This window comes from Mesorhizobium sp. B2-5-3 (assembly GCF_006441005.1).
Taxonomy (GTDB): Bacteria; Pseudomonadota; Alphaproteobacteria; order Rhizobiales; family Rhizobiaceae; genus Mesorhizobium.
In genome coordinates this window covers 398,860-455,684 of record NZ_VFUS01000005.1, presented here as the reverse complement: position 1 = coordinate 455,684, position 56,825 = coordinate 398,860, and the positions used below count along the sequence as shown (strand labels likewise).

Sequence of the window (56,825 nt, the reverse complement as noted above, 5' to 3'; positions counted from 1 at the left end):
AAGGCGATCTGATCCTTCATCCGGGCAGTCTTTCCGAGAACCGGTTCGCTTTTCAGGATCAGGGTCGGTCGAGCCCGATCAGCCGGCGGATGCGGCCGGTATCGGTGCCGATGAAGGACTGCATGCCGATCGCCACCTGTTCGGGCGCCATGGCGGCAACGAAGCGACGGAATTCATCATCCGACAGCGCCTCACCGGTCCAGTGGACGCGGCAGAATTCTTCCGAGCCATGGAAGTGGCCAGCGCCGTCCAGCAGATCGTCGACATAGCGGCCATAGATCATGCATTCGGAGAATTTGCGCGCCGAGCCGACGACCTCGACCCAGTTTCGGCCATGCACCTCCTCGATCCGACTGCACATGGCCAGCACGGTGTCGCGGCGCCAGGCGATCAGCGTCGAAATGTAATCGTGAACCGAATTCCTCGACGGATCGATGCCGAGCGCGGAGCCGGCATTGCGCGACCATGTGCGATGCTCGTCATGACCGTCCTGCGCAAGCACGCCGTCACGGCGGAACAGCCGCGCCTTGCCGTCGCGCCAGAACGCGCCGCAATCGAAAGGCTTCAGAAAGGCGACGTCGGAATCGCAGAAGACCAGAACGTCCTGGCATGCATGCGCCGCTATGGCGATGCGGCGCAGCTGCTGCACGTGCCAGCCGCGCAGCGGCTGCGTCTTCAGGCTGAGCCAGACGCGCCGCCGGAACAGGCTAAGCGGATCGTCGAAGACATGCAGCCAGCGCGGCAGCAACTCACGTTCGTCGACGACGGATCGGTTGGCGCTCTCCAACCGTCGAAACAATTTGACGTCGCGGCCTTCGACCAGAATGTAGTGATGCGCGACGCCCGTGACGTGCCGGTCGAGGGTTTCGCAGAGCAAGCGGCAACGCTCGAAATCCGGCGCATAGCTTGCCGTCACCATGGCTGCCGTCGGCGTTGCCCGAAGCAGTCCGGGTTCGGCGATCGCGCCCGGAACGAACCTCTCGTTCAACGGACGTCTCCGGCGGCTTGGGGCCGGTTCAACAATTTCTGTTTGAGGACCCGCCACAGGAACAAGGGGTTGCCGACCACATAGCGGCGCCAGAGCCGTCCCGGCTCGACCGCCAGCCGAAACAGCCACTCCAGCCTGAGGCGCCGTATCCACAAGGGCGCGCGCGGCACGGCGCCGCTGAGAAAATCCAGCAGCGCGCCGACCGCGACCGGCAGCGTGCAGTGGCGCTCGTCGATGTGCCGTTCGATCCACAATTCCTGGCGCGGCACGCCCATGGCGACCAGCAGCATATCAGGCCGCAGCGCCGCGATGCGTTCGATGATTTCCGGCTCCTGCGCAGCGGAGAAGTAGCCGTCATGGATGACCACGAATCTGTGCTGGACGGCAATCGCCGCGAGCTTCTTCGACGCGGCCTCGGCATTGACGCGCGTCGCGCCGAGCAGCCCCACGGTCAGCGGCCGGGTCACCGACCGCAGAAAGGCCGGCACGAAGTCGGTGCCGTTGAGATTGTCCGGGAACGGCGCGCCATAGAGAAGCTGCGCTGCGAGATCGACGCCGATGCCGTCCGGCAGGATGAGAAAATCGTCGAGCGCCTGGGCGAACACCGGATCGGTGTAGGCGAGATTGGCGTTATGGGCGTTGAGGAAGCTGACCTTGGTGAAGCGTCGTTCCACGATCAGCCGCGTCAGCAGGGCGATCGCGTCGTCCCAGCGAATGGCGAGCACGGAGATGCCGAAGATCGTCTTCAATGTGTCGGGCCCGAACGAGGCGCGGGCGGCGTGCATGTTCATGCAAACGCCTCCTGCATGACCGGACCGAGCTTCTCCAGGCCAAACCGAATGGCGGCGTCCAGCGCCTTGAGCTGCCGGCGGTGGAACGCGCTACCGTCGACGTCCGTAATATCGGCCGCCGCGGCCTCCAGCGCCTTGGCAAAGGCGACCGGATCGTCGGTGACGGCGCAATTGACCGGGCGATGGTCGATGCCGCGCAGCGCGTGGCTGGTGGCAACGGCGGGCAGGCCGAGCTCGAACGTTTCGATCGTCTTCAATTGCACGCCGCTGCCGGCGGTGCTGATGAGCGGGATGACGGCGCCGCCGCGTATGAAAGCCTGGGCGTCCGGCACGCGTCCGACGAAAGCGACGCCGGGATGCGTCGAGGCGATGTCAGACGGGATGCTGCCGGCGATCCTGATGCGGAAGTCTGGGCGCAGATGCGGCACCACCTTGTCCAGGAACCAGCCGAGCCCGATGCGGTTCGGCTGCCAAGTCCAGGTGCCGATCAGCGCCGCGTCGCACTCGATCTTGCGCCGACCGCTGTGCGCCGGTGGCCTGGCGCCCGTCACCAGCGGCAGCACCGCCGAGCGGTCGTCGGAGGCCGCGCCAAGTGCCGAACGGTCTTCCTCGGCCAGCGTGAAGACGAAACGCGCGCGGCGGCACAGACGCTCTTCCACGCTCTCGAGCAGCCTTGCCTCGCGGCGGAACAACAGGCGCTGGAAGATGCCCGGGGCGGCAGCGGCATTTTCCCGCGCCGAAAGATGCTCGACATTGTGGGCGACGAAGATCGAAGGCCGCTCGTCGAAGAGCTTTTCGAAGGCGCCGGCGAACTGCACGGAATTGAGCACATAGCCGTCGAAGGGGCCGGCGCGCTCGATGGCGGCGAGGACTTCGGCATCGGAGACCGCACGCACCTTGGCCGACGCGAAGGTGAGGCCCGAAAGCATCGCCTTGCCGACCCAGGCAAGCTTTTGCAGCGCTGAAGCATTTTCGGTGCGCACGTCGACGGCACCCAGCACGATGGTGTTTTCAGGATCGGCCGCGGCTTTCCCCGGCCAGATGAAGCCGATGACGGTGACGCGCGCGCCGGCGCGCCGCAAGGCAGCGATGATTGCAGCATTGGCGATCTCGTAGCCCGATGCGAGAGCGCCATCGGGCACGATCGATGTGGCGAACAGCAGATGCATCTCACCTATCCTGTGGTGCAGCCGGTAGCAAAGCGCGGTGAACCCTTGATTAAACGCGCGCGCATCGACGACCCAAAACCTCGGCTTGAAGAGCCACTCCGTGAAAGGTGATTAACGAAACGTTATCGTCATGGTGCTAACAGAACTCGACCCACCATGCGGCTGACACGGATGATCCCTTTGCCATCGGACGGTTCGGTATCGATCGCGGGACGATCCCCCCGGCTTGACACGGAGGGCGTCGAAGCCGTCGTCACCTTGCCGACCTTCAAGCGGCCGGACCAGGTCCTGCAAACGCTGGCGTCGCTGCGGGCACAGCAGACCGGCAGGCGCTTTGCCGTCATCGTCATGGAGAACGAGGCCGAGGCACGTGCCGGCGCCCAGGCGTCGCTGCCGCTGTTCGAGCGCGGCGACATACCGGGCATGGTGATCATCGCGCATCAGCGCGGCAATTGCAGCGCCTACAATGCCGGCTGGCAGACGGCGATCCTGCATTTCCCGAATTTCAGGCACCTGCTGGTCATCGACGATGACGAGATAGCCGATCCGCACTGGCTGGAACGGATGTGCGCGGCGGCCGAGAGCCTTGGCGCCGATGTTGTCGGCGGTCCGCAAGTGCCCGACTTCGCCGATCCCGCCCATGCGCGCTGGGCCAAGCATCCGGTCTTCGCGCCGCCCTACCGCAAGACGGGCCTCGTGCCGGCGCTCTATTCGTCCGGCAATCTCCTAGTGGGGCGCAACGTGCTTACCGCCATGGGGCCGCCGTTCCTCGACCTGAAATTCAATTTCATGGGCGGCGGCGATTCCGACTTCCTGAGCCGGGCGGCGCAGCGCGGCTTCGTGCTTGGCTGGTGCGCCGAGGCCAGCGTAACCGAGACAGTCCCGGCCCGGCGGGTCGAGGCCGACTGGATCCGCGCCCGCAGCCTGCGCAACGGCGTGATCTCGACGCTGGTCGAAAAGAAGAAACGCGCCGGCACCCCGCTGGCCGGCGTCAAGGTGTTGCTGAAGAGCCTGGCCCTGCTTGCCGCCTCGCCATTTCGCGGCGCCGCCAGGCTTGCACGGACAGGATCGCCGGCGGCCGCCATCTACCCTGTCCATGTGGCGCTGGGCCGCGTGCTGGCCGAATTCGGATATGCCAATGAGCAATACCGCCAGCCTGAAAAGAACTGAGCGCGCGCCGCTCAGCGCCGCGTTCACACGCGACGGCGTGGCAACCGCGATCGCGGCGCTGCTGTTCACCGTCATCCTGATATCCTTCCGCCCGTTCCAGCCCGCGGGCGCGGAACTCACCGGCGAAGGCGGCGACATCGTCAACCAGCTCGGCTTCGGCTCGCTCGGCGCCGTTTCCATCTTTTCGCTGATGGCGTTCGCCGAGCCGCGCATCGTGCGTTCGCTGCTCAGCCCTTCCTGGATGCTGATGCTGGGTTTCTTCTTCCTGTCGGTGGTGCTGGCGACAGACCCGCCCTCGGCGATGCGCGCCGCCTCCTTCACCATGATCGGCATCCTGACCATGGCGACCATCCTTGTGCTGCCGCGCGATGCGGACTCCTTCTCGAAGGTCATCATCTTCACCGCGGTGGCCGTCATGGGCCTGTCCTATCTCGGCCTCATCGTCTTTCCGCACGAGGCAATGCACACGGCCGATTCGCAGGAACCCGAACATGCCGGCCTGTGGCGCGGCGTCTTCACCCACAAGAACATCGCCGGCCCGGTCATGGCCTGCTTCAGTTTCGCCGGCCTCTATCTCTTCCGGCGCGGGCAGCGGTTCTGGGGCGCCGGAATTTTCTTCGCGGCGATGGTGTTCATGCTGCACACCGGATCCAAGACCACGGCCGGCCTGGTGCCGTTCTCGATCCTGATCGTCATGTTTCCAAGCATCGTCGGCATGCGGCTCGGCACGCCGATCCTGTTCGCGCTGGCGATCATCGCTACCGCGGTCGGCACGCTGGGCATCGTTTTCCTGCCGCCGGTGAAACAGCTGGCGGCGATCTATTTTCCCGGCCTGACCTATACCGGGCGCACCACGCTCTGGGAGTTCGCCGGCGAGATGCTGGCGAAGAAACCGTGGACCGGCTACGGTTATGAGAGTTTCTGGGGAACGCCGCTGCTGCTCAACCAGGATCAGCCCTTCGACCGACCGTGGGATATCAGGACCATCGTGCACGGCCATGACGGTTATCTCGACATCGCCGTGCTGATGGGCATTCCGGCGCTTTGCGTGGCGGTCTACACTTTCCTGATCGCCCCTTTGCGCGACTACATGCGCATTCCCTTGCGCAAGGAAAACATCTATCTCGGCGATTTCTTCATGATGGTGGTGCTGTTCGCCGCGCTCAACGCCTTCCTAGAAAGCTTCTTCTTCCACCGCGGCGATCCGGTGTGGCTGTTCTTCGTGCTCGGTGTGCTTGGGCTCAGACAAGTTTCGCTGCGCCCGGTCGCGCTGCGCAACGCCGGTCGTGGCGCGCGATTGGGCCACTCCACCTGACAGGGCTTCCCCGTTGATCCGCGAGCGTTTATGTGAAGCCTTTCCTCGGAGGGCTTTCGATGACGATCAGGCTTGTTCTCGCCGGCTGCGGCAATATGGGTTACGCCATGCTCTCGGGCTGGCTGAAATCCGGCAAGCTTGCACCGTCGTCCGTTTTCGTGGTCGAGCCCAATGCCGACCTGCGCCAGCGCGCGGCCGCACTGGGATGCGGAACGGCTGCCGACGCCACCGATATCCCGGCCGGTGCCGTGCCTGATCTCATCGTCATCGCCGTGAAGCCCCAGGTGATCCGCGACGTCACCGCCGCTTACAAACGTTTCGGCGAAGGGCGCACCACCTTCGTCAGCATTGCCGCGGGCACGCCGGTCGCCACCTTCGAGGAAATCCTGGGCGACCGCGCGCCTGTTGTGCGCTGCATGCCCAACACGCCTGCTTCCATTGGCAAGGGCATGATGGTGGTGTTTTCCAATCCGCTGGTTTCCGACGACACCAAGCGTTTCGTCGCCGACCTCTTGTCGGCCAGCGGCGAAGTGGCCACCATCGACGAGGAGGGACTGATGGATGCGGTGACCGCCGTGTCGGGATCGGGGCCGGCCTATATCTTCCATTTCATCGAAGCGCTGACCGTCGCCGCCGAGAAGGCGGGCCTGCCGGCGGCGACCGCCAGGCTGCTCGCCATGCAGACCGTCTATGGTGCCGCCTCCCTCGCCGCCGAAAGCGGCGAGGAGCCGGGCCTGCTGCGCCAGCAGGTGACCAGCCCGAACGGCACGACGGCGGCGGCGCTTGGTGTGCTGATGGGCGAGGACCGGTTGACCAATCTCCTCACGCAAGCGGTGGAAGCGGCGCGGCTGCGGTCGATCGAACTGGGGAAATAGAGCAGACTCCCTAGGCCAGATCGGTATGCGAGAAGTCGTTGCCTTTGTAGAGCAGAGCAGAGCCACGACTCTTTGCGCATGCATAGGACAGGCAATCGGCCAGGTTGAGTTGGGCGGGATGCCCGCGTCCTTTTCCATAGTCTGAAAAAGCTTGGACCGCGAGCTTGGCGTCGCCGGCGTCGATCGGAACGATTTCGATTTCGGACTCGCGCAGAAAAGCCTCTATCGCCACTTCAGCGACAAGCGGCTCAACGGCCAGCATAGTTGAAAGCCGCATAGCCGCTTCGAGCACCACCAACGCGGAAGTAATTTTGCGAGGTGCTACCGCGATGCGGTTGCTCCACTCGCCAGCATCTCCCTCTCCCGAAAGAATTGCGACGACCACCGAGGTGTCGACAAACATCAAGAGTGGCCCCACATCTCATCGATCTCATCCTTGTCTACGGGCCGGCCGCCATGACCAGCTCTGGCTTTGAGTTCATCAGCGATGGCAGCCAGCCGCTGCGCCAACGGAGCGCGTCCACTTTCCCGTTTCAGTTCGGACTCAAGAGCTTCGATCACCGCCTCGGTCATCGAAATCTTGCGTTTGGCGGCGAGCCGCTGTGCCAGCTCACGTGCACGCGGGTCCCTGATCTGGAGGTTCATTGGTCGATCCTCAGCGTCATCTGCCATTACAATATAGTGCATCTGTCATGACAGCGCCACAACGGGCTTATTTTTCGTACAGCATCTCATCCTGCAGCCGGCGCAGAGCGAACAGTCTCGTCGCCCGGTCGGGTGCGGCGTTGTCGGCCGTCAACAGCTCGCCTTTCCTCACCGGTTTCAGCACCTTGCCGCCCTCGAGCAGGCCGACCGGCACGGCACGCCGGGCGCGAGCGTCTTCGACGGTCATCGTCCAGGAGCGATAGCAGGTCTCGCCGATCGCATCGAAGGTTTCGCCGGCGAGCAGATCCCGCTTGGCGACGGCGCATACCTCGGCGACCGGCCTTGGCAGCGGCACCATGTCGGGCTTGCCGAAGAGCACGATGCGGGCTGCCGTCAGCGGGACTTCCAGCGAGGTCAAATGGTAGGGCCGGAACAGGCTGTAATAGGGACCGTGGCCGATATGCAGGTCGTCCATGCGCTCGACGATGCGCGGGTGGGTCGCCTCGACGATGACGAAGACACCGGGTGCGACACCCTTGCCGACCGTGTAGTCGACAACGCCCTTTTTCGTGAGCAGCCCGCCATGCTCGCGCGGAATGAGCACCTTGACGAGGTCGTCGCGGTCGGCCTTCGGGCCGTGCATGCCGGGCACATCGGGCACCAGCCCGGTGGCGTTGGCGATGGCGCACATCTCGACCATGGTTTTCGAACCGTCGACGAACTCGACCAGCATGCGCGGGTTCATGTTGCGGCGGATCGCTTCCTCGCGATAGTCGTCGGGCACGGCATCGTGGTTAAGCGGGTTGTTCTTGCCCTTGCCGGCCGAGACGATGGTCAGGCCCAGTGCGGAGGCGAACTCGATCAGCTCCATGCAGCTCGAGGGCTCGTCTCCGGCGCCGACCGAATAGACGACGCCGAGGCGATCTGCCTGCTGCTTGAGATAGCAGCCGATAGTGACGTCGGCCTCGACATTCATCATCACCAGATGCTTGCCATGCTGCATCGCCATCAGGTCGAAGTCGGCGGCGACGCCGGGCTTGCCGGTGGCGTCGATGACGACGTCGATCAGCGGATTGGTGACCAGCATCTCGTTGGAGGTGATGGCGATCTTTCCCGACTCGATCGCCGCGGTGACTTTCGAAGTGGTATCGGCTTCGACGGCCATCGCTTCGTCACCATAGGCGATGCGGATCGCTTCGCGTGCCGTGTGCGGACGTCTTGTCGAGACCGCGCAGACCGAAATGCCGGGCATCAGCATGCCTTGCGTGACCAGATCGGTGCCCATTTCGCCCGAACCGATGACGCCGATGCGTACCGGGCGGCCCTCGGCGGCACGGCTGGCGAGATCGCGGGCGAGCCCGGTCAAGGCGACATTGGTCATGCGGGGATGTCCACAGCTTCCTGGTTCGCGTCGGATTAGCAGGGAATAGCTCCTCCTTGCCAACGAAACTGGCCTCGACAGTCAATTTCCCATGAAATCGCGCGGTATAGAGGCGCTCGGCCCAGTCCCGACTGGACCGAAGCGGGGCTCCGAACTCGGCGACAAAGACCTGACGACTGCCAGTCCGCTGTGCCGGCGGCTTCTCATGATAGGAATTTTTTCTTGACCGGGTGAGGGCAACTATGCTACATATTTGCCTATGGTGCTGAGTTGCGCCAAGGGCCCGCCGCACAGGCGGGTTTTTCCGTTCAATGCTCCGTCAAGAGCGCACAGGCGAAGGCTCCGTCAGCCCGGATGCCTTGGGTTCAAAGACTTGCCAATTGACATTGCCTTGAACTGCCTCAATAAAACATTCGTTCGCCAGCGAAGGCAAATGTTCATCCCGCATCACCGAGCGGGACGCATTCCGCCTCGCGGGCAGAACGGGGAGTGCCTTTGCGCCGAGGTTGGCGGCAAAGGCGTTGGAGGTCAACGGAGCATCATTTCGAACCCGGGGGTCGGGCTCGGTGCTCCAGGGGAGGACAAATGGATACTATTCTTGCGGGCCTCAAAGGGGCCATCGACACGCTCGGCGCAACAGTGCTGCTGCCGATCGTCATTTTCATCATAGCCGTCGTTCTGGGCGCAAAGGTCAGCAAGGCTTTTCGCGCCGCTGTCACCATCGGCGTCGCCTTCATCGGCATCAACCTCGTGCTTGGCCTGATGTTCACGTCGATCGGCGACGTCGCCAAGGCCATCGTCACCAACACCGGCATTCATCGCGACATCATCGATGTCGGCTGGCCGTCGGCGGCCGCCATCGCCTTCGGCTCGTCGGTCGGCCTGTGGGTCATCCCCGTCGGCATCCTGGTCAACATCGTGCTGTTGCTGACGCGCATGACGCGCACGCTCAATGTCGACGTCTGGAACTTCTGGCACTTCGCCTTTGTCGGCTCGCTGGTCGTGGCGGCGACCGACAATCTGGCCTACGGCATCGCCATCGCGGCATTGGTCGCGGCACTGTCGCTGCTGTTCGCCGACTGGTCGGCGCGCGCAGTGCAGCAGTTCTACGGCGTGCCCGGCATTTCGGTGCCGCACCTGGCTTCCGCGCAGATCCTGCCGATCGCCATCATCCTGAACTGGATCATGGACCGCATTCCCGGCATCAACCGCATCAACATCAACACCGAGACCATCGAGCGCCGGTTCGGCGTGTTCGGCGAACCTGTCGTGCTCGGCTTGATCATCGGTCTCGTGCTTGGCGCCATCGCTTTCTACAATGCGGGTGACCTCGGCACGGTGTTCGCCAAGGTGCTGGGCACCGGCATGACCCTGGCAGCCGTCATGCTGCTCCTGCCGCGCATGGTGAAGATCCTGATGGAAGGGCTGATCCCGGTTTCCGACGCGGCGCAGGAATTCGTGCGCAAGCGCACCGGCGACCGCGAGCTTCTCGTCGGCCTCGATTCGGCGATCCTGATCGGTCATCCCGCCGCGATCTCGTCATCGCTGATCCTGGTGCCGATCGCGATCATCCTGTCGGTGATCCTGCCGGGCAACCGCGTCATCCTGTTCGCCGACCTGGCGGTCATTCCCTTCATCGTCGCCATGACCGCGCCATTGGTCAAAGGCAATGTGTTCCGCATGGTGGTGATCGGCACGGTGACGCTGGCCATCGGCTTCTACGTCGCCAACGCGCTGGCGCCGCTGTTCACAAGTGCCGCCGTCGCCTCGGGCTTCAAGCTGCCGGCAGACGCGCTGCAGATCACCTCGGTCGTCGACGGCTTCCTGTGGGTGCCCTATGTGATCATCGAGGCGATCCAGGGACTTGGCCTTGCCGGCATCGTCGTCATCGCCGTGGTCATCGCGGCATTGTTCGTCCTCTACCGTCGCAACACGCTCGGCTGGGAGCGGGCAGCGGGCGCCGAGGACGAGCCGGCCGAAGGCACGGCCTGAGCCTCGTCGCGCCTGACGTTTGAAATGATCGTGCGCCCTCCGCGGGCGCACGATTTTGTCGACGGAGCAAAAACATGTCTGACAGCCTCATGCAGCTTCTGGACCCCGAAGCGATCGTGCTCGGATCCGATGCCTCGACCAATGAGCAGATCATCCGCATCCTGGCCGGCCGGCTGGAGACGCTCGGCTATGTCAAAAATTCCTACGCCGACGCGGTCGTGCGTCGCGAGTTGACCATCCCGACAGGACTGCCGCTGGAGCGCCCCGACAATGTCGCGGTGCCGCACACCGATCCCGAACATGTCCTGAAGCCCGGGATCGCTTTGGGCACATTGAAGCGCCCCGTCGTCTTCGCCAACATGGAAGACCCCGACGAGAAGCTGCCGGTCGGCTTCGTCTTCCTGCTTGCCATCAATGACAAGGACAAGCAGATTGAAGCGCTGCAGGCCGTTATGGCCACCATCCAGAATCCAGATGCATTGGACGGCCTGAGGTCGGCCACGACGCTAGACGACGTTCGGGCCGTGCTCGGCTGAACAAGGAGAAGCAAGAGATGTCCAGACAGAAAACAATTCTCTTTGCCTGCGGCACGGGCATAGCCACCTCAACCGCGGTCAACGTCGCCGTCACCGAGGCGATGAAGCAGCGCGGCCTGACCTTCAACGCCCAGCAGGCCAAGGCGACCGAAGTGCCGGGGCTGGCCGACAGCGTCGACTTCATCGTCGCCACGACGCCGATCTCGGCTTCGGTGACCAAGCCGGTCATCAAGGGCCTCGCCTTCCTCACCGGCATCGGCAAGGACAAGGTGCTCGACGAGATCGAGGTGCAACTGCGCAAGTAGGCCGCGGCACGCGCTCGGTTTCAGGTCACCCTGACGTAGCTCGTCATGCCCGATTTCTGATGCTCGATGATGTGGCAGTGCAGCAGCCAGTCGCCGGGATTGTCGGCGACGAAGCCGAGGCTCACCTTCTCGTTGGGCTGGATGAGATAGGTGTCGGAAACCAGCGGCTGCACGGGCCGAGTCGAGGATGACAGCACTTTGAAGCTCATGCCGTGCAAATGCATCGGATGCGATTGCGGCGTCAGGTTCTCCATGTCGATGACATAGCTCCTGCCAAGCTTCAATTCGGCCAGCGGCGCGGTCGGATCCGGCGTGTCACCCGGCCACGGCACCTTGTTGATGGCCCAGAAACTGTAGCCGAGCGAACCGCATATGCCGTCGCTCGCAATGTTCTCGGCCGTGGCGCTGAGCGCCAGCGAAATATGCTGGGCAGCGGAGAGATCGACCTCCGCCACCGGATTGGCCTCCAGCGGCGCGACATCACGAATGTCGCGCTTCAGCGAGCTGCCAGCCGCACGCAAGGTAGCCAGCACCTTGGGCTTGGTGCCCCTGACGTCCCGCAGGCTCACGACCGCGCCCTCCGCGTCAGGCATGCGGATGGCGAGTTCCATGCGCTGTCCCGGGCCAAGCAGCAAGGCATCGGGCGAAAAACGCTGCGGCACCGGATTGCCATCCAGCGCGATCACCGTCGCCTCCGCGCCGTCGACGCGAAAGGCATGGCTGCGCGTCACGTCGGTGATGGCGACGCGCAGCCGCACCAGCCCGCCGGCTGGCGCGTCATAGTGCGGCTGGTCGAGCCAGTTGGCCGTGCGCACCGTGCCATAGGTGCCGGTTCTCGCGGCATCCCGCGGCCGGAACTGATCGATGAACTGGCCATCGTCGCCGAGGCGCCAGTCGCGCAGATTCAGGACGATTTCGGCATCGAATTTCGGATCACCGGGATTTTCGACCACGATGACGCCGGTCAGGCCGTGCCCCATCTGCTCCAGCGTGTTGCAATGCGGGTGGTACCAGAAGGTGCCGGCATCGGGCGGCGTGAAGGCGTAGTCGAAATGATCGCCGGTATAGACGTAGGGCTGGACCAGGAACGGAACGCCGTCCATCTTGTTGGGGACCCGAACGCCGTGCCAGTGGATCGTCGTCGGGTCGTCGATCGCGTTGACGAGCCGGGCGGCGAAGGGCTCGCCCTTTTTCATCCTCAGCACCGGCGGCATTCCGGCGCTGCCATATGTCAGCACGTCCCGGGTCGGGCCGACCTCCATCAGCGTGGCCTGGATCCTGGCCGTCCGCAGCACCACCGGCTCGGGCGTGGCGACGGCCCAGCCGCCAAGCCTCCCCATCGCCGCGAGCCCGCCCGCACCGGCAACCGCGGCCGATTTCAGAAGTCGACGGCGTGTGATCAAGCTCATGCTGCGCTCCAGCGGGAAAACCCTCGGAATCGCCGACTTGAATCACGATCGGGCGGCCAGCGCAAATGCCGATATCGGCATTTGCATCCCGATGAAGCCGCAACCAGCGCCGTCTGCGCGGACGGCGCTTCGCCCTGCGACTCTGATCGGGACGACGGCCGCGCCAGATCATGCTTCAAGGCACTGACCGGAGCGGACTCGCCCGGGTCGCCAATGCCGATGTTTTCAACCGTCCGATCGGGCGGGTGGGGGGCGGAAGGGCGCCAAGCGGTCGCCCGCTATGGGCAGGCGCTCGTCGCGGAGGAAAGCAAGCAGGCCGATTTGCTCCCGCCATGAAAGCGCGACGAGAACCAACCTTGCGCGAAATCTCGGATTCAGGTGCCCGATGCGCCTTTTTTTTGCCCATTCGTGCCGCAAGGGCTTAAGAATGGGATGGATGGCGCTGAAAATGTCGGGCAGTCTGGTGCTGCGAGAGAGGATTGAACTCGCCTATCGATCCAACAACTAACTGACTATATTGATAATTTTCTTTCCGCCATTCCCGTCTGCGTACCACCCACGAGTCTCCGCCGCAAGCGACGCCTGTCCTTGGTATTGTCTCAGTTCGAATTTCGGCTGTGGGTGGACAAGCGGTCTTTTTGATCGTGCCGCTTGAGGGTGGTCAAGTGCCGCCTGTCTGGAATAAGCCAGCTACCGGTATCATCGTACATAATCGGTAGCCACAGGACGAAGCTCATGATACCAAACCACAATTTACAGAGGACGCCGTAGGTCGGTGTTGTCTTGACAATGGCATCGCTCAAGAATGTCCGACTATAGCTTTTCTGCCGCTGAACGATGGGCGGTCTATAAAATTCATGGCGAGCAGTGTTACTTGTGCCGCAAGCCCATTGATTTAAGATCAATGCAAGTGGATCACATCATTCCAGAATATCTTTTAAACGATTCCGATCACTTAAGTAAATGCTTGGACAGCTATGGTTTGCCAAGTAATTTCAATTTGAACTCTTATGAGAATTGGATGCCCGCCTGCGCGTCATGCAATAATAAGAAAAGCTCTGATGTATTCGAACCTACTCCAATTTTTCAGATCATATTGCAGAATGCGACGGCCAAAGCCGACCAAGCCAGGAAAGCAGCTACCGAAGCCGTCTCTAGTGCTGCACTGACTAGGGCTCTGAATGCCGTCGAGCGATCGGCCGCCGACGAGACGTTGGACATAGAACTGCTAAAGCCATTGATTCTGGCATATGCCAAGGCAAGGCCAAAAGCGATGAAGGCGCTTATCACGGAGGTGGATTCGCATATCATCGAATTTAAGTTGGAATTTGCCGCTCCACCAGAATTTCGCATCACCCCCTTCTACAAAGTTCTTTACACTTCTGGCGCTATCCGCATTGTCCAGACGCCCTGGGGAACGGGGTATGTGCCGACCGAAGAGAATCCGCATTCGAGCTTCTATTGCGGACATTGCGGCTCAAAAGGTCCTTGGAACGGAGCCCGCTGCTTGTCATGCGGCATGCTTGACGATGGTGACTAGGAAACCATGACAGGTCTGCTCCACAGTGATCAGGGGGCGCGATCTTCAGCATATCGAGTTGAGCCCTGCAACATCAGCGAGGCGGTGTGTGCGACGAGCAAGGCTGTTGCCTCCTCGATGTCGCTGCCTATGTGATGCAGGATACGCCCGCGAGAGCGGGGATAGACATGCAGTTCCTGCGCGCCACCCGGGCCGCTTTCCCATCGTCTGTGGGTGCCTGATGCCAGCCGGTGAACGAGCTTGGCCGCCTGGACGCGCTTGTACTCCAGCTTCCGGTCGGCCTGCGGATCGGCCACGATGGCCATCTCGACGGCAAGCCAGGCAGCGACAACGCGTCGGGGATCGATCTTCGCCTTTCGCAGCCTCGCCCATGCGGCTTTCGCGCGCTCTTCGGGAGATAGACCTCGCAATCTGAACGCCTCCAGATGGGCTCCTGCGGCCCGATAGAGCGTCTCCACGCGGTCGACGGCGTTGCGCACCCATTGGTCCTCGGCGTTCACCTCCAGCCACGCGCAGGCTACCTTGCGATACGGCGCGAGTTCCTTTGCGGTATATGAGCCCTTGTACGGGCTGCCGTGACGGGAATAGTGATCGGAGTGCTGACGGCAAAAGCGCGTGTCCAGACCATCGTCGGTGCCAGCTCTCGCGGGCCTGTCGCATCCAATGACACGGCAGCGCGTGAACATGTGGCTGGGCTCGGCGGCACGGCTTTTGACCTCGGTCTTGCGCTCGCGCTTCCTGATCCAATTCGTATTCAATCTCGAGTCCCTCTATGGTGAGCCGTGGGTTTCCCCGACAGAGATAGGCAGGCTTTACCTGCGGAGATTAGGAGTGAAGAGACCAAGAGATCAGCCCCCCTCAGAGTCATTCACTTCAGGCTCCCACCGTTACAGTGCCTTCCACATGGGCATGTCGATTGAAGGTATCGAGCATGATTTCCTTGGTGGTGGAGACAGCAGAGGCCGGGACCATCACAGCGTCATGAATCGGCAGTGCCACGATCCCTTGATCCTTCAGCGTCAGCAGCACCTCAATCATGATCTGGCTTTCGATGAACTGAGCGTCATGCCCGAGACCACGATGGAAGCAGTTTCTGATCAAGGGATGTTTCGCCTCGACTGCCTCGACCACATCACCGACCTTGTAGCTCCGGGAGAACAGCCGGCGCGTCCCCTTCGGGAAGCGGTTCAAAGTGTCTGATGCGAAGATCATGGCGCTCATGACCTTCTTGATCCCGGGCCGGTTCAAGCCGTAGCCCCAGATGTCATAGAGGTCGTCAAATGGCGGCTTGTGACCTGCCATGCCGTAGAGGATGCGTGGTCCGACCTGCCCGTAGTCCAGTTCAACTGCGCGCTCGCCGCTGATCGATAGTCCCTGTCGGCGCTCATCCTTGCGAAGGGTCTGCCAGAACCCGCCGAACAATCTGCCTCCGCTGTCGAAACGGCACTGGGTGAAGATACGCCGGAGTCTTCGGTCACGGATGCTGAACTGCGTCCTTGGCCATGGAAGGCCGTCCGAGTCGAACCGCAGATCGGCACCAGCGATCCACTGGTTGATCTCGTCAAGTTCAGCCCGGTATCGCTCCGTGTGCGGCGTATCGTCGTATTTCTCTAATCCGCCTTCGTCCCAGTGGTTCTTGCGGTCCTTGATGCGCTTCAGGACAATGGTCTCGCCGTGCGGGTGTTCGTCAAGGTCGTCGATCCCGATCTCGTGTTCAGCGATCCGATCAAGCAGTCGAGACCCGGGCCGGATAACCGTCGCTCTCGCGGCGCCCTCCACCGGAGCAGCGATGAGCTGTTCGACATAGGCCATTTCCGGCTTCGCCATAAGGTCGAGAATGTATGGGAACATTTTGCTGTATGCGCGTGGTCGATAACGGCTCTTCGCGCCCAGTACACGATTGGAGCGCGTAACGTAAATGTCGCCCCACGTTCCAGCAACGTGATGGTGCATGAGGTCCGATAGGATGGCATCAACCGTCAGGTCGAACGTCTCCTGGTCACGGGTGCGCCGCTTGTTCGTCCTGAGACCAAAATGTGCTTCGCAGCTCAGCAGCAGTGCGATCGCTTCCTTAACGATGGCCTTGGCATTCTCCGATGCGGCGAACCGATAGGCATTGAAGCGCCTGTCCCGTTCTTCTTCGTCATCCAGCTCGATCACAGCCGGCGTGATCTGGTCCATGTACAAACTTCCAGTCGTTGAAAAATAGCCACCCCGCCCTGCAAGGCACACAGAAGGCCATACAGGAGCGTGAGGGCGCGCTGCGGCAAGGGGACTCGGCCAGCCGAAAGACTCCATGCGGTGCGTCTATGGCCGGCCGTGAGTCATTGTGGATTGGGAGCTTCCTTGAGGCCAGCAGCCTCCAGCGCCCGATACACCGAACCTCGACCGATGCCAAGAGACTTGGCTATTTCGGAGACCGTCTTGCCTTGCCGGCCTTGGCGGCGGGCTTCCGGCCCTTTGTACTTCTGCCCCGCCTTGGCCTTGGCGATCCCGCAGGGTAGATTTGGTCCACGGACTTCAACGATCGCAATATGACCACCCGCATACGCAACCAGACTCGTGGGGCCTAAAAGGGCAGGCAGCCGAACAGAAGTGGGCCAGTGGTTGCTGCCCGACAATGAGGTCCTCTCTCGGAACGCAGAGGGGCGATCCGCTTGCAATTGTGCTCGTGTTCTGCTCCTGCTGACGGCCTGGTCCAACGTGCGCGTTGATCGATTAATTGAACTCAGTTTCCAATAATCTGAATTTCGTAGCGCGCTGTATTGCGAGGTGTCTCGCCTTCTACGAATATCCGACGCTCATCAATTGTCAAAATAAACGAGCCAACCTCTACTGCTTGAAAGATAAACGTCTGATGGGAGTAGGTGCCGTCTTGACCTGATGGCGCGGTGTCAAAAGCAGTTTCCAAAAGTTTTAAGCCGCTGGGAGTATTGTCGCGCACAACCCAACGCCCACCCCACCCCAGCTGTACAGGAAGAACTATTTTAAGTATGTTGCTTACATGTAGTAACGCCTGCCCGGACTTCTCATTGATGGTTTGAATAGATGTATCCTCGATTAGCGCAATGACGCACATCGTGTCAGCTTTCCCATCTATTTCGATCGGAGCCGCAGCTAGCAAGGCCGCTAATATCCAAAACATTGACAGCTAGACCCATTAACCCAGCATGTTTATTGGGCCATCATCAACTCGCTCAGCAAATCCTTCTGATGCAGCACAGCAGGGGGGAGAATTGCGTCTGGCATTGGCGCACGCGCCCAAACCGCATTTCGCCCAACATTGTTGCTCCCATAGTGGACCCATGCGAAACCGTTGTCGAAGCCCCAGCCCTCGCCCCACGAATTTTTTATGAGCCACGCCTCCTTTTGCTCATCCCACCCGACTATCAGAATAGCATGGTTGGTGCCGTTAGCATTGTTGCCCTCATTGAAAACCTCCGTAGCCGGCCCGCCATAGCTTTGTAGCGCCGCGGATGCGTAGATACTCGCGCTAATAGGTCCGAACTTACAAAGAGCCTCTTTCAGCGAGTCGGTGCTAGGCACATCCCCCGACGAATCAACCCAACCTACCGCGAGCAACTTGTCTGGCCCGACAACCGCCATGTCACACTGCTGCTTTACGCCTTTGTATCCTGGTGTTGCGCTCGGGTATACAGTTTCGGCCGCTAATCCGCTCCCTACCGACCACGAGAGAGCGTCGAAACGACGGCCACCACCGCAGTCTCCAGAGTTTGAACAATCCAGCACTTGTTGCTCAGCCATGTCTGACGACGGCCACCCAGCCAGGATAAAGGCGCTTTCAATCTGAGCCGTGCTGGCAAAAGCCCAACAGTCTCCACATTGTTGCAGATGCACCTTTGTTACTACGCCGAAAGCCCTCCAATCCCAGCTTGCTGCCTTCGCATCACAAGGCGGCCGAGCCGTCTCTGTTAGATTCTGGCTGTGAAGGGCAGCATCGTACAACTCGAGCACGCGTGCCGCAGTTTCATTGACACGACCGGCGTTCACCATGTCAGCCTCGCTTACAGGTAGCTCCCCAGTGAGACTCTCGATTGCACGATCAGACACGCCCGTGACGCGCGGCGTAAAGGTCCAATTCTTGGCCTTGCCTTCCTGAACCAGCGAATTCAAATCCTGTCCAGCAGCCTCATATGCAAAAGTAACGCATACGACCGCAATCGCTCCAACAGCGAGAATAATACGCATAAGCCCCTCCCAACCAGCGCTGGTAAGCAACATGCCGTCACGAGAAATATATATGTTGACGTATATAAGAGCATGTGCATAAATGATCGTCAAGTCTTTTTTGCCAAGGATTTATATAGTTTGACATTCCCTTCTGACGATTCTGCTTGTATTTACAAGCGGTTGATGGTTACTTGTGTAAAGTTAATTGAAATTTTATGTAAGAAAGTCGCTAAGAACGGCTGCCGATCGAGCAATGGGAGGACGGAATGATTTCAAGGCGCGGAATGCTGAAGTCCAGCGCGGCTATTTTGGCACTGGCAGTGCCGACCGCCGCACACGCTCAAGACCAATCGGAGTCAATATCGTCTGAAGCAGGGGTTGGACCGATTGACTATTGGGAATCAACGGGTGGTCCGAGTTTGGATCGCAGTGACGTTTCAATTTCGGTCAAAGATTCTCCTTTACCCAATGCCCTTGATTGGTACTACAGCTTTCTTCTTGGGATAGCGGAACAAAATGGATATACTGATAAGCAGAAGTTACTCGTAAATAATGTAATAACACCGTTCGACATTGCGCAGGACACTCCGTATTACAATGAAGGGCTCTTTCGTAGTTTTGCAGATCGCGTATATACGAAGAGCCCACAAGAGGTTGGACCGGCAAATAAAGCCGACCGGTTTTCCTTGCATTATGGGGGCGTCATTCATGTTGCGGCTGCCGGGATCGACAGAAAATACAAGGAGACTGTGGCCGAGATTGAGGGCCTGCAAGCTCGTCTCGGCGTTCAAACTGAGAAGCTCTCGGACCGCATACTAAAGATCAATAGTGAATGGAGGCGCGTAGCGACTGGTTCCGGATTGAAGGATGATGATCCCGAGTACGAACTGAGGTATCTCAACTATTTAGAAAGTATACGCTACGCAGATCAGGTTAGCCAATACTCGCAAAACATTGATATGATCACTGGAACTATTGATGCTGTGCGGAGGTCGAAATATACACCTGAAGAACAATTACTTCTCGACAACATAACTCAGTTGAGTGAAACCTTTAAGGTGGCTCGCCCTTTGAGGCCAACTTTTGAGCGAACCGTGAAGGGTGTCAACGATTTGACATTCGCCAATCCGACAGTGCGAGTCTCGGGATTGATGGATATTGCCCCCGCGATGTATCCGCTTGGGGATCTTGTCAGGTTCCTCCAAGTCCCTGGCGCGCACGGCGATTCCGTCCAGAAGGATACGGTCTCTAAGCACAAGCATGACGAATCGTGGTCCGCTGGCGGAAGCGTGAGCTATAGTTTCTTTAGCGTAGGTGGCAGTGGATCAGGCTCATCGAGTTATCGACAGGATATTAGTAAATCAAAAGGGATCGCGGTCAATTTTGAAAACATTTCTGAATACCTGATTGATCGGCAGCTGTGGTTTAACCCAGCTGTCTTTCACAATGACAAGTTGAAGCCGATACTGGCTAAGATTCCTGGTACCGAGAGACTGCAATTTGTTTCAGTGTCGCTCATTATCGGAAGGGGGTTGACATTGCAGCTTACCTTTAACGAGTCGATCACCACCGAAAGCTGGTCAAAGCGATCCTTTGCGGCGAGTGGGGGCGTTTCCTTCATGGGATTTGGATTTGGTGCATCCGGTGGCAATAGTTCGTACGACTATACGCTGGAAGTATCAGGCGACGGGAGAACCGTTACGTTCAAGGATGACCCACAACTCACTCGCGTTCTGGCTGTTAGGTTGGAGCCCTTCGTGGAAGTGGAATCAGGACTGATTGAAGCTCCATCCGACCTCGATATGGCTGCGCCGAATACTCCTCTGGCAAAGTTTCTCAAAGGAGAAATTGGATATTCGGAATTGCAGGAGTCAAAGTTCTAACTCCGAGATATCGCGGCTGCTAGGCCGTTAGCTAAAGTGGTGACAGGTCTCAGACGTTCGGTCGTTGGTGCATCTTGGAAATCGATGCCGGGCGTTCTTGTTCGCGTTATAGGGAGCGTTATGGCTGTTTTGGTCGGGAGCCAAAGCAGTTCCGGCGATGAGCCGGTGCGGTGTCCGCGCCCTACTACAGTAGTAAGCGTGAAGCTATGCGATCTGTCATGCGCGGAAGGCCCGCTCGTTCATAAGATGGGAAGCGTGGATTCGCTGCCAGTTGGGGAGAATACTTATACAACAAGACTTTTTGTCAAATCGATGAGGGACAAAACAATAACTGGGGCTTTTATATTGAGTGATCTTTCGGACATTTTTAATGCGGGATATCTCAATATCAACCTTACCCCAATTTCTGAAGTGGGTCACATTCTCATATCTGGTGTTACGATCTCTCCTACGCACCGCTCATTCATCATAAGGGTGTGCTTATTTAGCCAGAACGATTAGGCAACCGCATTGTATCTGGGAAGGTAGTAGTCCTTCCAATGCCGCGCAAGCGACCTCATGGGGCACGGCGCTATTCGCAGGCGCACAACTGGTCTGTCCGATCTCTACTGCCGCCTGTGAATCACCTGCGGTGGCGGGGTAGGATTGATGCTGGCAGCCTCTAGCGCGCGATATACCGAACCCCTGCCGATGCCAACAGCCTTGGCGACTTGCGACACCGTCTTTCCCTGCTGGAACAGCGTCACGGCTTCGCTGGCCTTGGCGCGTGCGGTGGGCTTCCGGCCCTTGTACTTCTGCTCCGACTTGGCCTTGGCGATACCTTCCTTCTGGCGCTCCTTCATAAGGTCGCGCTCGAACTCCGCGAAGGCCGCGAACATGTTCAGCATCAGCCGCCCGTAGGCTCCTGTCGTGTCAAGCGTCTCCTTGCCAAACTGCAGCACCTTCAACCCAATGCCACGCAGATGCAGGTCATCGACGATCTCGCCGAGCGTCCGCGTGTTGCGCGCCAGCCGATCGATCTTCGTAATTGTCAGCGTGTCGCCCTTGCGCAGGAACCCGAGGGCGCGCTCCAGTTCCTTCCGGTCACCAAGCGCCGACACCTGCTCCGAGTAGACCTCCTCGCATCCAGCAGCCTGGAGATCGCGCACCTGCGCCTCTAATCCTGCGACCTGTTCTTCCGTCGACGTTCTCGCATATCCGATCTGCATACCAAGCCCTCCGATGTCCAATAGAGTTTAGGCTTGTGAGTCAATCGCGTCCAAAAGTCAACACCCATTCTTTTGGACACATATCGCAGTGCCTGGACGAACGTCCGCTGGACCCTGCCCATGTGGACACCGACTTGCCATTTTGTCGACGCATGACTCAGAGGAGGACCGTTATGATGAGCGCGAAGGGCAATACATGACCAACAGCGAACACTTCCTCCAGATAGCTGCTTCGATAGCTGATGCCGACGCTGTTCCCGAGCTTAGCACTGGATGCTTGAGACAGGCTCGCGACGGCTTTGGGGGGGTGCCCGAAAGCATTGACGTGCTGCTCGATAGGAAGAATTGGACCGCCGCGAAGCCACAAATAAGGGTGTTTGCCACGATCAACCGGAAGAATAGCTTCGTAGTCCGCTGGGTTCCTACCGTCGGGACGTACGACGCGCGAACGCAGGCCGACCTTGAGTTTGACCACTATTTCGTCCGCGAAGTAGAGATGGCAGAGGGCATCGGCTCATCAATCAACCTCCTTGTGTGGTTCCGCGAGCCGCCTGTGATCTTGCCCAGCAGCCGTGCCAATAGCTCTCGTACCGCCGTCCTCTCCATCGCCGCTGGGCTCAAAGCTCGATATGAGGAATTGCTCGATCGGCTTCGGCAGGACCTGTTGGTGACCAGCGCTACATCCCTCGCGATACTGACCGACAACGACCGAGTAGAATATCAGTTCGGACGCGAGGGCCGGGCGGAATATGCGGAGTCGATAGCAAAGGGCCTGACTGCACCCAGTTGGTAAGAAGGAAGCCATCGACGGGGTACGGGGGTGATTGCCGAATTGCCGTGTATTGGATGGGCCGAGCGCATTTCTGCACCAAACATTTCCGGCTCATTCCGAGTTGCGAACGTTAACCCGATGGGGTGTATTCCTTGCTGATCATCAGGGGCATCATGAATTGAACCAGCAGGCACTTTCATCTTTCATCTGGTCGGTCGCTGACCTTTTGCGCGGCGACTACAAGCAGGCTGACTACGGCAAGGTCATTCTGCCCTTCACGGTGCTGCGGCGGCTGGACTGTGTGCTGGAGCCGACCAAGGATGCCGTGCTGGCCGAACATGCGGCGAAGACCGCACAGAGCATGAACCCGGAGCCCTTCCTGCTGCGCAAGGCCGGACAGACCTTCTACAACACCTCAAAGCTCGATATGCGCAAGCTTATGGGCGATCAGGACAACATCGCCCAGAACCTGTTCGTCTACATACAGGCCTTCTCGCCGGACGTGCGCGACATCTTTGAGCGCTTCGAGTTCGCGGCGCAGGTGGATCGGCTGGCCAAGGCGGCCTGCTTTATCAAGTGACCGAGAAATTCGCTCGCATCGATCTGCACCCCAACAAGGTCGACAATCACCAGATGGGCCTCATCTTCGAGGAACTCATACGCAAGTTCGCCGAACTCTCCAACGAAACCGCTGGTGAGCATTTCACGCCGCGTGAAGTGATCCGCCTGATGGTCAACCTGCTGTTCGTCGAGGACGACGCCATCTTGTCCAAGCCTGGCGTGGTCAGAACGATCTACGATCCGGCAGCGGGAACCGGAGGAATGCTTTCAGTGGCCGGTGAGTATCTCCTCGAGCATAACGATAAGGCCTCGTTGGTGATGTACGGGCAGGAACTGAACTCGGAGTCCTACGCCATCTGCAAGGCGGACATGCTGATCAAGGGGCAGAATGTCGGCAACATCATTCGGGACAACACGCTATCCGACGACGGCCATCCGCACGAAAAATTCGATTACATGCTCTCCAACCCGCCCTTCGGTGTCGAATGGAAGAAAGTGGAGAAAGACGTTCGCGCCGAACGTGAGAGCCAGGGGTTCAACGGCAGGTTCGGCCCCGGGCTGCCCCGGGTGTCCGATGGGTCACTGTTGTTCCTCATGCATCTTCTGTCCAAGATGCGACCGGCGGTCGATGGCGGCAGCCGCTTCGGCATCGTGCTGAACGGTTCGCCCTTATTCACCGGAGGGGCTGGCGGCGGCGAAAGCGAAATCCGCCGCTATGTGCTGGAGAACGATCTGGTCGAGGCCATCGTCGCACTGCCCACCGACATGTTCTACAACACCGGCATTTCCACTTATGTCTGGGTGCTGTCCAACCGCAAGCCAGCCCACCGCAAGGGCAAGGTCCAGCTCATCGACGGCTCAAGCTTCTGGCGCAAGATGCGCAAGAGCCTCGGCTCCAAGCGCAAGGAGATGGGCGACGAAGATATCGCCACCGTCACCAGACTGTTTGGCGGCTTCCATGAGGCGCATCTCGCGACCGTGCTGGACGCCAATGGCAAGGAAGTGGCGCGGCAGGTTGTTCTGGAGAGCGAGCAGCCCCCTGCGGCTCCTGAGGGCGGCAAGGTTAGGCTCGCACCGCTGTCGCGCATCTTCGCCAATGAGGATTTTGGCTACCGCACCATCACCGTCGAACGCCCCTTGCGCGACGAGCAGGGACGCCTCGTCCTTGGCGGGCGAGGAAAGAACAAGGGCAAGCCACAGGCCGACAGTGCGCTGAGAGACACTGAGAACGTGCCGCTCAGCGAAGATGTCGAGGCCTATTTCCGACGCGAGGTTCTGCCCCATGCCGCTGATGCTTGGATCGACCACGACAAAACAAAGATCGGCTACGAGATCCCCTTCAACCGGCACTTCTATGTCTTCGAGCCACCGCGTCAACTCGCCGAGATCGATGCCGATCTGAAGCAGGTCACCGACCGTATCCTGACGATGATCGGGGAATTGTCGGCATGATGCCTCCCTATCCCGACTATCAGGACACTTCTGCCGAGTGGGTGGGTGCCATTCCCGTTCGTTGGAAGATGGATCGGTTGAAGTGGTCTACCGCAAGCTGCAGAAATGGGGTGTGGGGTAACGATCCCGATGGCTCTGAACTTGACATCGCTGTCGTGCGTGTTGCGGACTTTGATCGAACCAAACTCCAAGTAGTGATGGACGAACCAACGTTCAGATCGGTTCCTGAGAATGATAGGCAAGGACGTATTCTATTGGCGGGGAACCTGCTGCTTGAGAAGTCTGGTGGGGGAGAGGGGCAGCCAGTTGGAGCTGTAGTTCTCTACAATGATCTTCGACCAGCCGTCTGCTCCAATTTCATTGCTCGGATCGCTGTTGCAGAAGGGATGGTCCCCTCATACTGGCGGTACTTGCACTCTGCAGCTTACGCGGCACGGGTGAATGTCCGCTCGATCAAACAAACATCGGGTATTCAGAACTTGGATCAAGGAAGCTACCTCGACGAGCGTGTTCCATTTCCCTCACTTTCAGAGCAGACTGCCATTTCCTCCTTCCTCGACCGCGAGACGGGCAAGATCGATGCGCTGGTAGAGGAGCAGAGGCGGCTCATCGAACTGCTTAAGGAAAAGCGTCAGGCCGTCATTTCCCACGCAGTCACCAAAGGGCTCAACCCCGATGCGCCGATGAAGGACTCTGGCGTCGAGTGGCTGGGCCAGGTGCCGGAGCATTGGAACGTGATCCGGATCAAATGGATCGCCCGAATGGAGAGCGGGCACACTCCTGACAAGAAGGTTGTCGCATATTGGGAGGACTGTGACATACCATGGGTATCTTTACATGATACAGGATATTTGAAGTACAATGACTACATAAGTGAAACTGCCCAGTATGTGAACGAACTTGGACTCGCCAACTCATCGGCAAGACTTCTGCCAACTGGCGTTGTCGTCTTCTCACGAGATGCCACCATTGGTCGATGCGCAATCACTACGCGACCAATGGCGGTCTCCCAGCACTTCATAGCCTGGGTTCCTGGTACGATGGTCACACCTGAGTTCCTGCTCTACTGCCTTCGGTCGATGACGCAGGAGTTGGACCGACTTACTTTTGGCGCAACGGTGAAGACGATCGGAATGCCTGACGTTCGTGGGCTAACAATTGGTCTGCCACCGATAGGAGAGCAAATCGCAATCATTGAACACGTTCTAAATAGCTGCCTTGAGATCGATAGACTAATTCGCACCGCAGAGAACGTTGTAGCTTTGCTGCAAGAACGCCGCTCCGCTCTCATCTCAGCAGCCGTCACTGGCAAGATCGACGTGCGGAAATTCGAGAGTGTCGAGATGGCTGTCGCGAAGGAACTCGCCGATGCCGATCTTTGAGATTACCGCTGACAAACTGCTTGCGGTAACCGAAACCAGCTTCGGAGCGGAAGGTATCCATGAACGCAAACATATCCAGCAACTCCTGCGCGACCACATCAAGGTTCTTGACGAACGGCTCATGGTCATCGCCGAGGAGTTTGGCGAGTGGCTGGACAGTTCACGCAGAATCGACCTGCTCTGCCTTGATGGCGATGCCAACCTCGTCGTTGTCGAGTTGAAGCGGACGGAGGACGGTGGACACATGGAACTGCAAGCCCTGCGCTATGCCGCCATGATTTCCGCCATGACATTCGAGCAACTTGTTGACACCCATGCCCGTTTCAGGAACCCGGCCCTGCCGGACCTTGAGGCGGCCAAGGGAGCGATCTTGGAGTTTCTGGGCTGGGAGGCTGCCGACGAGGAGCAGTTCGGACAGGACACCCGCATCATTCTGGCATCGGCAGATTTCAGCAAGGAGCTGACGACGGCTGTTCTGTGGCTGATCGATCGCGGTGTCGACATCAGGTGTGTTCGACTCAAGCCTTACAAGATGAACAATGGTCCGGTGCTGATCGACATTCAGCAACTGATCCCTCTGCCCGAGACGGCCAGCTATCAGACCCAGATCGGCGTGAAGAAGTTGGCCGAGAGAAAGTCACAGGGTGAACGTCATGAACTGCGCCATAAATTCTGGCAGCAGATGCTTGACTATTCGAAGCAACGCACTCCGATCCATGCCTCCCGAAAGGCAACACGGGACGGATGGGTCTCAGGCAGCATCGGGCGCAATGGCTTCGCGCTTCTGTATACGGTGCGCAGGGAAGACTCTCAGGTCTCGCTGTGGATTTCCCTCGGCAGCGGAATGCGCGCGAAGAACAAAACCACCTTCCATCAGCTTCTGAACCAGCGCCCAGAGGTCGAGGGGGACTTCGGCGCTGAATTGGACTGGCAAGAGCAGCCTGAGTCCGATGGATGTCTGATCCGCTACGTCATGCCCGGAGGCTACAAGTCTTCGACCGAACAATGGCCTGAAATCAATGAGCGAATGACCGACGCTATGATCAGGTTGGATAAGGCGTTCCGCACAAGGGTCGCGGCACTGAAGTTGTAGGGGACCGAGGGGATGAACCTGCACAAGGAGATCAGCTTCGAGAGCGAAGTCTGCGACCATCTTGCCGCGAACGGCTGGCTTTACACCGATGGCGACGCTCCTGTCTATGACCGGGCCCGTGCGCTGTTTCCCGCCGATGTGGTGGCGTGGGTTCAGGCCAGCCAGCCAAACGCTTGGGCAGCCCTGACGAAGTCGCATGGCGCTGCGGCGGGAGCCATCCTGCTTGACCGCATCCGCAAGCAGTCCGACGAACGTGGGACGCTCGATGTGATCCGGCATGGCGTCGAGATGATCGGCCTCAGGGCACCCTTGGCGCTCGCCCAGTTCAAGCCTGCACTGGCGATGAACGCCGATATCCTCGCCCGCTATCATGCCAACAGGCTTCGTGTCGTGCGGCAGGTGCGCTATTCGCTTGCCAACGAGAATGCCATCGATCTGGTGCTGTTCCTCAATGGATTACCCGTCGCCACCGTCGAACTTAAGACTGACTTCACGCAATCCATCACTGACGCGGTGGACCAGTACAAGTTCGATCGCCATCCAAACCCCAAGGGCCAGAACCCCGAGCCATTGTTGAGCTTCCCGAGCGGCGCTCTGGTTCACTTCGCGGTCAGCAATGCCGAAGTGATGATGACCCCAAAGGTGGAAGGTCCGGAGACGCGCTTCCTGCCGTTCAACAAGGGCAATGGCGGCGGCAAGGGAAACCCGCCGAACGCCAACGGTCATCCCACCGCCTACCTGTGGGAGGAAATCTGGCAGCGGGACTCGTGGCTTGAAATTCTCGGTCGCTACATGGTGGCCGAGCGGGACGCAAAGAAGAAGATCAGGAGCATCATCTTTCCGCGCTTCCATCAGCTCGACGCGACACGCAAGCTTCGCGCCTCGGTGCTGGCCGAAGGGGCTGGCGGCAAGTACCTCATCCAGCACTCGGCCGGTTCCGGCAAGACCAACTCCATCGCATGGACCGCGCACTTCCTCGCCGATCTTCACGACGAGAAGCACAAGAAGGTCTTCGACACGGTTCTGGTGGTTTCCGACCGCAACGTCATCGACACGCAGTTGCAGGAAGCGATCTTCAATTTCGAGCGCACCACAGGCGTCGTCGCCACAATCAAGAGCGACAGCGGCGCGAAGAGCGGACAACTTGCCGAGGCGCTGGCTGGCGGCAAGAAGATCGTGGTCTGCACCATCCAGACCTTCCCATTTGCCCTTCAGGCCGTGCAGGAACTGGCGGCATCGCAAGGCAAGCGCTTCGCGGTCATTGCCGACGAGGCGCACTCAAGCCAGACAGGCGAGGCAGCAGCCAAGCTGAAGGCCGTGCTTTCCCCCGAGGAACTTGCCGATCTCGGCGATGGCGGAGAGATCAGCTCCGAGGACATTCTCGCCGCCCAGATGGCTGCCCGGGCCAGCGACAAGGGCATAACCTATGTTGCCTTCACCGCCACGCCCAAGGGGAAGACGCTTGAGCTGTTTGGCCGTCGCCCCTTCCCAGATCAGGCTGCGAGCGAGACAAACCTGCCAGCGGCCTTCCACGTCTATTCCATGCGACAGGCCATCGAGGAGGGTTTCATCCTCGACGTTCTGCGTAACTACACGCCCTACAGCATTGCCTTCAAGCTAGCCCATGAGGGCAAGGAGATAGACGACACCGAGGTCGAGCGCAGCGCGGCGGTCAAGTCCCTAATGCGCTGGGTTCGGCTGCACGACTACAACATCAGCCAGAAGGTGCAGGTGGTGGTCGAGCACTACAGGTCTCTGGTACAGCCGCTGCTTGATGGCAAGGCCAAGGCGATGGTGGTGGTGGGGAGCCGCATTGAGGCTGTACGCTGGCAGCTCGCCATCAACAAATACATCAAGGAGAAAGGCTACAGGCTGGGGACGCTGGTGGCGTTCTCGGGCGAGGTCAACGACCCGACGAGCGGACCCGATCCGTTCACCGAAACCAGCAAGGAGTTGAACCCCGGTCTGAACGGACGCGACATCCGTGAGGCCTTCAAGCTACCCGAGTACCACATCCTGCTGGTGGCCAACAAATTCCAGACCGGGTTCGATCAGCCGCTGTTGTGCGGCATGTATGTTGACCGGCGGCTGGCGGGCATTCAGGCGGTGCAGACACTTTCACGACTCAACCGAGCGCACCCCGGCAAGGACACCACCTATGTCCTCGACTTCGTCAACAGCAGCGACGACATTCTCAAGGCGTTCCAGACCTACTACGAGACCGCCTCGCTGGAGAATGTGACCGACCCCAATCTCGTCTTCGACCTGCGGGCCAAGCTGGACGCATTGGGGTACTACGACGATTTTGAGGTCGACCGCGTGGTCAAGGTCGAGTTGGACCCGGCATCGAAGCAGGGCGACCTCGTCGCAGCCATGACGCCTGTCGCCGACCGGCTCCTGCGTTCCTATAGGGATGTTCAGGAGCAATTGCGTATAGCCAGGTCGAAAGAGGATGCCAAGGCAGCCAAAGACGCTCAGGATACGATGGATGCTCTCGTGCTGTTCCGTGCCGACATGGGCGCATTCGTGCGTCTTTATGCGTTCCTGTCGCAGATATTCGACTACGGCAACACCGCCATCGAAAGCCGTCACATCTTCTATCGCCGCCTCATTCCCTTGCTGGAGTTCGGGCGCGAGCGGCAGGAGATTGACGTTTCCGGGCTGGTGCTGACCCACCACAAGCTCGCAGACAAGGGAAAGCGTACGCTGGCATTGGGTGGCTTCGGAGAGCCGTTGCAGCCGATCTATGACGCCGGTTCCGGATCAGTGCAGGAGAAGCAGAAGGCGCTACTGGCGGAGATCGTTGCCAAGCTGAACGATCTGTTTCAGGGCGATGTGACCGACGATGACCAGCTCATTTATGTGAACAACGTCATCAAGGGCAAGCTGATGGAGTCCGAGACGCTCGCCCAGCAAGCCGCGAACAACACCAAGGAACAATTCGCCAACTCCCCCGATCTGTCGAAGGCTATCCTCGACGCCATCATCGACGCCTTCGAGGCACACACGACAATGAGCAAACAGGCGCTGGACTCCGCGAAGGTCCGGGAGGGGCTCAAGGACGTTCTGCTTGGACCAGGGCAGCTTTATGAGGCACTGAGAGCTGGAGGGGACGGTGCTGATCCAGCCATCCAACCCGCTCGGAGTTGACGGCAACTACGCTCACAGCCTCACGCAGCCTTCCGCTGGCCTCTCGCATTGCCTTTCCGGCGCTCGCGTTGGGCTTGCGCCGCAACGGCTTGGTTCGATGGCCTCCAAATCGTCGCCTTGACATCGAAGCGCGGTAGCTTCGTGATCTCCCTCGCGAGGGCGCTGGGTGGGAAATCGCCGTATCCCTCGCGGGCATCCTCAGGACCGCTGCCAAGCATGAAGTCACGATGCTGCTTGTCCATGTCATGTTTGCGCGAAAGCGACGTGAACAGGTGCCGCCAAGCGTGATTGGGTTTGCCACCCGGTGCGGGTATGCCCAATTCGCCGGTGATCCAATTCCCAACCCGAACGCCCGCCTCTTGCGACCGGGGTTTACCTGTCAGTTTGGTGAGGTCGGTCCCATCGGGATAAGGGACGTAGAAGGCGGGACCGTCGCCCACCTTCTTGAACATATCCAACAAGCCCAACTCTACAAGGTGCGGATGAACGGCAGTCATCCACGCCCTGCCGCTCTTTGTGGAACCGGCCTCAGGCGTAATGAACAAGAATGGCGTGTCACCATCCGCCTTGACATCCACGCCGCGAAGCTGAGTGATCTCAGTCACCCTCAACCCGGTGTAAGCGCAAATCCATGGCACCCAGAAGAGCGCCCGCTTGTGGGGCGCTGAGATGTCCTTGGGGCTGCCGTTGAATGTGGCTCCGAGGATGGCCTTGGCCTCCTCCATGTCATAGCCCTTCTTGCCCGGTGCTGGGCCGTCCCTGCGGTCTCGAATGTCGCTGGCGACGTTTGTCGGTAGTCCGAACTCCCTGACTGCATGGGTGAGGACCGCGCTCAACGCCGCAAGGGCCTTACCGTTGACCTTCGACGGCGACAGCCCCTCGGCTATCAATTCGTCACGCCACTTCCGAACATCCTCATTCGTCACGTCCTGCGCATTCCGGTGCGCGCTGCTCTTGACGAACTTGGCGAGGTCCCGCGAGTAGTCACTCTTGGTCTTCTCTTTGAGGCTCTGTGTCGCGAACTTATGGTCCAGCAGGGCGAACAGGTCCATGTCCCCCGTCACCCGTGGCGCTGGCTTTGCCTCACCGCGCTCGGCCTCCCAATTGGGGAAACGCTTTCTCGCTTCGTCGGGCGAATAGTCGCCTGCGGCCTTCCTGAGATTGGTCTCCGCCGCAAGCTGGATTGCCTTGAAGGCGGCGTTGACGACACGAGTACGGCTAAATAGGTCGGTGTTGACGCCCTGTTCGGCGAACAACTCGTCGACCGTGGGGCCGAACCAGCGGTCAAGCTCACCACCCTCCTCCTTACCCTTGTTCAGCCGCAGGACCTCCTTCCAGATGCCTTCCTCGCCCGGCTCACTGTCCATCATATCGACCAAGCGGGCATACAGGATGCCGGCAAGGGCTTGGATTTGCTTGGTGGTGAGCGGCTGAGGCCCTTCCCTGAATCGTTGCCAAAACTCATGCAAGGCGGCATCTGCCTCGCGGTGGCGCTTCTTGGCTTCTGCAGGGTCTTTCGTATCGAGGCTGACCTTGATCACTGCGCCCGCCTTCACAGTTCTGATGATGTCGCCAACAGGAATTGCGACCTGTCCAGTCATCGGCGTATTCTTCAAATCAGTCGGTGCGCGTTGCCGAAGGTAGTAGATACCAGTCTTCGGATGCTTCCAAGGTCCAGGCATTCGCAAGCTCATGTGTACCACCCCTGTGTACCAGACAGGCGGCGAAAAGACCAAGAAAGTCAGATAGTTGTTTCCAAACAATGGCTTGGAATGGTGCTGCGAGAGAGGATTGAACTCTCGACCTCTCCCTTACCAAGGGAGTGCTCTACCACTGAGCTACCGCAGCCGCTGATGGCGGGGCTTCTGCCATATCGAACCGGCAAGCGCAAGGCCAAGTGCAAAGCATCTGTGAAAGCCTTTGCCGGATACGTTTTGATGACATGGCCGCGCCACAATGTTGGTTATGCCTGAATAGCGGCCTGGCCGGCCGCCGGCTAGGACGGGACAATGAACGACAAGACAATTCCACCGAAAAAGGGCGGCACCGGCCGCAAGGACCGCCTGGCCGAGCAACTGCGGGCGAATCTGCTGAAACGCAAGGCGCAGTCGCGCTCGCGGCGCACGGGCGACGCTGATAAGCAGCGGCGCGCCGGCGACGCCGACAAGCGGCGCGCCGGGGACGCCGACAAGCGGCCGGACGGGGTCGGCGCGGCGAAGGAAATACAAAAAGATTAACTCAAATCAGCCACTCTTGGGTCGGGTGCCAGGAAATCCTATTTCTTGAACCAGGTTGGCCGATGGTCTAGACGGGCCGATACTCAAACGATTGAAACCGGCTTTCGGGGCCGAGGGGATAGTCTTCATGGATCGCATCAGAATTATCGGCGGCAACAAGCTCGCCGGAAGCATTCCGATCTCGGGCGCGAAAAACGCCGCCCTGCCGCTGATGATCGCGTCGCTTCTGACAGACGACACGCTGACGCTCGAAAACGTGCCGCATCTGGCCGATGTCGAGCAGCTGATCCGCATCCTGGGCAATCACGGCGTCGATTATTCGGTCAACGGACGCCGCGAAAAGCAGAATGAAGGCTATTCGCGCACCATCAATTTTTCCGCCCGCAACATCGTCGACACGACGGCCCCCTACGAGCTGGTGTCGAAGATGCGCGCTTCGTTCTGGGTCATCGGCCCGCTGCTGGCCCGCATGGGCGAGGCCAAGGTGTCGCTTCCGGGCGGTTGCGCCATCGGCACACGGCCGGTCGACCTGTTCCTGGAAGGCCTGCAGGCGCTGGGCGCCGACATCGACGTCGACACCGGCTACGTTATCGCCAAGACCAGGAACGGCCGCCTCGTCGGCAACCGTTACGTCTTTCCGAAAGTGTCGGTCGGCGCCACCCATGTGCTGATGATGGCGGCGTCGCTCGCCAAGGGCGAGACGGTGCTTGAAAACGCCGCCTGCGAGCCCGAGATCGTCAACCTCGCCGAATGCCTCAATGCCATGGGCGCCAAGATTTCCGGCGCCGGCACGCCAACCATCACCATCGACGGCGTCGAGGCGCTGTCGGGCGCGCGCGTGCGCGTCATCCCGGACCGCATCGAGACCGGCACCTATGCCATGGCCGTCGCCATGACCGGCGGCGACGTCGTGCTCGAAGGCGCGCGTCCCGATTTGCTGCAGACCGCGCTGGACGTGATCTCGCAGACGGGCGCCGAGATCACGCCGACCAATTCCGGCATCCGCGTCAAGCGCAACGGCGCCGGCATTTCACCGGTCGACGTGACGACGGCGCCCTTCCCGGCCTTCCCCACCGATCTGCAGGCGCAGTTCATGGGGCTGATGACCATGGCCAAGGGCAAGTCGCGCATCACCGAGACGATCTTCGAAAACCGCTTCATGCATGTGCAGGAACTCGCGCGCCTGGGCGCCCACATCACACTTTCGGGCCAGACGGCGATTGTCGACGGCGTGCCGAAATTGAAGGGCGCGCCTGTCATGGCGACCGACCTTCGCGCTTCCGTTTCGCTGGTCATCGCCGGCCTTGCGGCCGAAGGCGAAACCACGGTCAACCGCGTCTATCATCTCGACCGCGGCTTCGAGCGGCTGGAGGAAAAGCTGTCCAATTGCGGCGCGGTGATCGAACGGATCTCGGCTTAGGCCGATCCCTGCCCGCCTCACGGCTGCGCGGACCGGAACGACCTCCGGATTCCTGCTTGAGCATGATCTTTTCCGAAAAGCGGTTTCCACTTTTCGGGATCATGCTCTAACAGAAGGCTGAACAGTCAATTTTCAGGTGCGAAATCCGCATGAACGGCCTCAAGCTTATCGCCCTCGACGACCAGGACCTGAGCATCGTCTCCGCCCACGTCCAGGACGCCGTGATGAAAGTCTCGGACCTTGAATACCTTCCCGCGGCCAAGCGTTTCGTGCTGACCATGAACCGTTTCGTCTGGGAGGCCAAATCGGGCTTCTTTCGCCAGCACAACGAACGGCGCCAGGCCGTGCTGCATTTCGATCGGGTTCTGGGCGCCAAGACCAGCGGCATAGCCCGCGACAAGCCGGCCGAAGTGCTGTCGCTGCTGGCGATCAGCTTCATCGAGATCAGCAAGCCGGCCGGCATAGTCGAGCTGATCTTTTCGGGAGGCGGCGCAATCATGCTCGATGTCGAATGCATCGAGGCCCGCCTTGCCGATGTCGGCGGCGCGTGGGAAGCCACGTCGCGCCCCGTGCACAGGACCTGAGCGATGGCCATCACGCTTCGTCAGTCCGACGCCGATTTCGAACAGCGTTTCGCCGCTTTCCTCACCACCAAGAGGGAAGTGTCGGCCGATGTCGACGCGGCCGTGCGCCAGATCATCGCGCGCGTGCGCGCCGACGGCGACGCGGCCCTCGTCGATTTTACCAGACGCTTCGACCGGGCCGACCTCAGGGAACTCGGCATTGCCGTGTCGAAGGACGAGATCGCCCGCGCCTATGCCGCTTGCGACCACCAGACGATCGAGGCGCTCGAATTCGCGCGCGACCGCATCCGCGCCTATCACGAGCGGCAGCGGCCGAAGGACGACCGCTTTACCGATGCCGCGGGCGTCGAGCTCGGCTGGCGCTGGACCGCAATCGAGGCGGTCGGGCTTTACGTGCCGGGCGGTACTGCGAGCTATCCGAGTTCGGTGCTGATGAACGCCATACCGGCCAAGGTCGCCGGCGTGGAGCGCATCGTCATGGTGGTGCCGGCACCCGGCGGCGTCATCAATCCGCTTGTGCTGGTGGCGGCCGACCTTGCCGGCGTGCCGGAAATCTATCGCGTCGGCGGCGCCCAGGCGATCGCTGCCCTGGCCTATGGCACCGAGACGATCAAGCCGGTCGCCAAGATTGTCGGCCCTGGCAACGCCTATGTCGCGGCGGCCAAGCGCCAGGTGTTCGGCACCGTCGGCATCGACATGATCGCCGGCCCCTCGGAAGTGCTGGTCGTGGCCGACGGCGACAATGATCCCGACTGGATCGCCGCCGATCTCCTGGCCCAGGCCGAACATGACGCGTCCGCGCAGTCGATCCTGATCACCGACGATCCGGCCTTTGGCAAGGCGGTGGAGGAGGCGGTCGAACGGCAGCTGCCAAACCTGCCACGGGCGGAGACGGCGGCGGCGAGTTGGCGCGATTTCGGCGCGGTGATCGAGGTCGAGGCGATCGAGGCGGCGCTGCCGCTGGTCGACCGTATCGCGGCCGAGCATGTCGAACTGGCAATCGACGATGCCGAGGGTTTCCTGTCGCGGATGCACAATGCCGGTGCCGTGTTTCTCGGCCGCCATACGCCGGAAGCCATCGGCGACTATGTCGGCGGTTCCAACCACGTGCTGCCGACGGCGCGCTCGGCGCGTTTCTCGTCAGGCCTTTCGGTACTCGATTTCGTCAAGCGCACCTCGATCCTGAAGCTCGGGCCCGAGCAATTGCGCGCGCTGGCGCCTGCCGCGATCGCGCTGGCCAAGGCGGAAGGGCTCGACGCGCATGGACGCTCCGTCGCCATACGGCTGAACATGTAGGCGCCATGTCGGGCTCCGATCAAACCCGGGCGAGGCTGATCGATGTCGAACTCGATGAATCGATCGGCCGTTCGACGCCCGACGTCGAGCACGAACGCGCGGTGGCGATCTTCGACCTGATCGAGGAGAACAGTTTTCAACCGGTCAACGACAGCGGCGCCGGCCCCTACCGGCTGAAGCTGTCGCTGGCCGAGTCCCGCCTGGTTTTCGCCGTGACGCGCGACGACGGTTCCGCCGTGGTCACCCATATCCTGTCGCTGACGCCGCTCAGGCGCATCGTCAAGGACTACTACATGATCTGCGAAAGCTACTACGACGCCATTCGCTCCTCGACGCCGAGCCATATCGAGGCGATCGACATGGGTCGCCGCGGCCTGCACAATGAGGGTTCGCAGACGTTGATGGACCGGCTCGCCGGCAAGATCGACATCGATTTCGACACGGCGCGCCGGCTGTTCACGCTGGTCTGCGTGCTCCATTGGCGGGGTTAACCCCTGACCGCCGGCGCACCGCCCCGTTCGATCCTGTTCCTGTGCGGCATGAATGCCGTGCGCTCGCCGATGGCCGAGCTGTTGGCGCGGCGCATGCTGCCGGCCAGCACCTTCGTCGCCTCCGCGGGCGTGCGCAGCGGCGAGCGTGACCCGTTCGTCGATGCCGTACTTGCCGAGGAAGGCCTGTCGCTGGGCGAGCGCCATCCAAGGACGATGGACGAGCTGGAAGACGACTATTTCGATCTCATCGTCACGCTCGCGCCGGAGGCGCACCATGCCGCGCTGGAGCTCACCCGCTCGCTCGCCGTTGAGGTCGAATACTGGCCGACGCCGGATCCTACCGGCGCCAGCGGCACGCGCGAGCAGATCATCGCGGCCTATCGCGATGTGCGCGAACGGCTGAAGTTGCGCATAGGCCGACGTTTTTTGCTTCCGGAAGCAAAAAACGCGACGGATTAAGCGTGTTCACAAGCCGACGATTATCATATAGGTTCCGCCGAATTTCCGGCTAGAGTCGGATGCGGTTGGGTCTCTTCGACCTGACAGCTTCCGACTCTAGATCAAAGAAGTAGAGCATGATGTCGTCCGAAAACCGCTTCATACTTTTCGGCATCATGCTCTAAACGCCGGGAAACCATCCAAGCAAAGGTATCGAATGCCGAAGGAAGAAGTCCTCGAGTTTCCGGGTGTCGTCACGGAACTGCTGCCCAACGCCATGTTCCGAGTGAAACTCGAAAACGAACACGAAATCATAGCCCATACGGCCGGCCGCATGCGCAAGAACCGCATCCGCGTGCTGACCGGCGACAAGGTCCTGGTCGAGATGACGCCCTACGACCTGACCAAGGGCCGCATCACCTATCGTTTCAAGTAAGATCAAGGCCGACTGGTCCGCGATGAGCATTTTGCTGAAGCTGGTGCTTGCCTCGGGTTCGCCGCGCCGCATCGAACTCCTGCAGCAGGCGGGCATCGAACCGGACCGCATATTGCCTGCCGACATCGACGAGACGCCGCTGCGTGCCGAGCATCCGCGCTCGCTGGCCAAAAGGCTGTCGAAGGAAAAGGCCGAAAAGGCATTTGCGTCGCTGAAGTCGGAAACCGACTACGCGCCGGCCTTGGTGCTGGCCGCCGACACGGTGGTCGCTGTCGGGCGGCGCATCCTGCCCAAGGCCGAGACGCTCGACGATGCCGCCAACTGCCTCGGATTGCTGTCGGGGCGTTCGCACCGGGTCTATTCCGGCATCTGCCTGATCACGCCCGGCGGCAAACTGCGCCAGCGGCTGGTCGAGACGCGGGTGCGGTTCAAGCGGCTGCCGCGCGAGGAGATCGACGCCTATGTCGCGTCGGGAGAATGGCGCGGCAAGGCCGGCGGCTATGCCGTACAGGGGCTCGCGGGCGTTTTCGTCGTCAAGCTGGTCGGCTCCTACACCAATGTCGTCGGCTTGCCGCTTTACGAGACCGTAGCGTTGCTTTCGGGCGAAGGCTTCAAGGTCCATCAAAACTGGTCCTCGGCGCGGCCATGAGCGCGGACGACAAGGTGACGCCGCTGCGGCCAAGGCGCCCCTGCCCCGAATGCGGCAAGCCTTCGGCGCGCGAGACCTACCCGTTCTGCTCCAAGCGCTGCAAGGACATCGACCTCAACCGCTGGCTGAAGGGCGCCTATGTCATCAAAGCCCGCGACGACGAGGAAGAACCCGACGCCGACGAGCCGAAATGAAAGCGGCGGCGCGGGGTCAGGCGGCTTGGATCTTGCGGCTCACGCGTGCCCAGGCCGGCAGCCAGTCGCCGTGAGCGGCAAGAAGCTCGTCCACCAGTGACCATATCTGGTCGAGATCGAGCTCGGCTGCCGTGTGCGGATCCATCATCGCCGCATGATAGATGTGTTCCCGGTTCTCGCTCGTCAGCGCCCGCACCGTCAGTTCCTGCACGTTGATGTTGGTGCGGATCAGCGCCGTCAATTGCGGCGGCAGGTCGCCGATGTAAGTCGACTGGATGCCGGAGGCGTCGACCAGGCACGGCACCTCGGCAGCGCACTCGCGGGGCAGCGAGGTGATGCAGCCATTGTTGCGAACATTGCCGTAGATCACCGACGGCTCGCTGGTCCAGACCGAATTCATGATCGAGGAGGCATATTCCTTCGATTGCTCGACTTCGATGCGCTCGGCCGAACGGTAGGCCTCCGCCTGTCCCTGCCAACGCTCGATCTGCTCGATGCAGCGCTTGGGATATTCATCCAGCGGGATACCGTATTTCTCGATCAGGTCGGGACGACCGCTCTTGATGAAATAGGGCGTGTATTCGGCGAAATGCTCCGAGCTTTCGGTGACGAAATAACCGAGCCGGGTCAGCATCTCGTAACGCACCTTGTTGGGGCAGCGCGGATTCCAGCCGGGCTTGGGCGCACGCCCTTCGCGATAGGCGCGCAGGAGATCCGGGTAGAGGTCGCGGTAGGAGCCGTCAGCCTGGCGGTGCTCGAACTTCAGGTAGAAGGCCATGTGGTTGATGCCGGCGGAGCGATAGCGGATGTCCTCGTAGGGAAGATCGAGATCGTGCGCCAGTTCCATCGCGGTGCCCTGCACCGAGTGGCAGAGGCCGACCTGCCTGATCTCTGGATATTTCTCCGATATCGCCCAGGTGTTGATCGCCATCGGGTTGACGTATTGCAGCATGATCGCCTCGGGGCAGACGGCGAGCATGTCCTCGCAGATCTTCCACAGATGCGGCACGGTCCTCAGGCCTCGCATGATGCCGCCGATGCCGAGCGTGTCGGCTATGGTCTGGCGCAGGCCATATTTCTTCGGCACTTCAAAGTCGGTGACGGTGCAGGGCTCGTAGCCGCCGATCTGGAAGGCGACGACGACGAAATCGGCACCGGCCAGCGCCTTGCGCTGGTCGGAATAGGTCTCCGCTTTCGCCTTCACGCCGAGCGTCGCGATCAGCTTGTTGACGACGACGGCACTCTCTTCCAGCCGCTGCGGATCGATGTCCATCAGCGCGATCGTCGCGCCCGAAAGCGCCGGCCGCTGCAGCACGTCGCCGACGATGTTCTTCATGAACACGGTCGAGCCGGCGCCGATGAAAGTGATCCTGGGATGTCTTGCCACGCTAACCTCCGGCATGTGTTCAGGCCACGTCGAAAGCGGCCCGGACGAGCCGTTCGGTGTAGGCGGTCTTGGGATTGGTGAGGACCTCGTCGACAGGTCCCTGTTCGACGATCTTGCCGTGCTGCATGACGATGACGCGGTGGCACAGAGCGCGAACCACCTTGAGATCGTGCGAGATGAAGAGATAACTCAGGCCGCGCTCGTCCTGCAGCTTGCGCACGAGATCGATGATCTGCGCCTGGACGGAGAGGTCGAGCGCTGATGTCGGTTCGTCGAGCAGGATGAATTCCGGTTCCAACGCGATGGCTCGGGCAATCGCGATGCGCTGCCGCTGTCCGCCGGAGAACTCGTGCGGAAATCGCGAAAGGATGTCGCCCGGCATGCCGGCGCTTACCAGCGCCTCGCGCACCCGCTCGACCCGCTCGCGCCGCGTCGCCCCGATGCCGTTGACGATCAGCCCTTCCTCGATGATCTGCCCGATCGTCATGCGCGGGTTGAGCGAGGAGAACGGATCCTGGAAGACGACCTGCATGCGCGATCGCAGCGGCCGCATCTCGGCCCGTGACAGCCCATGGATCGGCTGGCCGTCGAAACGGATCTCGCCGCGCTTGGCATCGATCAACCTGAGCAGGCACTGGCCGAATGTGGTCTTGCCGGAGCCGGATTCGCCGACCAGTCCCAGTGTTTCGTGGCGGCAAAGCTTGAGATCGAGATCGTCGACGGCGACCAGCTCGCGCCAGTCGGGTTTGAGGAAGGTGCCGTGACGCAGCATGAAGCAGACGCGCACCCCGTTCGCTTCGAGGATGGTGCCGGAGCCCTCCGGCAGCGGTTGTGGCCGCCCGCGCGGTTCGGAGGCGAGCAGTCGTTGCGTATAGGGATGCTGGGGATCGGAGAACAGACGTTCGGTGACGTTATGCTCCCGCATCTCGCCATGCTGCATGACATAGACGTAGTCGGAGAATTTGCGCACGACCGTGAGGTCATGGGTGATCAGGATCACCGCCATGCGCAGCTCTTTCTGCAGATTGCGGATCAGGTTCAGGATCTGTGCCTGGACGGTGACGTCGAGCGCCGTCGTCGGTTCGTCGGCGATCAGCACGTCGGGATCGTTGGCCAGCGCCATGGCGATCATCACGCGCTGGCGCTGGCCGCCCGAGAGCTGATGCGGATATTGCTTGAGCCGCGCGACGGGATCCGGGATCTGGACATGCTGCAGGAGTTCGAGCGCCCGTGCCCAGGCTTGCCGCCGGCCGACCTTGCGATGAACCCTGATCGCCTCGACGATCTGGCTGCCGATCGTATAGATCGGATTGAGCGAGCTCATCGGCTCCTGGAAGATCATCGAGATGCGGTTGCCGCGCAGCTTGCGCCGGGCGCTTTCGGGGAACTTCAGGATGTTCTGCCCATCATAACAGACGGTCGATCTCGGTGAAACGGTGGCGCGCCGGGACAGCAATCCCATGACGGTGCGCGCCGTCACCGATTTGCCGGAACCGGATTCGCCGACGATGGCGATCGTCTCGCCGCGATAGAGCTGGAACGAGACGTCCTTGACCGCCTCGACGGTGCCGTGCTCGACCTTGAAGGCGACCTCGATGTTGCGGGCATCGATCACGGGTTCTCCCTGGCGTCCGTCATGGTCGTGCCGGACGGAAGGTGCGAAGGGTTCGGCGAGCGCGAGCGTCATCCCAGCCACCTCAATAAGGATCGACGGCGTCGCGCAGGCCGTCGCCCAGCGCGTTGAAGGCAAAGACGGTGACCAGCACGAAGCCGACCGGCGACAGGATCCACGGATAGGTGCCTATGACGGAGTAGGTCGCGGTGTCCTGCAGCATCAGCCCCCAGGAGATCAGTGGCGGCTTCACCGCAAAGCCGAGAAAACCGAGGAAGGATTCGAGCAGCACAACGGTCGGGATCGCCAACGTCACCGCGACGATCACATGGCTCATCACATTGGGGAAAATGTGCTGCATGATGATGCGCCGGTCGGTGGCGCCCACCGCCATGGCGGCGCGTACGTATTCAATGCGCGCAAGCGCCAGCGTCTTGCCGCGCACCTCGCGCGACATCTGCGCCCAGCCCAGCGCCGACATGACGATGATGACGAAGGCGAGGAAGACGTTGGTGGGCGCGGTGACCGGGATCAGCGTCGTCAGCGCCAGATAGAGCGGCAGCTGCGGGAAGGCCAGCACGAGTTCGACGAAGCGCTGCATCCAGACATCGAACCGACCGCCGAAATAGCCGGAAGCCATGCCGACCGTAGTGCCGATGACGGTGATGATGAAGACCACCGTCAGCGCGATCATCAGCGAGACGCGCGAGCCATGGATGGCGCGCGAGAGCACGTCGCGTCCGAACTTGTCGGTGCCGAGGAAATGCACCGGCTGGCCGTCCATCGAACCGAAGAAATGCCGGTTCGCCGCAATGAGCCCGAAGAGCCTGTAGGGCGCGCCCTCGACGAAAAGGCCGAGCAATCTTGGATGATCATAGTCGGGACCGACGATGGGCTGAAAGGTGACCGGATCGAGATCCGCCGAATCCGCCAGCGCATAGACCCTGGGCCGGGCGACGAAATCGCCGTCCCTGTCGTGGAAAGCAGGCAGTTGCGGCGGCGCGAAGGCGACATCGGTCACCTTCGGGTCCATCGGCGCCAGGAACTCGGCGAATACCGCCATGAGGATCAGCAGCACGACGAGCCAGAACCCCGCCATGCCGGTCCAGGAGCGCTTCAGCCGGCGCCAGACGAGCGCGGTGTAGCTCTCGTTGCCGCGCGCGGGTCTCTCGACGGGTCCTTCGGCCGGCAGCGGCGGTGGCGATGTATCGCGGGCCAACATCTAGCTCTCCCCGAACTGGCGCACGCGCGGATCGAGCAGGACCAGCAACATGTCGGCGATGATGTTGCCGACGATCAGCGTCGCCGACAGCACCATCATGAAAGTGGCGGTGACATAGACGTCGCCGACCGCCATCGAGCCGACGATCGCCGGGCCGACGGTCGGCAGCGCGAAGATGATCGCCGTCTCGATTTCGCCGGTCAGCATGTAAGGCAGCACCACGCCCTGATACATGACCAGCGGATGCAGCGCATTGGGCACGGCGTGTCGCATGACGACGGCGCTGCCGGTCAACCCCTTGGCCTTGGCCGTCTCGACATATTGGGCGTTCAGCGTGTCGAGCAGATTACCGCGCATGACGCGCATGTTGTAGGCGAGCCCGCCGAAGGTGGCGATCGCAACCACCGGCCAGACATGCTTGACCAGATCGAGGAACTTGGCCCACGACCATGGCGCGCCGCCATATTGCGGCGAGAAGAAGCTGCCTATCTCCGAGACGTTGAACTGGAAGACCAGGAGATAGACGATGATCAGCGCCATCAGGAAGCGCGGCACCGTCATGCCGAGGAAGGAGATGGCCGAAAGTGTCGAGTCGATCCAGGTGTATTGCCGGGTCGCCGCCCATATGCCGAAGGTGATGCCGAGCACCGAGGCGAGCAGATGGCACACAAGCGCCAGGATGAGGGTGCGCGGCAGGCGCTCGCCCACAACGTCGGCCACCGGCTTGTTGTAGTAGAGGCTGTAGCCGAAATCGCCGCGGGTGACGATGCCGCCGATCCAGTTGAGATACTGGACGGGCAGCGGCTTATCGAGGCCATGTTCGATCCGGTAGGCGTTGGCCTGCGCGTCGGCTTCGGCGAAGGAGGCGCCGCCCTGGTTGATCAGCTGCGAGCGGATGTAGTCGGCATAATCGCCGGGCGGTGCCTGGATGATGGCGAAGGTGACGAGGCTCAGTATGGCAAGGACCGGGATTGCCGACGCTATGCGCATGAACAGAAATCGCAGCATGGACGGTCCGCTTCCTCGTCTTGCCGATCGCGTCCTTTTGGTGCGTTCGGAGGTTGCCTTTGTCCGGCCGCGCCAGCGGCGCGGCCGGAGGTCTCAGTCAGGGGAGGTAAACTTACATCGGGCCCTTGTCTCCAGGCTTGCCGGGCAGCTCTTCCGGGAACAATTCGTATTTCGCCTGCTTGTCGGCCGCCACGAAGACCCGTTCTCGAATGATCGAATCCTCTGCCCAGTTGAACATGTAGATCGGCGTGCCCTTTGGAACGTTGGAGAAGCGCTTATTGACGATCAGCGCACCGGGATATTCCGTCAGGCCGACATTGTAGACGTGCTCCGTCGAAATCTTCTGGAAGTCTCTCATGAGGGCGGCGCGCTGGTCATTGTCCTCAGACGTGACAAATTTGTTGACGATGTCGACGAGGTCCTTCTCGAAAGGCATCAGGTCGACCTCGCCGCTTTCAGGTGCGCGGTGATCCCAGCTGGTCTTGGGGCCGACGGGAGCGAGCTGCACGGTGTTCTGCACGACGGAGGTCAACTCCTGGTCGTTGCGCCGGATCAGCCAGTCGAAGCGCCCGGAATATTGCGAGGCATCGCGCTGCGTGCCGTTGAGACCGTTGAGCACGATCCGCAGCCCGAGCTTCTCCATCTGGGCGACAACGCCTTCGGCGAGGCTCTTGTCGGTGCCGTAGTCATTGTTGACCAGCATGACGATCTCGACATTCTTGCCGCCGGCCGTGCCGGCCGGGAAGTTCACGAAACCGTCGCCATCGGTATCCTTGAGTCCGGCCTTGGCGAGTTCGGCCTTGGCGCCCTCGAGGTCGAAGGGATAGTAGACCGTCGACTTGCGGTCATAGAAGCTGGTGCCGGAGGACAAGCCGCCGGGGTAGATGGCGGTGAACGGCCCCTTGACCAGGGAGTTGCCCAGCGCCTTGCGGTCGAGCGCCATGGTAACCGCCTTGCGGAAATCCTCATTGCGGTTCAGCTCGCGAATCGCCTGACCGCGCTCGTCCGGGTTGCCCCAGCCATTAGCGGAAAAATTGAGGCGCAGATTATAGCCGATCAGCCGTGGACCGAACGCCAGGCGTGCAGGCGCATTCGCCTCCGCGGCCCGCTTCAGCGAGGCGACGAAGTTCTCCGGCTGCTCCAGATTGGAGAAATCGCCCGAGCCGGCCACCGCCTGGACATCGCGGTCGGCCCAGGTGGACAGCTTGTAATGTAATTCGTTGAGGTAGGGCAGCTGATTGCCCTTCTCATCGACCTTCCAATAATAGGGATTGCGGCGCATGACGATGATGTCGTCTGGCCGGTATTCAACCGGCACCCAGGCGCCCATGACCGGCATGTTCATATATTCCGGCGGGAAGGCGTTCTTGAACTGGTCGTAGGTGTTCTTCGAATATTTCGGATGCTGCGGCTTCAATATGTGCGCGGGGCCAGGACAGAAAGTGCCGTAGGCCATCGCGTAGAGATACTGTTTCGGGAAGGCTTCCTTGAAGGTCCACTCGACGGTGTAGTCGTCGACCTTCTTGAGCGTGGTGCCGACGCCGAACGTTTCCTGGGTGGCGCCATTGAGCGGCGAGACATTGGGATCGACGACCTCGTCGTCCCAGTAGAACATGACGTCGTCTGAGTTGAAGGGCGCGCCGTCGGACCATTTGGCACCCTCGACGAGGTGCATGGTGAGCTTGTGGCCATCCGCCGACCAGTCCCAGCTTTTGGCGAGGTTGGGCAGCGGTTCGGTGTCCTTGGCCTCGACCTGGAACAGCGGCGCGGTGCGCGTCAGGCATTCGGACAGGCCGATATCGATGCCGCCCCATCCCTGCGTCTGACCGGCGCCGTAGTTCCAGCCTTCCGGCCGCCCGCCGATAACATGGCGCATTGTATCGCCGTAGACGCCGATGCCATCAGGCATGTTGCCCGTCTTGAAAACCAAGGGCTCCTTCGGCAGCCTGTCTTTCACCGGCGGCAGCTTGCCGGCCTTGACGTATTTCTCGGTCACCCAGTCCGGCTCGTGATAGTCGGGCAGCGCCTTGAACTCCAGGATGGACTCGCGCGGCACATAAGTGATCTTGCCTTCGGCCGGAAACGCCGCCGGTACCGGCGGGACCGTCGGCTCGGAGGCGAAAGCGTTGAGCGCCGGGACGGAGACGCCCAGCGCCAGTCCCGCGACCATGCCAATGCTGCGTAGGTTCCTCATTGTCTCCTCCCTCGTGTTCGGACGTTTTGTTTTGCTGCTGCTCGTCTTCTGCCCGGACGGCGACCGCGGCGGACCTGTCTCCCGCAGGCCCGTCGCCGCCACCTGGGTTTTCAGCCGGCCTGCTTCAGCGCGGCCTTTTCGGCGCGCAACTCCTCGATCGAGCGGACGCTGCGCCAAGCGGCGCCCGCCCATTCGCGGGTCTTGACCCTGGATTTCGACAACCTCTCTTTTGCCGCCGGAACGGCGTGCGCATATTGCGGCAGCCAGGCGGCTTCAGCGACGACCATTTCGTCGACCATCTGCCAGACCTCCTCCGGTGTCGATACCGCACCAACCAGCGGGTCATGCAGCACGGCAAGCTTGAGCAGGTCGATGTCGCCGGATATGGCGGCATGCACCGACATGCGCTGGACATTGATCGAGGATATGCAGGTCGCGGCACATGCTTCCGGCAAGGTGATGCCGGCCGCCATGTTGATGCCGAAGCGGTCGACGAAGCCGGGCGATTCGACGATGGCGTCCTGCGGCAAATTGGTGATGACACCGTCATTCTTGACGTTGAAGTGGCCGCGATAGACGCGGTTGGTCTCCAGCGCCTCCAAGATGTGGCTGGCATGCTCGTTGGAGCGTTTTGACGGATCGATCGGCTTCGACGCCGCTTCGAGGAATTGCGGATATTCCGTCTCGAACCAGTTGCGGGTCTCGGTGGAATAACGGAGATAGCCGCCCGTCTCGCCATGGATCCAGTCGGACATGTCGATCCAGCGGGTGATCTCGTCCGGGCGCTTGCGGTACCAGGGAAGATACTCGGACAAATGGCCGTTGCTTTCGGTCGAATAGACGCCGAAGCGCTTCAACACGTCTATGCGCAGCTTTTCCTGCCTGGAATAGACCGGGTGAGCCTCGAAGGCGGCGACCAGCTCGTCCTTGCCGATTTCGCGCCCGTTCAGGCGCAACTCGATGAACCAGGTCTGGTGGTTTATGCCGGAACAGACATAGTCGAGCTCCCGAGGTGACTTCGCGCCCAGTACCTCGGCGATCTGCTCGGCGCCGTGCTGGACCCCGTGGCACAGCCCGACCGTGTCGACCTTGCCGTACTCGATCGCCGCCCAGGTGTTCATCGCCATCGGGTTGGCATAGTTGAGGAATTTCGCATCGGTCTCGGCGACCTCGCGTATATCCTTGCAGAAATCGAGGATCACCGGGATGTTGCGCTGGCCATAGAGGATGCCGCCGGCGCAGATCGTGTCACCGACGCATTGGTCGATGCCGTATTTCAGGGGGATCCTGATATCGTCGGCATAGGCTTCGAGGCCACCGACCCGCACACAGCTGATGACATAACGTGCGCCCTCGAGCGCCTTGCGGCGGTCCGTCGTCGCCGTCACCGTGGTCGGCAATTTGTTGGCCTCGACGATCCGGTCGAGGATCGCCTTGATCATCTGGAGATTGTGCTCGCTGACATCGGTCAGCGCGAATTCGATACCCTTGAATTCCGGCACGCACAGTATGTCGGTGAACAGTTTCTTGGTGAAGCCGACGCTGCCGGCGCCGATAATAGCGATTTTGAAACTCATCACCTTCACCTCGATCCGATCGGATGCTAGGCAAGGAGCAGCAAGGGAGGATATGGCCACACGCCAAGGCGCGCGTGCCAATCGAGCCGAATTCCGGCTTTTCTCCTCCCGCCCGCTCCTCGACTGCGGGTTCTTCACGTTCTTCGAGGATGGATTATGCGCTTATTCGCGAGCGCGGCCAGAGAAGGATTATGCTTTCAAGGGTAATTTTGTGCTGCGGGATCTGATCGCCAACGGACAGTCGATGCGCACGATCTCGCTGCCGCGCGGTCGCCAGCGCCTGCATGCCATGCCGACGAGCACCGGCTACGAAGTGCGCGAAGGCGAAATCTATGATTGGGACGGGCGCAAGCGCGGCCAGACGCCATTCACCGTGCTCCAGCACACGATCAACGGAAGCGGCCGGCTTCGCTATGAGAACCGCGACTATCGCCTGCAGCAGAACGACACGCTGCTGGTGCTGGTGCCGCACAACCACCGCTACTGGCTGGCCAAGGACGAGCGCTGGGAATATTTCTGGATCTCGATGAATGGCGAGGAGGCGCTGCGCATCCACAAATCCATCCTCGACGTCTCGGGTCCCGTGTTCCGGCTGCAGCCGGAGACGATCGATCACCTCGCCGATTGCAGCCTGCGTCTCATCAACGGGGCCGCTGCGCCGGGGGCGGCTTCGGCGATCGCCTATGAGGCGGCGATGGCGCTCTACGACGATGTCTTCGGCTCACATGCCTTTGCCGAGAAGCAGAGCGCCATGCAGCCGGTCATCGACCACATCAACGCCAATCTCGACAGGCCGCTGCCGGTAGCGGACCTCGTGGCGATCAGCGGCCTCAGCCGGGCGCACTTCTCGCGCTGCTTCGCCGAGAGCGAAGGCATCCCGCCCGCGGAGTTCGTGCTGCAGCAGCGGCTGCAACGCGCCGCCAAGCTTTTGACCAAGGCTGACTTCCTGCCGGTGAAGGAAGTCGCCATCCTGTGCGGCTTCGAGGACGCGAACTATTTCTCGAAGGTCTTCCGCCGCTGTTACGGCATTAGCCCGGGCCAGTTCCGCACCACCGGCATGTATGCCAGCATGAGGGTTCCGGCCAGGCGCGACATCAGGGTGTCCGACGACGAGACCTGACCCCGTAGCCGTCCAGCGCAGCCTTGCAGGACATGCACTACGCCGCTTGCCGGCTGCCGCCGTCCAGCCATTGGAGATCGGCAGGTGAAAGCGCGATGTCGAGGGCGCGCAAGCTGTCGTCCAGTTCGCCCAGCGTGCGCGGGCCGATCAACGGCACCGATGGGAAAGGCTGGTTGAGCACATAGGCGAGCGCAACATGGATCGGGCTCTTGCCCAGCCGCGCGGCAAGTTCGATCGCCCGGTCGCGGCGGCCGAAATTGCGCTCCGAGTACCAGACCCGCACCAGTTCTTCATTGTCGCGCCGGTCGCGCCCGGCGCGTTCGGTGAAGAAGCCGCGCCCTTGGCTCGACCAGGCGAAATTCGGCATCTGCCGGGCGGTCAGCCAGGCCTTCCAGTCATCGGTGGAGGAGGTCACGCAACCGGCCCAGATCGGCTCCAGCATTTCAGCCAGCGAGAAGTTGTTGGAGAGCGCGCCGGGCTTTTGCTTGCCGGTGCGCTCGGCATAGGCGATCGCCTCGTCCATGCGCTGCATCGTCCAGTTCGAGCCGCCGAACGGGCCACGGATGCGGCCTGCCTTGACCTCGCGGTCCATCGCATCGACGAACTCGCCGACGGGCACGTCCGGATTGTCGCGATGCATGAAATAGATATCGACATGGTCGGTTTGCAGGCGGTCGAGCGACTGGACGAGCTGCTTGCCGATCACGTCGGGATAGCAAAGCGGCGAATGTGCCCCCTTGGCGATGACCACCGACTGCTCGCGAACGCCACGGTTCTTCAGCCATTGCCCAAGCAGCGTCTCGGTGTAGCCGCCGCCATAGACATAGCCGGTGTCGAACAGATTGCCGCCAGCCTCGAAGAAGGCATCGAGCAGGATCGAACCCGAGGAGAAGGTGCGGAAATCCTCGAAACCGAGCGCCACGATCGAGGCCGGCTTCGACAGGCCCGGAATGGCGCGTTTGGCGATCGCCGTGCCGCCGGATCGCAAGGGCCGGTCGGCGATGGTGTTGGTGCGTCGCGAGGCCTTTTCGATCTCGTACTCCAACCCCACAGCCGCGCGCCATCTGTCGAGCACGCGCAAGGTGCCGAGGCTGTCGGCCCAGGCCATGCCCGGCCAGGCGAACTCCTGCCGGCCGGCAAGGATGGCGTCCCCGGCGGCGTCGACTTCGAAGGAATAGACGTGACGCTTTTCGTTCACGCTGATGGTTTCGCGCACGCCGTCCGCGCCGATCACATCGATCCGGCCGAGGCCGACATCGCGGTCGCCGCCGGCGAACCAGAAATCCGGCACTTCGATGCGGCCCCTGGTGCCGAAAATCCTGAGCACATTGTCCTGGTTGAGGGAGATGCTGCAGGAGACCTCGGCGACGATGCCACCCGGGAAATGCAGCAGCGCGGAGGCCCATTCGTCGACGCCGGACTGGCCAAGATGGGCAACGCCGGTCACCTTGTCCGGCTCGAGGAACGGCTTGCCGGCCGCGGCGCCGGCAATCAGCCGCGCCATCGAGACGGGATAGCCGCCGACGTCCAGGATGCCACCGCCGGCGAGGTCGTTGGCATAAAGCCGGTGCTGCGGCATGAAATCAGGCATGGCAAAACCGAAGCTCGACTTGATCATCCTGATCTCGCCGATGACGCCGGATTTGATCAGTTCCACCAGCTTCAGCGTCTGCGGGTGCAGCCGGTACATGAAGGCCTCGCCGAGAAAGGTGCCGGCCTTGCGCGCCGCATGCATCATGGCGTCGGCCTCGAACGCGGTCAGCGCCAGCGGCTTTTCGCACAGCACGTGCTTTCCCGCCTCCGCCGCCCGGATCGCCCATTGCGCGTGGCCCGGGTGCGGGACCGAAATGTAGATCGCGTCGATTTCCGCGTCAGTGAGCAACGCTTCGTAGCCCTCGAGAATGCGCGCGCCGGGAAAGCTCTGCGCCAAACTCGGCTTGCCCGGATCGCGCGCACCGATGGCGACCAGCTTTCCGTTGCGGGAGCCGGCGACGCCGCCGGCGAAGGCCTTGGCGATGCTGCCCGGGCCGAGAATGCCCCAGCGGATGGGCGTGGTTGCAGTCATTGTCATTCTCCTTGCGGGATGGGAAAGGGCAGCCGATCAGCGCAGCCGCAGCCCTTTTTCGTCGAACAGGTAGGATTTGCGGATGGATACGATGATCTCTGATGTCTCGGGGACCTTGGCCGCGTCGCGCTGGATCACCACGTCCTCCCCATTGGCCGTTCTGGCGTAGAGAAAGCTCGTACCGCCCAGGTGCTCGACCACATCGATGGTGACGGCAAGATCGGCGTCGCCTTCTCCGGCGCTGCCAAAATGTTCGGGTCGCACGCCAACGATGACCTTGCTGCCGATTGCGGACGCGGCGCCCTTCAACGGCTGCGTGATACGGGTCTTCTCCTGGCCAGCGAATTCCACCACGACCCCGCGCGCATCGCAGCCGACGACGCGGCCCTTGATGAAATTCATCTTCGGCGAGCCGACGAAACCGGCCACGAACTGATTGTCGGGATTGTCATAGAGATCGAGCGGGCGGCCGATCTGCTCGACATGGCCGCCGCGCAGCACGACGATCCGGTCGGCGAGCGTCATCGCCTCGGTCTGGTCGTGCGTGACATAGACCATGGTGGTGCCGAGCTCCTTGTGCAGGCGCGAGATCTCGACCCGCATCTGGACGCGCAGTTCGGCGTCGAGGTTGGACAGCGGCTCGTCGAACAGGAACACCTGCGGCTCGCGCACGATGGCGCGGCCGATGGCAACGCGCTGGCGCTGGCCGCCGGAGAGTTTCTTCGGACGGCGCTCCATCAATTCGCTGATGCGCAGGATCTCGGCCGCCCGTTTCACCCTGCGGTCGGTGTCGGCCTTCGGATTGCCGGTCATACGCAGGCCGAAGGAGAGATTCTGCTCCACGTTCATATGCGGATAGAGCGCGTAGGACTGGAACACCATGGCTATGCCGCGGTCGGCCGGCTCGACATCGTTGACCACCTTGCCGCCGATGGCGATCTCGCCATCGCTGATATCCTCCAGCCCGGCGATCATCCTGAGCAGCGTGGACTTGCCGCAGCCAGACGGGCCGACGAACACGACGAACTCGCCATCCCTGATGTCGATGTTGGCGCCATGGACGACCTCGAAAACGCCGAAGCGCTTGACGACATTCGTGAGCGTGACGGTTGCCATGCCTACCCTTACTTGACCGCGCCGGCGGCGATGCCGGCAATGAAATGGCGTTGCAGCAGCACGAACACGATCAGCATCGGCACCGTCAGCATTACCGCGCCCGCCATGATGCCGCCCCACGACACTTTGGTGAGGCCGATCAGCGTGCCGAGCGCCACCGGTGCGGTCATCGCGCCGGGCTGGCTGTTGATCAAAAGCGGCCAGAGATAATTGTTCCAGGAGGCGAGGAAGAGGATGATGGCGAGCGCCGCCAGCATCGGCCGCGCCAGCGGCAGCGCGATGAAGACGAAGATGCGCCACTCCTTCACGCCTTCGACGCGGGCGGCGTCGAACAGGTCATCGGGCAACATGGAAAAGCTCTGGCGCATGAACAGCACGCCCAGCGAATTGAACAGCGGCGGCACGATCAGCGCCACCCAGGTGTTCGCGAGCTTGAAATCGCGCGCCACCATGATGAATTGCGGGATCAGCACCACCGCATAGGGAAGCGTGATGGTGCCAAGGATGATGGCGACGACCAAGCCCTTGCCGACGAACCGGTAACGCGCCAGCGCCCAGCCGGCCATCGACGTCAGCAGCACCGACAGAAAAGTGTAGGTGACCGCCACCGAGACGGAGATGAAAATCGCGCCGACAAAGTCGGTGTCGCGCTGCAGGTTGTTGAAATTGTCCACGAAATTGCCGTGCGGCAGCAACTCGATGCCGGGGCTGAAGATGCCGTTGTCCGGCATGGTCGAGAACACGACCATCATCCATAGCGGAAACAGCCAGATCAGCGCCAGTGGCGTGAGGAAAAGATGCAGCAAGAGGCTGCGCTTCAGCCTGGCCGAGGCGAGCGAGCTCATTTCGGTTCCCTCGTCAGCCACAGTTGCACCAGCGTGATGGCGATCGCCAGCCCCGCCATGGTGTAGGCGACGGCCGAGGCGTAGCCGAAATTGAGCGACCGGAAGCCCTGGCGATAGAGCAGCAGGCCGAGCGTCTCGGTGCCGCCGCCCGGTCCGCCGCGTTCGGTGATCAGGAACGGCTCGGTGAACAGCTGCATGGTGCCGATGATCGACAGCACGGTGCAGAACACGATGACCGGCTTCAACAGCGGCAAGGTGATGAAGAAGAACTGCTTGAGCTTGCTGACCCGGTCGAGCGTCGCCGCCTCGTAGACGTCCTCGGGGATGGACTGCATGCCGGCCAGAAGGATGATGGCGTTGTAGCCGGCCCAGCGCCAGGTGACCGCGATCATGATCAGCGCCATGGCCGGCGTGACATTGGAGAACCAGTCGATCTTGGGCAGCCCAACGCTGTTCAGGAGCTTGTTGATGATGCCGAAATCGAGGTTGAACATCAGCCGGAACACCGCGGAATAGGCGACCTCGCCGACCACCACGGGAGCGAAGAAGGCGAAGCGGTAAAGTCCCCTCGCCTTCAGGAGCGGCGAATTCAAAAGCACGGCCATCACCATGGCCAGCGCGATCATCACCGGCACCTGGATGACGAGGATGAGCAGCGTGTTCTTCAAGGCATTGAAGAAGGCCGGATCGCCGATCAGCCGGCCCCAGTTGAAGCCGGGCGCAAAGCGCCAGGGCACGGTGCGCGTCGCCTGGAACGAGATCAGGAACGAAGAGATGATCGGCCATACCCAGAAGACGGAGAAGATCAGCAAATAGGGCGCGAGGAAACGATAGGCCGTGGCGTTGCGGTTGCGCATCGTGCTCCTCCTCCTCTCGTCGGCGTTTCAAGCTGTGGTCCCGCGCGCAGCGGCAACCGGTTGGTCGGGACATGCGACATTTCACACGTCCCGCGAGGAAGCCCCGCGGGCCGCGGTCGGGTCCGGGCGGCGCATGCCTGCCCGGACCCCGTCTGGGAGGTTATGACTTGACCGGCAGTCCGGTCGCCGCCGCGATCTGGCCGGCGGCATCGTCGAGTGCCGCCTTGGCATCGGGATAGCCGCCGGCGAGATATTTGGTCTGCACCGCGCGCATGATGATTTCGGCATCGCTCTGGAACTGCGTGCCGCGGCTGGGGACGATCTTGGGCAGAGTGGCGAGGATGTCCTTCCACACCGCCTGGCCGCCCCAATAGGGCAGGCCTTCAGAGACGTAGGGGTCGTTCAGCGCCGACACCAGCGAGGGAACGAGGCCGAACTCCTTCAGCATGGTGATCTGGCCCTCATTGGTTTCGAGCGTGTATTTCAGGTACTCGTAAGCCGCTTCCTTGTTCTTCGACCCCGAAGTGATGGCCAGCGACGACCCGCCGAGATTGGCGGCGCGTGGCCCGTCGGCGGTAAGGCTCGGCATCAGGTAGACGCCCCATTTGCCGTTTTCGCCGGCCGATTCGGTGCGGATGGTGCCTTCATACCAACCGCCATAGACCTGGGTGGCGACGGTGCCGGCGGTGTTGTTGGTGATCTTTGTGCCCCAATCGGCCGACGAGATGACGCCGGCGTCCTTCATCTCCTTGATCTTGGCCAGCGTATCGATGCATTTCGGCTGGTTCACCGTGATCGACTGGCCATCCTCGGAGAAATAGCCGCAGCCCTGTTCATTGGAGATCATGCGGAAGAATTCGGTGTCGCCGTTGAAGTCGGCGTTGGTCATGGTGACGCCGGGATTGGCGGCCTGGATCTTCTTGCCGGCGGCAATGAAATCGTCCCAGGTCTTGATCGACGCCGGATCGACGCCGGCCTTTTCGTAGAAGTCGCGGCGGTAGAAGGCGGCGACCGGGCCGGAATCCCACGGCATCGCATAGGCCCTGTCGCCGACCTCGAGCTCGGTGCGCTTGAAATCGGGGAATTTCGCCTGGTCCTCGGCGCTGTAGCCCAGCGTGTGCAGGTCGACAAAGCAATCGGGAAATTGGCTCCAGTAATTCTCGGCCTCGCCGTTCTCGATGGTAACGACATCAGGCAGGCCGACGCCACCGGCGGCGCATCCGGCGATCGATTTGTCATAGGTCGGCTGGTTGCCGAGATCCTGGACGGTGACCTTGATGTCAGGATGCAGCTTGTTGAAGCCGGCAATCGTCGCCTTCAGCGACGAGGCGGCGATGTTCCAGCTCCAGATGGTGATTTCGCCCGATTGCGCGAAGGCCGGGGCTGAACCCAAGGCAAGCGCGAGCGCGGCGCAGGACAGTGTGATGCGCATTGAAATCCTCCCGTTTCATTTGCTCTCTCTGCGAGCCGGGCTAGACTATGCGGCGCGGAAGGCTTGTCCCCGACAAAGGGAATACGAAATTGGCGGAAAGTAAGATGCCGGACCGGCCGTTTTACCAGCCTGGCGCCAGCAGCGTGGAAGGAATGCCGCTGCTGTTGCAGATGTTCCACACCGCTCCCCTGGTGATGCTCAAGCCGCATTGGCATGCGCAGGTCGAGGTGAACTTCATCGTGCGCGGCAGCGTGCATTACCGCATGAACGACCACGAAATCTCGCTTTCGGCCGGTGAGATGTGTCTGTTCTGGGGCGGACTGCCGCACCAGATGGACGATTTGAGCGACGACGCCATCTATGCCGGCGCGCATCTGCCGCTGGTGCATTTCTTCCGGCTGCATCTGCCGGCTGACATACGTCACCGGCTGATGACGGGTGCCACGCTGGTGACCAGCGCCACGGATCAGTCCGACAACGATAATTTCGACCGCTGGAACCGCTACGCCCGCTCCGGCGACCCGGCCAGGGCGGAGCACGCCGTCAACGAACTGTTGCTGCGGCTGGAGCGGGTACGGTTCGAGCCCTACAGGCTGGTGCCGGAAAACGCGGCCGGACAGGAAGCGGGCAGCCCGTTCGACCAGCAGTCGTCGCGCAATGTCGGGCGCATGTGCGATTTCATCGCCGAGAATTTCCTCTACGACATCGATTGCATGAACATAGCGGCGGCCGCCGACCTCCATCCCAAATACGCCATGAGCATCTTCAAGAAATCGACCGGCATGACGCTCAACGAATATGTCAACCTGTTGCGGCTGAGCTATGCGCAGGCGCTGCTCATGCACCAGGACGCCAATGTGCTCAGGGTCGCGATGGATTCGGGCTTCGGTTCGCTCAGCGCCTTCAACAAGTCGTTCCGGAAGCTCGCCGGCATGACACCTACGGATTTTCGCAAGGGATTGGCGGGCGCCAGATAGCGGCGGCGTGGCGCGGAAACCAGCGCATCGGGCGGCACTTCTTTTCCTGCCGGAAATCCACATCTGGGCGCTGGACAGGCCGGATTCCCATGCTATAACCCACGCGCTTTCAAGGGACGCCCACGGCGCTTCCATGAAATCCGGAGCGCGAGTTTTCGTAAGCCGGAACAGGCCCAGATAGCTCAGTTGGTAGAGCAGCGGACTGAAAATCCGCGTGTCGGTGGTTCGAATCCGCCTCTGGGCACCATCCTTATACCTTTGATATTCAAGTCTTTTTAGGATCGCGTCATAGCGGCGAATTCCAGAGTTTGACGCTTTTCTCAGACCGGTTTGACAATTTCCGTTCGCCGCCCTTCGCCTCGGCGTCGAAATTCTTAACCGCCGCCAAGCCGCCGGGCGGAACTTGGCCATGTCTATCACCGAGCCGATCTGGCGATGCCTGCAGCGCCATTTGAATGGCGGCTTCCGATCCTGCCAAATGGCAAGGCCTTCGGCGATCGCCCCACCTTTTCGATGAGTTCGTTAAATTTGGCTTCGAGCCGGAGGAGCTTGGCGTCGGGATTCCTCGCCTTAGCGCCTATCATCTTGCCTTCCCTGCGGGGCGCTTGACATCCGAGGCCGCGGCAGCGACGCCCACGATGGCCGATTTCAGGCTTGACTAGCAAGACAGTGTTCCTTCAACCCCGTCCGCGACGGAAGCCTACAGGGGACCTTGCGTCACTGACTCCATTTTCATCTTTTTGACGAAAACTGCTCGTTTTCAACTTTCATTGACGAAGACTGACGTCATTCGATTAACGCCGGCGGTCAAAAATCGGTCAAAGTAATTCTAACGAAGCCAAAACGGTGGGAATTCGCCCACCAAGATGACAAACGATTGGGCTTGCTGGATGGATTCATGATATTTGCGGCAGATCGCTCGCCGTGATTCAGGCGAGCGCGTTTGCGACGCCGTGCGGAGATACAAACGTGGCTAGGAATGTCCGAAAATCAGCGGTGGAGGACATGGCGCCCTCGGCGTCCGCCGGGTCACGGGAAGACGATGGCGGGCGCGGACGGGTCGATTTGATTCCGGCCAAGCGTCATGCCTTCATCCTCGAATGCCTTAAACGGCAAGGAGCCGTAGGCGTTCAGGAGCTTATCGATCTCATCGGCGCATCGCCTTCGACGATCCGGCGCGATCTCGAGATGCTTGAACGGCAGGGAGCACTGGAGCGAACGCATGGCGGGGCGATGCTTCAGCGCACGGAACTCGCCACCTTCGAGCCGGATCTCGCCACCGCGGCGCATTTCGCCAGGGCTGAGAAAGAGGCCATAGGTGCCGCCATGATGTCGGAACTCCGCGCCGGCCAAAGCGTCATTTTCGACGCAAGCACGACCGTGCTGGAAGTCGCCCGCGCCATCGCCGCGGCGCCTATCCCGCTTACCGCCGTTACCAACAGTCTTGCGATCGCGCAGATACTTGCAGCCGTGCCGGAAGTACGCCTCGTCATGCTTGGAGGCACCTGCAAGCCGGGCTCACTGACCCTGGTCGGCCAGCCCGGCGAGAATTTCCTGCGAACCATCCACGCCGATGTGGCCATTCTTGGGACCCATGCCATCACCGGAGACATGCTCACGGAGACCTCGCTAGAGGTTGCGGCGATGAAGCAGGCGATGATCGCGGCGGCGCGCCGTGTCGTCGTGCTTGCGGACAATTCGAAGTTCACTGCTCCCAATTTCTGCACCATCTGCCGTCTGGCCGATATCCACCAGATCATTACCGACGAGGGCATCGATCAAGCTCACCTCACCAATCTTCGGACGCTCGATGTGAACGTCCGCGTCGTGCGCGTCAGCCGTCCAGGTTCTTCAGTTGAG

Annotated in this window: 52 protein-coding genes and 2 tRNA genes (2 of these 54 only partly in view); 28 read left to right on the top strand and 26 right to left on the bottom strand. The window is 61.1% G+C overall.

What is annotated here, in order from left to right:
* Positions 1-12, top strand: the final stretch of a protein-coding gene (locus tag FJ867_RS15025; protein WP_140817794.1) for a lipopolysaccharide biosynthesis protein. It extends 1,284 nt beyond the left edge of the window; the window shows 12 of its 1,296 coding nt (coding positions 1,285-1,296); the start codon falls outside the window, past its left edge; its stop codon occupies positions 10-12.
* A 46-nt stretch (positions 13-58) separates the two neighbouring features.
* On the opposite strand, the gene FJ867_RS15020 is transcribed toward FJ867_RS15025, so the two are convergent.
* The 3 genes from FJ867_RS15020 to FJ867_RS15010 are packed head-to-tail and all read right to left on the bottom strand — an operon-like array spanning position 59 to position 2,948.
* Positions 59-988, bottom strand: coding sequence for a DUF6492 family protein (locus tag FJ867_RS15020; RefSeq protein WP_140817793.1), 930 nt, complete (start codon positions 986-988; stop codon positions 59-61).
* A complete protein-coding gene (locus tag FJ867_RS15015) occupies positions 985-1,779 on the bottom strand; it encodes a WecB/TagA/CpsF family glycosyltransferase (RefSeq protein ID WP_140568171.1) in 795 nt (264 codons plus the stop codon). Before FJ867_RS15015 ends, FJ867_RS15020 begins: the two co-directional genes overlap by 4 nt.
* On the bottom strand, positions 1,776-2,948 hold the full coding sequence (locus FJ867_RS15010; protein WP_140568170.1) for a glycosyltransferase family 4 protein: 1,173 nt from the start codon (positions 2,946-2,948) through the stop codon (positions 1,776-1,778). Before FJ867_RS15010 ends, FJ867_RS15015 begins: the two co-directional genes overlap by 4 nt.
* Before the next feature lie 171 nt (positions 2,949-3,119).
* On the opposite strand from FJ867_RS15010, the gene FJ867_RS15005 reads away from it, so the two are divergent.
* The 3 genes from FJ867_RS15005 to proC are packed head-to-tail and all read left to right on the top strand — an operon-like array spanning position 3,120 to position 6,308.
* Complete coding sequence (locus tag FJ867_RS15005) at positions 3,120-4,118, top strand: glycosyltransferase (RefSeq protein WP_140760644.1); 999 nt, start codon at positions 3,120-3,122, stop codon at positions 4,116-4,118.
* Entirely contained in the window at positions 4,087-5,433 is a 1,347-nt protein-coding gene (locus FJ867_RS15000; RefSeq protein ID WP_140760641.1) for an O-antigen ligase, read from the top strand. The genes FJ867_RS15005 and FJ867_RS15000 overlap by 32 nt, the downstream gene beginning before the upstream one ends.
* 59 nt (positions 5,434-5,492) lie before the next feature.
* The gene (gene proC / locus FJ867_RS14995; protein ID WP_140501067.1) at positions 5,493-6,308 is read left to right on the top strand and encodes a pyrroline-5-carboxylate reductase; all 816 of its coding nucleotides are present in this window, start codon (positions 5,493-5,495) and stop codon (positions 6,306-6,308) included.
* Positions 6,309-6,318: 10 nt separating this feature from the next.
* Here proC and FJ867_RS14990 read toward each other — a convergent pair whose 3' ends face one another.
* From FJ867_RS14990 to FJ867_RS14980, 3 genes are all read right to left on the bottom strand, one after another.
* A complete protein-coding gene (locus FJ867_RS14990) occupies positions 6,319-6,711 on the bottom strand; it encodes a type II toxin-antitoxin system VapC family toxin (RefSeq protein WP_140501065.1) in 393 nt (130 codons plus the stop codon).
* The gene (locus tag FJ867_RS14985; protein WP_140501063.1) at positions 6,711-6,953 is read right to left on the bottom strand and encodes a type II toxin-antitoxin system VapB family antitoxin; all 243 of its coding nucleotides are present in this window, start codon (positions 6,951-6,953) and stop codon (positions 6,711-6,713) included. The genes FJ867_RS14990 and FJ867_RS14985 overlap by 1 nt, the downstream gene beginning before the upstream one ends.
* Positions 6,954-7,020: 67 nt before the next feature.
* Positions 7,021-8,334, bottom strand: coding sequence for an NAD(P)H-dependent oxidoreductase (locus FJ867_RS14980; RefSeq protein WP_140625618.1), 1,314 nt, complete (start codon positions 8,332-8,334; stop codon positions 7,021-7,023).
* 585 nt (positions 8,335-8,919) lie between these two features.
* Between FJ867_RS14980 and FJ867_RS14975 the strand changes: the two genes are divergently transcribed.
* From FJ867_RS14975 to FJ867_RS14965, 3 genes are all read left to right on the top strand, one after another.
* Positions 8,920-10,326 (top strand): PTS transporter subunit IIC, encoded by a 1,407-nt coding sequence (locus tag FJ867_RS14975; protein ID WP_140817791.1) that lies wholly within the window; start codon positions 8,920-8,922, stop codon positions 10,324-10,326.
* 74 nt (positions 10,327-10,400) lie between these two features.
* Positions 10,401-10,862 carry a PTS sugar transporter subunit IIA gene (locus FJ867_RS14970; protein WP_140817789.1) on the top strand — a complete coding sequence of 154 codons (462 nt, stop codon included), beginning with the start codon at positions 10,401-10,403 and terminating at the stop codon, positions 10,860-10,862.
* A 17-nt stretch (positions 10,863-10,879) separates the two neighbouring features.
* Positions 10,880-11,167, top strand: coding sequence for a PTS sugar transporter subunit IIB (locus tag FJ867_RS14965; protein WP_140501055.1), 288 nt, complete (start codon positions 10,880-10,882; stop codon positions 11,165-11,167).
* A gap of 20 nt (positions 11,168-11,187) precedes the next feature.
* Here FJ867_RS14965 and FJ867_RS14960 read toward each other — a convergent pair whose 3' ends face one another.
* On the bottom strand, positions 11,188-12,576 hold the full coding sequence (locus tag FJ867_RS14960) for a multicopper oxidase family protein (protein WP_140817787.1): 1,389 nt from the start codon (positions 12,574-12,576) through the stop codon (positions 11,188-11,190).
* An 805-nt stretch (positions 12,577-13,381) separates the two neighbouring features.
* On the opposite strand from FJ867_RS14960, the gene FJ867_RS14955 reads away from it, so the two are divergent.
* Positions 13,382-14,116, top strand: coding sequence for an HNH endonuclease signature motif containing protein (locus FJ867_RS14955; RefSeq protein ID WP_140817785.1), 735 nt, complete (start codon positions 13,382-13,384; stop codon positions 14,114-14,116).
* Positions 14,117-14,145: 29 nt separating this feature from the next.
* On the opposite strand, the gene FJ867_RS14950 is transcribed toward FJ867_RS14955, so the two are convergent.
* The 4 genes from FJ867_RS14950 to FJ867_RS14935 all read right to left on the bottom strand — a co-directional run bounded on the left by FJ867_RS14950 (position 14,146) and on the right by FJ867_RS14935 (position 18,418).
* Complete coding sequence (locus FJ867_RS14950; protein ID WP_181168363.1) at positions 14,146-14,802, bottom strand: hypothetical protein; 657 nt, start codon at positions 14,800-14,802, stop codon at positions 14,146-14,148.
* A gap of 187 nt (positions 14,803-14,989) precedes the next feature.
* Positions 14,990-16,297, bottom strand: a complete 1,308-nt coding sequence (locus FJ867_RS14945) for a hypothetical protein (RefSeq protein ID WP_140817783.1) — start codon at positions 16,295-16,297, stop codon at positions 14,990-14,992.
* Between the two features lie 547 nt (positions 16,298-16,844).
* Positions 16,845-17,240, bottom strand: a complete 396-nt coding sequence (locus FJ867_RS14940; RefSeq protein ID WP_210242310.1) for a protease inhibitor I42 family protein — start codon at positions 17,238-17,240, stop codon at positions 16,845-16,847.
* A 50-nt stretch (positions 17,241-17,290) separates the two neighbouring features.
* Entirely contained in the window at positions 17,291-18,418 is a 1,128-nt protein-coding gene (locus tag FJ867_RS14935) for a C1 family peptidase (RefSeq protein WP_140817779.1), read from the bottom strand.
* 155 nt (positions 18,419-18,573) lie between these two features.
* On the opposite strand from FJ867_RS14935, the gene FJ867_RS14930 reads away from it, so the two are divergent.
* Positions 18,574-20,190, top strand: a complete 1,617-nt coding sequence (locus FJ867_RS14930; RefSeq protein ID WP_140817776.1) for a hypothetical protein — start codon at positions 18,574-18,576, stop codon at positions 20,188-20,190.
* A gap of 605 nt (positions 20,191-20,795) precedes the next feature.
* Here the strand turns inward: FJ867_RS14930 and FJ867_RS14925 are convergent.
* Positions 20,796-21,398 (bottom strand): recombinase family protein, encoded by a 603-nt coding sequence (locus FJ867_RS14925; protein WP_140817774.1) that lies wholly within the window; start codon positions 21,396-21,398, stop codon positions 20,796-20,798.
* Between the two features lie 196 nt (positions 21,399-21,594).
* Here FJ867_RS14925 and FJ867_RS14920 point away from each other — a divergent pair, with 196 nt between their 5' ends.
* From FJ867_RS14920 to FJ867_RS14900, 6 genes are all read left to right on the top strand, one after another.
* On the top strand, positions 21,595-22,191 hold the full coding sequence (locus FJ867_RS14920; protein WP_140817772.1) for a hypothetical protein: 597 nt from the start codon (positions 21,595-21,597) through the stop codon (positions 22,189-22,191).
* Between the two features lie 157 nt (positions 22,192-22,348).
* Complete coding sequence (locus FJ867_RS28970) at positions 22,349-22,750, top strand: type I restriction-modification system subunit M N-terminal domain-containing protein (RefSeq protein ID WP_246675048.1); 402 nt, start codon at positions 22,349-22,351, stop codon at positions 22,748-22,750.
* Positions 22,747-24,183, top strand: a complete 1,437-nt coding sequence (locus tag FJ867_RS14915; RefSeq protein ID WP_246675047.1) for a class I SAM-dependent DNA methyltransferase — start codon at positions 22,747-22,749, stop codon at positions 24,181-24,183. Before FJ867_RS28970 ends, FJ867_RS14915 begins: the two co-directional genes overlap by 4 nt.
* The gene (locus tag FJ867_RS14910) at positions 24,180-25,565 is read left to right on the top strand and encodes a restriction endonuclease subunit S (protein ID WP_210242309.1); all 1,386 of its coding nucleotides are present in this window, start codon (positions 24,180-24,182) and stop codon (positions 25,563-25,565) included. Before FJ867_RS14915 ends, FJ867_RS14910 begins: the two co-directional genes overlap by 4 nt.
* Positions 25,552-26,658, top strand: coding sequence for a DUF4268 domain-containing protein (locus FJ867_RS14905; protein ID WP_140817770.1), 1,107 nt, complete (start codon positions 25,552-25,554; stop codon positions 26,656-26,658). Before FJ867_RS14910 ends, FJ867_RS14905 begins: the two co-directional genes overlap by 14 nt.
* 12 nt (positions 26,659-26,670) lie before the next feature.
* Positions 26,671-29,808 (top strand): type I restriction endonuclease, encoded by a 3,138-nt coding sequence (locus tag FJ867_RS14900; protein ID WP_140817768.1) that lies wholly within the window; start codon positions 26,671-26,673, stop codon positions 29,806-29,808.
* A gap of 20 nt (positions 29,809-29,828) precedes the next feature.
* Here the strand turns inward: FJ867_RS14900 and FJ867_RS14895 are convergent, their stop codons facing one another.
* Both FJ867_RS14895 and FJ867_RS14890 read right to left on the bottom strand, forming a co-directional pair.
* A complete protein-coding gene (locus tag FJ867_RS14895; protein ID WP_140817766.1) occupies positions 29,829-31,502 on the bottom strand; it encodes a DUF6538 domain-containing protein in 1,674 nt (557 codons plus the stop codon).
* A gap of 79 nt (positions 31,503-31,581) precedes the next feature.
* A tRNA-Thr gene (locus FJ867_RS14890) sits at positions 31,582-31,656 on the bottom strand.
* 161 nt (positions 31,657-31,817) lie between these two features.
* Here FJ867_RS14890 and FJ867_RS14885 point away from each other — a divergent pair.
* From FJ867_RS14885 to yacG, 9 genes are all read left to right on the top strand, one after another.
* Positions 31,818-32,045: a hypothetical protein gene (locus FJ867_RS14885; RefSeq protein WP_140817764.1), complete on the top strand. Its 228-nt coding sequence runs from the start codon at positions 31,818-31,820 to the stop codon at positions 32,043-32,045.
* A 127-nt stretch (positions 32,046-32,172) separates the two neighbouring features.
* A complete protein-coding gene (murA, locus tag FJ867_RS14880) occupies positions 32,173-33,465 on the top strand; it encodes a UDP-N-acetylglucosamine 1-carboxyvinyltransferase (protein ID WP_140817762.1) in 1,293 nt (430 codons plus the stop codon).
* A 149-nt stretch (positions 33,466-33,614) separates the two neighbouring features.
* A complete protein-coding gene (locus FJ867_RS14875) occupies positions 33,615-34,049 on the top strand; it encodes a DUF2948 family protein (RefSeq protein WP_140666550.1) in 435 nt (144 codons plus the stop codon).
* A gap of 3 nt (positions 34,050-34,052) precedes the next feature.
* Entirely contained in the window at positions 34,053-35,345 is a 1,293-nt protein-coding gene (gene hisD, locus FJ867_RS14870; protein WP_140817760.1) for a histidinol dehydrogenase, read from the top strand.
* Positions 35,346-35,350: 5 nt separating this feature from the next.
* Complete coding sequence (locus FJ867_RS14865; RefSeq protein ID WP_140501043.1) at positions 35,351-35,836, top strand: UPF0262 family protein; 486 nt, start codon at positions 35,351-35,353, stop codon at positions 35,834-35,836.
* Positions 35,837-35,884: 48 nt separating this feature from the next.
* A complete protein-coding gene (locus FJ867_RS14860) occupies positions 35,885-36,295 on the top strand; it encodes a low molecular weight phosphatase family protein (protein WP_140501041.1) in 411 nt (136 codons plus the stop codon).
* A gap of 196 nt (positions 36,296-36,491) precedes the next feature.
* Positions 36,492-36,710, top strand: coding sequence for a translation initiation factor IF-1 (infA, locus tag FJ867_RS14855; RefSeq protein WP_006200926.1), 219 nt, complete (start codon positions 36,492-36,494; stop codon positions 36,708-36,710).
* A 22-nt stretch (positions 36,711-36,732) separates the two neighbouring features.
* Entirely contained in the window at positions 36,733-37,359 is a 627-nt protein-coding gene (locus FJ867_RS14850) for a Maf-like protein (protein ID WP_140817758.1), read from the top strand.
* The gene (gene yacG, locus FJ867_RS14845) at positions 37,356-37,553 is read left to right on the top strand and encodes a DNA gyrase inhibitor YacG (RefSeq protein WP_140501037.1); all 198 of its coding nucleotides are present in this window, start codon (positions 37,356-37,358) and stop codon (positions 37,551-37,553) included. Before FJ867_RS14850 ends, yacG begins: the two co-directional genes overlap by 4 nt.
* A gap of 16 nt (positions 37,554-37,569) precedes the next feature.
* On the opposite strand, the gene FJ867_RS14840 is transcribed toward yacG, so the two are convergent.
* The 6 genes from FJ867_RS14840 to FJ867_RS14815 all read right to left on the bottom strand — a co-directional run bounded on the left by FJ867_RS14840 (position 37,570) and on the right by FJ867_RS14815 (position 46,553).
* Positions 37,570-38,940, bottom strand: a complete 1,371-nt coding sequence (locus tag FJ867_RS14840) for an alpha-glucosidase/alpha-galactosidase (RefSeq protein ID WP_140817756.1) — start codon at positions 38,938-38,940, stop codon at positions 37,570-37,572.
* Positions 38,941-38,959: 19 nt separating this feature from the next.
* Positions 38,960-40,627, bottom strand: a complete 1,668-nt coding sequence (locus FJ867_RS14835; protein ID WP_140817754.1) for an ABC transporter ATP-binding protein — start codon at positions 40,625-40,627, stop codon at positions 38,960-38,962.
* Positions 40,628-40,637: 10 nt separating this feature from the next.
* Complete coding sequence (locus FJ867_RS14830; RefSeq protein ID WP_140525558.1) at positions 40,638-41,774, bottom strand: ABC transporter permease; 1,137 nt, start codon at positions 41,772-41,774, stop codon at positions 40,638-40,640.
* Positions 41,775-42,782: an ABC transporter permease gene (locus FJ867_RS14825; protein ID WP_140525557.1), complete on the bottom strand. Its 1,008-nt coding sequence runs from the start codon at positions 42,780-42,782 to the stop codon at positions 41,775-41,777. It abuts the gene before it with no gap.
* A gap of 112 nt (positions 42,783-42,894) precedes the next feature.
* Entirely contained in the window at positions 42,895-44,976 is a 2,082-nt protein-coding gene (locus FJ867_RS14820) for an ABC transporter substrate-binding protein (protein WP_140525556.1), read from the bottom strand.
* Between the two features lie 110 nt (positions 44,977-45,086).
* Positions 45,087-46,553, bottom strand: coding sequence for an alpha-glucosidase/alpha-galactosidase (locus FJ867_RS14815; protein ID WP_140525555.1), 1,467 nt, complete (start codon positions 46,551-46,553; stop codon positions 45,087-45,089).
* 211 nt (positions 46,554-46,764) lie between these two features.
* Between FJ867_RS14815 and FJ867_RS14810 the strand changes: the two genes are divergently transcribed.
* Positions 46,765-47,673 (top strand): AraC family transcriptional regulator, encoded by a 909-nt coding sequence (locus tag FJ867_RS14810; RefSeq protein WP_181165447.1) that lies wholly within the window; start codon positions 46,765-46,767, stop codon positions 47,671-47,673.
* Between the two features lie 37 nt (positions 47,674-47,710).
* On the opposite strand, the gene FJ867_RS14805 is transcribed toward FJ867_RS14810, so the two are convergent.
* The 5 genes from FJ867_RS14805 to FJ867_RS14785 form a co-directional block, all read right to left on the bottom strand.
* Positions 47,711-49,738 (bottom strand): aldo/keto reductase, encoded by a 2,028-nt coding sequence (locus tag FJ867_RS14805; RefSeq protein WP_140817752.1) that lies wholly within the window; start codon positions 49,736-49,738, stop codon positions 47,711-47,713.
* 36 nt (positions 49,739-49,774) lie between these two features.
* Positions 49,775-50,854, bottom strand: coding sequence for a sn-glycerol-3-phosphate ABC transporter ATP-binding protein UgpC (gene ugpC, locus FJ867_RS14800; RefSeq protein WP_140817750.1), 1,080 nt, complete (start codon positions 50,852-50,854; stop codon positions 49,775-49,777).
* An 8-nt stretch (positions 50,855-50,862) separates the two neighbouring features.
* Entirely contained in the window at positions 50,863-51,699 is an 837-nt protein-coding gene (locus tag FJ867_RS14795) for a carbohydrate ABC transporter permease (protein ID WP_140817748.1), read from the bottom strand.
* The gene (locus tag FJ867_RS14790; RefSeq protein WP_140501017.1) at positions 51,696-52,556 is read right to left on the bottom strand and encodes a sugar ABC transporter permease; all 861 of its coding nucleotides are present in this window, start codon (positions 52,554-52,556) and stop codon (positions 51,696-51,698) included. Before FJ867_RS14790 ends, FJ867_RS14795 begins: the two co-directional genes overlap by 4 nt.
* 160 nt (positions 52,557-52,716) lie before the next feature.
* Positions 52,717-53,988: an extracellular solute-binding protein gene (locus FJ867_RS14785; RefSeq protein ID WP_140817745.1), complete on the bottom strand. Its 1,272-nt coding sequence runs from the start codon at positions 53,986-53,988 to the stop codon at positions 52,717-52,719.
* Between the two features lie 104 nt (positions 53,989-54,092).
* On the opposite strand from FJ867_RS14785, the gene FJ867_RS14780 reads away from it, so the two are divergent.
* Together FJ867_RS14780 and FJ867_RS14775 are read left to right on the top strand one after the other, a co-directional pair.
* On the top strand, positions 54,093-54,965 hold the full coding sequence (locus tag FJ867_RS14780; protein WP_140501013.1) for a helix-turn-helix domain-containing protein: 873 nt from the start codon (positions 54,093-54,095) through the stop codon (positions 54,963-54,965).
* 171 nt (positions 54,966-55,136) lie between these two features.
* Positions 55,137-55,212, top strand: a tRNA-Phe gene (locus FJ867_RS14775).
* 782 nt (positions 55,213-55,994) lie between these two features.
* Here FJ867_RS14775 and FJ867_RS29365 read toward each other — a convergent pair.
* Positions 55,995-56,189 (bottom strand): hypothetical protein, encoded by a 195-nt coding sequence (locus FJ867_RS29365; protein WP_348641383.1) that lies wholly within the window; start codon positions 56,187-56,189, stop codon positions 55,995-55,997.
* Here FJ867_RS29365 and FJ867_RS14770 point away from each other — a divergent pair.
* On the top strand, positions 56,106-56,825 hold the 5' portion of the coding sequence (locus FJ867_RS14770) for a DeoR/GlpR family DNA-binding transcription regulator (RefSeq protein ID WP_348640502.1). 9 nt of this gene lie beyond the right edge of the window; only the first 720 of its 729 coding nucleotides appear in the window; its start codon is at positions 56,106-56,108; the stop codon falls past the right edge of the window. The two genes, FJ867_RS29365 and FJ867_RS14770, sit on opposite strands and share 84 nt — an antisense overlap.

What these genes read in the sequence shown, in the direction of transcription:
- FJ867_RS14975 (WP_140817791.1), top strand. Translation starts at nt 8,920, where the DNA reads ATGGATACTATTCTTGCGGGCCTCAAAGGGGCCATCGACACGCTCGGC.
- FJ867_RS14960 (WP_140817787.1), bottom strand. Translation starts at nt 12,576, where the DNA reads ATGAGCTTGATCACACGCCGTCGACTTCTGAAATCGGCCGCGGTTGCC.
- FJ867_RS14875 (WP_140666550.1), top strand. Translation starts at nt 33,615, where the DNA reads ATGAACGGCCTCAAGCTTATCGCCCTCGACGACCAGGACCTGAGCATC.
- FJ867_RS14985 (WP_140501063.1), bottom strand. Translation starts at nt 6,953, where the DNA reads ATGAACCTCCAGATCAGGGACCCGCGTGCACGTGAGCTGGCACAGCGG.
- FJ867_RS14830 (WP_140525558.1), bottom strand. Translation starts at nt 41,774, where the DNA reads ATGTTGGCCCGCGATACATCGCCACCGCCGCTGCCGGCCGAAGGACCC.
- FJ867_RS14925 (WP_140817774.1), bottom strand. Translation starts at nt 21,398, where the DNA reads ATGCAGATCGGATATGCGAGAACGTCGACGGAAGAACAGGTCGCAGGA.
- FJ867_RS15015 (WP_140568171.1), bottom strand. Translation starts at nt 1,779, where the DNA reads ATGAACATGCACGCCGCCCGCGCCTCGTTCGGGCCCGACACATTGAAG.
- FJ867_RS14965 (WP_140501055.1), top strand. Translation starts at nt 10,880, where the DNA reads ATGTCCAGACAGAAAACAATTCTCTTTGCCTGCGGCACGGGCATAGCC.
- FJ867_RS14950 (WP_181168363.1), bottom strand. Translation starts at nt 14,802, where the DNA reads ATGTTCACGCGCTGCCGTGTCATTGGATGCGACAGGCCCGCGAGAGCT.
- FJ867_RS14850 (WP_140817758.1), top strand. Translation starts at nt 36,733, where the DNA reads ATGAGCATTTTGCTGAAGCTGGTGCTTGCCTCGGGTTCGCCGCGCCGC.
- FJ867_RS14815 (WP_140525555.1), bottom strand. Translation starts at nt 46,553, where the DNA reads ATGAGTTTCAAAATCGCTATTATCGGCGCCGGCAGCGTCGGCTTCACC.
- FJ867_RS14900 (WP_140817768.1), top strand. Translation starts at nt 26,671, where the DNA reads ATGAACCTGCACAAGGAGATCAGCTTCGAGAGCGAAGTCTGCGACCAT.
- FJ867_RS14820 (WP_140525556.1), bottom strand. Translation starts at nt 44,976, where the DNA reads ATGAGGAACCTACGCAGCATTGGCATGGTCGCGGGACTGGCGCTGGGC.
- FJ867_RS14920 (WP_140817772.1), top strand. Translation starts at nt 21,595, where the DNA reads ATGACCAACAGCGAACACTTCCTCCAGATAGCTGCTTCGATAGCTGAT.
- FJ867_RS15000 (WP_140760641.1), top strand. Translation starts at nt 4,087, where the DNA reads ATGAGCAATACCGCCAGCCTGAAAAGAACTGAGCGCGCGCCGCTCAGC.
- FJ867_RS14785 (WP_140817745.1), bottom strand. Translation starts at nt 53,988, where the DNA reads ATGCGCATCACACTGTCCTGCGCCGCGCTCGCGCTTGCCTTGGGTTCA.
- ugpC (WP_140817750.1), bottom strand. Translation starts at nt 50,854, where the DNA reads ATGGCAACCGTCACGCTCACGAATGTCGTCAAGCGCTTCGGCGTTTTC.
- FJ867_RS14885 (WP_140817764.1), top strand. Translation starts at nt 31,818, where the DNA reads ATGAACGACAAGACAATTCCACCGAAAAAGGGCGGCACCGGCCGCAAG.
- FJ867_RS14895 (WP_140817766.1), bottom strand. Translation starts at nt 31,502, where the DNA reads ATGAGCTTGCGAATGCCTGGACCTTGGAAGCATCCGAAGACTGGTATC.
- FJ867_RS14790 (WP_140501017.1), bottom strand. Translation starts at nt 52,556, where the DNA reads ATGCGCAACCGCAACGCCACGGCCTATCGTTTCCTCGCGCCCTATTTG.
- FJ867_RS14780 (WP_140501013.1), top strand. Translation starts at nt 54,093, where the DNA reads ATGCCGGACCGGCCGTTTTACCAGCCTGGCGCCAGCAGCGTGGAAGGA.
- FJ867_RS14955 (WP_140817785.1), top strand. Translation starts at nt 13,382, where the DNA reads ATGTCCGACTATAGCTTTTCTGCCGCTGAACGATGGGCGGTCTATAAA.
- FJ867_RS14980 (WP_140625618.1), bottom strand. Translation starts at nt 8,334, where the DNA reads ATGACCAATGTCGCCTTGACCGGGCTCGCCCGCGATCTCGCCAGCCGT.
- infA (WP_006200926.1), top strand. Translation starts at nt 36,492, where the DNA reads ATGCCGAAGGAAGAAGTCCTCGAGTTTCCGGGTGTCGTCACGGAACTG.
- FJ867_RS14905 (WP_140817770.1), top strand. Translation starts at nt 25,552, where the DNA reads ATGCCGATCTTTGAGATTACCGCTGACAAACTGCTTGCGGTAACCGAA.
- FJ867_RS15005 (WP_140760644.1), top strand. Translation starts at nt 3,120, where the DNA reads ATGATCCCTTTGCCATCGGACGGTTCGGTATCGATCGCGGGACGATCC.
- hisD (WP_140817760.1), top strand. Translation starts at nt 34,053, where the DNA reads ATGGCCATCACGCTTCGTCAGTCCGACGCCGATTTCGAACAGCGTTTC.
- FJ867_RS14990 (WP_140501065.1), bottom strand. Translation starts at nt 6,711, where the DNA reads ATGTTTGTCGACACCTCGGTGGTCGTCGCAATTCTTTCGGGAGAGGGA.
- FJ867_RS14860 (WP_140501041.1), top strand. Translation starts at nt 35,885, where the DNA reads ATGAATGCCGTGCGCTCGCCGATGGCCGAGCTGTTGGCGCGGCGCATG.
- murA (WP_140817762.1), top strand. Translation starts at nt 32,173, where the DNA reads ATGGATCGCATCAGAATTATCGGCGGCAACAAGCTCGCCGGAAGCATT.
- FJ867_RS14795 (WP_140817748.1), bottom strand. Translation starts at nt 51,699, where the DNA reads ATGAGCTCGCTCGCCTCGGCCAGGCTGAAGCGCAGCCTCTTGCTGCAT.
- FJ867_RS14865 (WP_140501043.1), top strand. Translation starts at nt 35,351, where the DNA reads ATGTCGGGCTCCGATCAAACCCGGGCGAGGCTGATCGATGTCGAACTC.
- yacG (WP_140501037.1), top strand. Translation starts at nt 37,356, where the DNA reads ATGAGCGCGGACGACAAGGTGACGCCGCTGCGGCCAAGGCGCCCCTGC.
- FJ867_RS29365 (WP_348641383.1), bottom strand. Translation starts at nt 56,189, where the DNA reads ATGCGTTCGCTCCAGTGCTCCCTGCCGTTCAAGCATCTCGAGATCGCG.
- FJ867_RS14825 (WP_140525557.1), bottom strand. Translation starts at nt 42,782, where the DNA reads ATGCTGCGATTTCTGTTCATGCGCATAGCGTCGGCAATCCCGGTCCTT.
- FJ867_RS14945 (WP_140817783.1), bottom strand. Translation starts at nt 16,297, where the DNA reads ATGGACCAGATCACGCCGGCTGTGATCGAGCTGGATGACGAAGAAGAA.
- proC (WP_140501067.1), top strand. Translation starts at nt 5,493, where the DNA reads ATGACGATCAGGCTTGTTCTCGCCGGCTGCGGCAATATGGGTTACGCC.
- FJ867_RS14930 (WP_140817776.1), top strand. Translation starts at nt 18,574, where the DNA reads ATGATTTCAAGGCGCGGAATGCTGAAGTCCAGCGCGGCTATTTTGGCA.
- FJ867_RS14910 (WP_210242309.1), top strand. Translation starts at nt 24,180, where the DNA reads ATGATGCCTCCCTATCCCGACTATCAGGACACTTCTGCCGAGTGGGTG.
- FJ867_RS14970 (WP_140817789.1), top strand. Translation starts at nt 10,401, where the DNA reads ATGTCTGACAGCCTCATGCAGCTTCTGGACCCCGAAGCGATCGTGCTC.
- FJ867_RS14805 (WP_140817752.1), bottom strand. Translation starts at nt 49,738, where the DNA reads ATGACTGCAACCACGCCCATCCGCTGGGGCATTCTCGGCCCGGGCAGC.
- FJ867_RS15010 (WP_140568170.1), bottom strand. Translation starts at nt 2,948, where the DNA reads ATGCATCTGCTGTTCGCCACATCGATCGTGCCCGATGGCGCTCTCGCA.
- FJ867_RS14835 (WP_140817754.1), bottom strand. Translation starts at nt 40,627, where the DNA reads ATGACGCTCGCGCTCGCCGAACCCTTCGCACCTTCCGTCCGGCACGAC.